This window comes from Hominimerdicola aceti, from assembly GCF_025567495.1.
Lineage (GTDB): Bacteria > Bacillota > Clostridia > Oscillospirales > Ruminococcaceae > Hominimerdicola > Hominimerdicola aceti.
This window is the reverse complement of record NZ_JAOQJZ010000016.1, coordinates 1-57,671: the sequence shown is the minus strand read 5'-3', so window position 1 is coordinate 57,671 and position 57,671 is coordinate 1. Positions and strand designations below refer to the sequence as shown.

The following is a 57,671-nucleotide window of genomic DNA, read 5'->3' as shown; positions in this document are numbered from 1 at the left end:
TATTGCTTTTCTATCTTGCTTTTGTGATCGCCTATATCTTTGCTATCATGTTGAACAGATACAACGGTGTGATCATTGAAAATTCGCAGGAAGAAATTCCTTACTGCATTTCTTGCAGGTGCATAGGCGGCAACAGTCGTTGTACCCATAATAGCTGCCGCAATTATGGCAGAAGCGATCCTTCGTCCTGTGGTTTTGATAAGCGGATAATAGATGCGGCTTTGGTTCTTTATGAGCTTTTCTTTTTTGTTCAGATAGTCCTTAGAAAACTCATAATTTTCGTACAATGACAGATCTAGGCTATTTAGTTCGTCGCAATACAAAGGTACAAGCTTTTTTAATTCTGATCGTGTATCACTCATCGTCGTTTATATCCTTTCTGAGTATTTTTCGGGCTTTTTCAAGTCTTGATTTTACTCCTCCAACAGATAAATGCAACTGCTTTGATATTTCCTTGACCTTAAAGCCATAGAAATATTTCATCATAATAACGTCACGGTAAATATCAGGCAACTTTTCGACCATATCAGCAACAATAAGCTTTTCAATGTGGTCATAGTCTTCAGATATCTCTTTAATTTTATCATCTATCTGGACATTGATACTGTGTTTATTTTCTTTTTCAAGAATATCGATACACACGTTTCTATTAATAATAACTGTATAAGCGACTATTTCGGCTGGTTCTAAACTATGAATTTTTTTGAAATTTTCTGCTAACGCCAAAAAAGTTTCAGAAACAGCTTCCTCCGCCAATGCGTTGTTATGTAACCTTGACATTGAGAATACGAACAATTTTCTTTCAAGAGAGTCATATATTTTTCTGAATTCTGATTTATCATCATCGTCGATCAGCGTCATACAAACAGCGAGCACTTGATCACCTCTGTCTAATTTTGTAATAAACTTAGTATAGCATTATTTATATATAATTTCAAGGGGGATATTTTGTAGAAGTAAAACCTTGTTGATTGTGAAATGTTTGTTAACATCAACACGGAAGTTGAAATAGCTTTTTTTTGTAAAAGTATTGACAAATATTTGGCTTTATGGTATTATATAACATTACCATGACATATGGGGAATTATAGAGAATCGGGAGAGGTGCTTTTTATGAAGAATGGTATGAAGAAAACGGCGGCTGTTGTTATGGCGGCAATGCTTATGGGCACGGGGGCTGTTGTACCTGCGGCGGAGGATATGGGGATATTCTCACAGACGGCTATCGTTGCGGAAGCGGCGAGTGTTGGCAAGGTAACGGGGCTTAAATCTAAGACGCTTTCAAACAGTGAGATACAGCTCAACTGGAGCAAGGTAAAGGGTGCGAGCGGTTACACTGTTTATATGCGAAAAAACGGCAAGTACAACAAGCTTGGGGATTGCAAGGGTACGAGCTACACAGTTAAGAAGCTGCCTAATGCAACGAGAGAAAATTTTAAAGTAAGGGCATACAAGACTGTAAAGGGCAAGAAAGTTTACGGAGAATATTCCGCAAACTGGAACACGGCGACTAATCCGCAGGCTTGCAAGGGGCTAAAGGTAAGCAGTGTTGGCACTGACAGCGTTAAGCTTTCTTGGACGAAGATAGGCTGTACAAATTACCGCATTTATCAGAACATAAAAGGCAAATGGAAAGAGATAGGCAAGACCACAGGGACAAGCTACACTGTGAAGAAGCTTGCGCCTGCGACAAAGTATCAGTTCAAGATAAGGGCTTGCAAGCAGGACGACAAAAAGACGAATAATAATCACTATGGCAAGTATTCGGGGGTCGTGACGGCGACAACTAAGAAAAGTGACAAAATCACACAGGCTGATATTGATGCTATGAAAAAGGAGTTACAGGAGTATTCAAAGAGTAAAGCGACTTATGTAAAGGAACATTACACGGAATTTTGGAAGTATGGCATAGATTATAATACGCTAGAAGAATTTTTTGATTATTATGCAAAAGATTGTACACCAGAAGAGTCTGGTTATGATACTGTTGATACCATACACTTTGGAGAGAGCGTATCTACCCTTAATGATTTCATAAAACTTTACAAAGATTATATTGACTATGAGTACAATAAGAGAGGCGATGTGTACTATGTTGTGTACATAGAGTCCTGCCCAAAAGGTTTGGACGTAAACCCTAACCCTTGTTGGGCTGTGTATCTCCTTTACTAATAACGGACATATATAGCACAATTTTATTCAAACGTGTTGACTTTTGCGCATTTCAGGTGTATAATATAGCTGAAAATTGATAGGAAAATGTACAATGCTCTTATGGGTGTTGTGCATTTTTTGTATCATATGGTTATCCTAATTGAGAGGTGAATGTTTTGCAGGCGGTTTATGAATATCCTCCGAAGCTGTCAAGGGCGGAGAGGCAGGTCAAGGCGGCACATGATATTGAAGAACACAGGAAAATGCAGAGGAATATGTATAAGAATATCCTGCTTGGGATCGTTATCATCATAATTGGTGCGGTGTTTGCAAGTGCAGTCTTTGCAAAGGTTCTGCTTATACTGCTGGGGGCTTGCAATTGTTCTGTGGGCGGGCTTATGTACTGGTATTACTCGCTTTCACGGGACGCTGATGTTTACACGAGGATATATGATGATCACATTGAACACTCTCAACGCATGGGGCTTTCTAAAAGCTATCTGCACATTTGTCTTTATTATGAGGAGGTAGAGAAGTCTTATCAGACGAATAAGGGCAGGTTAGTATGCGTGCTGAAAAATGTGGAGAAGTCAAGCTTTGTGGTAAAGGACAAAGAGGGCAGGGAGAAAGCTTTTGTGCCTGAGGACGGTATGATAGCTCTGAGCTTTCAGGACACTAAGGGCAAGCTTGTGCTTATTAATGACTTTTATGAGAAGATAGGTTATCCACACAAGGAATACAACAAGTTAGAGGACGAGGAGGACGATTATTACTCCGAGGAGGATATGAAGTGGGACAGGCTTCATAAGCATGGGCTGTAGTTGTAAACTTTTTGTTAAGCCCTTGAAATGTGGGGCGGAATGTGATAACATATTATTGTATCAATACACTTAAAACACTATGACCGAGAGAGTAGTTTTGCTGAGGGTCTTCAGAGAGAAGCTGCGGCGTGTGTGCGTTTTCTGAAAGCGGCTTTATATCCTGACAAAATGAAGTTCACTTGCGAGTGGTCATGCCGAATGAGAGATAGTCTTTAGTAAGCGTGAACGTCTGTCTGCGTTAAGGACGGAAGAGTGTTGGCTCTTTACTGATAGGTGGTATAAACAAGAATTTCAAAGTCTTGTCCTGTTTAGTCGGGGCAGGGCTTATTTTTATAGGAGGATAAGTAATGAAAGAACAGTTGAAAAGCATTGACGAGCGTGCGAAAGAAGAACTTTCACATATTGATGACGCCAAGCTGTTGGAAGATTTCAGAGTAAGATTTCTTGGCAAAAAGGGAGAGATAACTTCCATACTTAAGCAAATGGGCAAGCTTTCCGCAGAGGAAAGACCTGTTATCGGTCAGCTTGCAAACAAGGTAAGAGCTGATATCGAGAACGCTCTCAATAAGCGTAAGGAAGAGCTTAAGAGCAAAATGGAGCAGGTAAGGCTTACAGAGGAAGCCATAGACGTTACGCTTCCGGGCAAGAAAACAAGAATAGGCAGACCTCACCCTCTGAACGCTACTCTTGAAGAGGTAGAGGAAGTGTTCCTTGGTATGGGCTTTGATATTGTGGACGGTCCAGAGGTTGAAACAGACCACTATTGCTTTGAGGCACTGAATATGCCTAAATCTCACCCTGCAAGAGATACGCAGGATACATTCTACATCAATGAGAACGTTGTTCTTAGAACACAGACTTCTTCTGTTCAGATAAGAACAATGGAAAAGAGAAAGCCGCCTATCAGAATCATTTCACCTGGCAGAGTTTACCGTTCTGACACAGTGGACGCTACACATTCACCGCTGTTCCACCAGATAGAGGGTCTTGTTATTGACAAGGGCATCACTATGGCTGACCTTAAGGGTACGCTGGAGCTTCTTATGAAGCGTCTTTACGGCGAGGACACTCAGATAAGACTTCGTCCGCACCATTTTCCATACACAGAGCCTTCTGCTGAAGTTGACCTTATGTGCTTCAACTGCCATGGCAAGGGCTGTTCAATGTGCAAGCAGGAGGGCTGGGTAGAGCTTCTCGGCGCAGGTATGGTACATCCTAAGGTACTTGAGGGCTGTGGCATTGACCCTGAGGTTTACAGCGGATTTGCATTTGGTATCGGTCTTGAAAGAATAACAATGGGCAGATACAACATCAATGATATGCGTCTGCTTTATGAGAACGATATGAGATTTTTAGAGCAGTTCTGATGAATGAAGTTATGAGCCAGAGCAGGCTTTGCAGAAAGCTTGTGCCGTCAAAGGCTAAGCTTGTAACGTCGGCGGCTATCAGCACACTTATGGCGCTGATAGTAGGCGTTGGCGGTGGGTTATCGGTCATGCTTGTAAAAGAACAGCAGAGTGCATGGGATATGCTCGTGCTATGTGGGTTTCTGATAATTTTTCTGGGTATCCTGCTTTTTATCGGAATAAGAGGATTTAAAAGGCAGGTAAAACAATACAGAGGGAACCTTGCAAGGCTGGAGCAATTTGACGCTCAGGATATGCTGGCTTTGGAAAGCGAGATAGAGGGAAGCGAGTTCAAATACAAGACCTTTTATCTACTTGACAGATATATGTATGTGCCTAAGGCTAAACTGCTTATAAAATATACGGATATTAGAGAGTTCAAGACCATAGTTCACAGCACAAATGGTGTCAATGACAGCATGAAAGCTGAGATAACTGATAATTTCGGGATAAAATATACTGTGAACATAAAGCGGTGGAAGGATTTCTATATTTATAGACCGCTGTTTTTAAAGGACTTGGACGAGAAGATACAAAACTGCGGTAAATGATAAGATTACGGAGGAATAATAAATGGATTTGTCAATGAAATGGCTTGCAGACTATGTAGACTGCGATATGCCGATAAAGGATTTTGTTTCCGCTCTGACGCTTTCAGGCTCAAAGGTAGAGTGCTTTGAGCAGGAGGGCAAGGATATTTCTAACGTTGTTGTGGGCAAGGTAGTTTCTATGGAGCGTCACCCTGACTCTGACCATATGTTCATCACTCAGGTAGACGTTGGAGAGGACGAGCCTGTTCAGATAGTTACAGGTGCTCAGAACGTTCATGAGGGAGATTTTGTGCCAGTTGCAAAGCACAAGTCATCTGTTCTTCATGAGGGAAAGCAGGTGAAGATAACAAAGGGCAAGCTGAGAGGCGTTGCTTCTAATGGTATGCTTTGCTCACTGGGCGAGCTTGGACTTTCTGTTCACGATTTCCCATATGCTATAGAGGACGGAATTTTCATTCTTGGCGATGACTGCGACAAGACAGTAGGCAAGGATATACATGAGGCTATTGGATACAATGACACAACTGTTGAGTTTGAGATAACTTCAAACAGACCTGACTGCCTTTCTGTTATCGGTCTTGCAAGAGAAACTGCGGCTACTTTCGGCACTGAGCTGAAGGTCAAGAAACCTGAGTTCAAGGGCATTGACGGGGATATCAACGATATGCTCAAGGTAAAGATACACAACACTGACCTTTGCAAGAGATATATGGCCGGTATTGTTAAGAATGTAAAGATAGGTCCGTCACCTCGTTGGATGAGAGAAAGACTCAGAGGCTGCGGCGTTAGACCTATCAACAACTTTGTTGATATCACAAACTATGTTATGCTTGAATATGGCAGACCGATGCACGCTTTTGACCTCAGATATGTTAAGGACGCATCTATCAACATCAGAAACGCTAAAGCAGGAGAAACTATCACAACTCTTGACGGCGAGGTAAGAGAGCTTTCAGAAGAGATGCTCGTTATTGCTGACGCTGAAAAACCTGTTGCAGTTGCAGGCGTTATGGGTGGTGAATACAGCGGTATCATGGACGATACAACTACTGTTGTATTTGAGTCTGCTTGCTTTGACGGCGCAAGCGTAAGAACTACAGCCAAAAAGCTTGGCATGAGAACTGACGCTTCTGCAAGATATGAAAAGGGTCTTGACCCACATGAGTGCTATGAGGCTCTTATGAGAGCTTTCCAGCTTGTTGAGGAGCTTGGTGCTGGCGAGGTCGTAAAGACTTACATTGATGAGAACTACGAGGACGAGACACCTAAGACGGTTGATTTTGACCCTGAGTGGATAAATAAGTTCCTTGGTACTGAAATACCTGAGAGCGACATGGTTGAATATCTCACAAGGCTTGGCTTTGTGATAAAGGACGGCAAGGTAGTTTCGCCATGGTACAGAGTGGACATTGCCTGCAAGGCTGACGTGGCAGAGGAAGTTGCTAGACTTTACGGCTACAACAAGATTCCAAACACTATCGTAAGAGGCGTTGCACAGGCTAAGCTCACCGAGGCGCAGAAGTTTGACAGACATATACAGAGATCTATGCTCGCTATGGGTCTTAACGAGATATCTACATTCTCATTCATTTCCCCTAAGTATTTTGACAAGATAAATCTTCCTGCTGACTCAAAACTTAGAAAGACAGTTGTTATCACAAACCCTCTTGGCGAGGACACCAGCGTTATGAGAACGACTATCATTCCGTCTGTATGTGAAGTGCTTGCAAGAAACTACAGCTACCGCAACCCTGAGTGCTATATCTTCGAGAGAGGAAACGAGTATATACCTGTTGAGGGAGAGGTGCTTCCTAACGAGCCTGAAAGACTTGGTTTTGGTTTCTATGACACTGAGACGAAGGCTGATTTCTATGACATAAAGGGTTTTATCGAGGGTCTGCTCTCTAAGCTTGGCGCACAGAAAGTTGAATTTGAAAAGGCTACTGCTGAATGTAGCTTTGACGAGTTCTATGCTTTCCACCCGGGAAGAGTTGCTGTTGTTAAAGTAAATGGTGAGGAGATCGGCATTTTTGGCGAGCTTCACCCAAGAGTTCTGGAGAACTACTGCATTGACGCAAGAGCTTATGTGGGCAAGATAAATGTTCCTGAGCTTATGGCAAGCTGTGTTGCTCAGAAGACATATAAGCCACTGCCTAAGTATCCTGCTACAACAAGAGATCTGTCTATCGTTTGTGATGACGATATCCCTGCGGCTCTTCTTGAAAAGACTATAAGCAAGGCTGTTGGCTCGATACTTGAAAAGGTAACGCTTTTTGACGTTTACAAGGGCGAGCAGATCGAAAAGGGCAAGAAGTCTGTTTCATACTCCATTTCAATGCGTTCACATGACGGCACGCTTACTGACGAGCAGGCTGACAAGGCTATGAAGAAAGTTCTTGAAGCTCTCAAGGCTATCGGTGCTGAACTCAGAATGTAAAAAATATAGTGCTTGATTTGTATAATGTGCATAAATTTTGCTTTTGGACTTGTTATTTTGAAACAAATGGAGTATAATAATATCAGGCGTATTGCTGATATTAATACATTGCAGAGGGGCTGAGCATAATGCACGAACAAACTATGGAGTTTTCAGTACAGCACGACAAGGAGGCTGAGCTGAAAAAGACACTTACAATTATATATGACGCTCTGAAAGAGAAGGGCTATAATCCTATTAATCAGATCGTAGGTTATATTCTTTCTGAGGACCCGACCTACATAACAACATACAATAATGCCAGAAGTCTTATTCGTCATATTGACAGAGATGAACTTTTGCAGGCATTGGTGAAGTCCTATCTTGAGTCATAACTGATATTTAAAGGCGGTAGTTTTTACCGCCTTTTTTGTTTTACGTCAGAATTTACCTGAAACGTATTTTTGTATAAAGCCGTTTTCTGAACATAATAGTATAAGATGATAAGAAAACGGAGGGCTTCATATGAAGATAAGAAATTGCATGGCACTTATTTGTGCAGTTGTAGCGCTCAGTGCTTGTGGCAGGACAGTGATAATGCGTGAGGGAAATTCATCAGAGGGAACAAGCTCGGCGGTCATCGAGCCTGTGGCTGTGGGAAAGAAAACCGCAAAGGAAAAGATAGATCTTTCGGGGCTTTCACATGACAAAGTCGGATATGGTCAAGGCGTTCTTGTGGACGAAAAGAACAGGACGACTGGTGCGCTTGATTTTAATGCACAATACGGCAAGCTTAACGCAAAGGCTATAAATAATGATGACAAGATATATCTGACCTTTGATCAGGGTTATGAGAATGGATACACTGAAAAGATCCTCGATGTGCTGAAAGAGAAAAAGGTCAAGGCGACGTTTTTTCTTTTGCAGGATTATGCAGAGAAAAATCCTGAGCTTGTGAAGCGTATGATAGACGAGGGGCATATTGTGGGAAATCATTCGGTACACCATTATTCTATGCCGACGCTTGGACAGGCGGAATGTGAGTCGGAGATAAAGGATTTCCATAAGTATATGGAGGATAACTATGATTATACCATGACAGTGTTCAGACCGCCTATGGGTGAGTTTTCGGAGTTCTCTCTTGGAGTGACGGCAAACTGCGGTTATAAGACTGAGCTTTGGAGCTTTGCTTACGCTGATTGGGACGTGAACAATCAGCCTGATGAGGGGCAGGCACTTGAAAAGCTTGTGAATGCGGCTCACCCGGGGGCAATTTATTTGCTTCACTCGGTATCCAAAACCAATACTGATATTCTCGGGGACTTTATCGACAGAGTGAGGGCTGGCGGATTTGAATTTGGCTGATAAGAGAATATGATGAAGAGAGGCCTTGTGCCTCTCTTTTTGTTATTTTAGGGACATTTGTTGCTGATTTGTAATATATTAGTCTATTGACAAATTGTTAAAAGTATGTTATATTTTAAATACGAACAGAAACATGAGTTTCTTTAAGGAGGAAATAAAATGGTAAAAAATAAGGTGCTTACACCTGTATTGGCAGGCGTTTTGGGTCTTAGCATAGTTGGCTCAGGTCTTGGCTATTATTTTGTAAATAAAGACAGTAATGATGGTAAAACTGAGGGCGGCAAGGCTAAGCTTACTCAGGTGGCAGATAATATAAACAACACTCTTGGCACGGCTGAAAAGGCTATCAAGGGCGAACTTGATTTTGCTTACAACGCAACGGCTACTGTTTCATTCGGCGAGGGCTTCACAGAGAAGGCAGGTGTCAGCTTACAGCCTATTTCTGTTACAACTGTTACAAAGCAGAAGGGAAGCAACACTGCAGCAGATGTTTCGCTGACATATGGCGGAAATAATCTTGTGTCTGCTAATGCTGTATATTCCAGAGATAACAAGTCGGCTTATGTTCAGATACCTGAGCTTTCTGACGCTTATCTTATGGTTAACGTTGACAGCCTTAAAGACAAGGTAGGCAGTGAGCTTTCTTCACAGGGCATTGACCTTGATTCTCTCTTTGATTCTGCTGAGGACGCTGATGTTGATTTTGATACTGACGCACTTGAAAAGGATCTGGAGGAATACAAGAAGGTTATAGAGGACTCTTTCCCTAAGCCTGTTGACGGTGAGAAAAAGACTGGTGACATTGACGGAAATGAGTACAGCTATACAACTAAGGAATACACTATCTCAGGCAATGATGTAAAGGCTGCTTTTAAGGCTGTTCTTGACAAGGCTAAGGACGACGCTACGCTTAAAGATATGTTCAACAAGGCAGGCGTGGCTGACGAGCTTGGTATGTCATATGATGAGATAATCTCACAGTATGCTGATTCTATGGATTCACTTTTTGCAAGCGATAATCTTGACGAAACTGCAACATTTAACGCTTACTACAGCGGTGATGATTTTGCGGGCTTTAGCCTTGAAAAAGACGGCGAGGGTGCAACTCTTTACACCATTCTTAAGGACGACGTTGTGGCTGTTGATTTTAGCCTTAACATGGGCAGTGAGGGCAGTGCATCATTCAAGGGTTCTGCAAATACTGTTGACGGTGTTACAAATGGCAAGTTCACAATGAAAATGGAAACTGCGGCTGATTCAGATATAGACGCTGACATGACTTCTGCTGACGGTGGACTTTCCCTTGAGCCTACCATGGCAGTTTCACCGAGCATAAACTTTGACACGATGGAGGCTGAGGTTACTCTCAAAGACCTTAAAGAAGAGGGTGACGCATTCTCAGGTACTATCAGATTTGATGTGAATGGTACATCTGATTCTCAGGCTGTATCAGGCTGGGTAGAGCTTGCTTCTGCTTCAACTGCTGATAAGCTTGATCTTTCTGTTGAGTTTGGCATGAACGGCAAGCAGTTTGTTACAATGGCAGTTACAGGAAATAAGACAGAGGCTTCTGACATCACTGTTCCGTCAGGCGACAAGATCTATGACATGACAAATGACGATCAGATGAATACATACCTTGCAGGCTGTGACAGTGATGGATTTGTTGCTAATGTAAAGAAAGTTCTTGGTGACGAGGTCTACAATATGCTTGTAAATGCAGAGGGTGATCTTGAGTCAGATTATGATGACTATGGTGATTATGATGATTATGATGACTATGATTTCTCTGATATTGATATGTCAGATTATGATCTGAGCGCAAATGCATAATAGATAAAAATTTAAGAGGATCGCATTGAGCGGTCCTCTTTTTTAGCTGATAACACGATAATTCTCGGCTGCTTCTTCTTTTTTTACATACTCGGTGACATTGAGAACTTCCACCTTGACAGGCTTCTGACCCATATTTATGGTGATAATGTCGCCAACTTTCACGTCATATGAAGCTCTTGCAATCTTATCGTTCACAAGCACCTTGCCTGCATCGCAAGCTTCGTTTGCAATGGTACGTCGTTTAATAAGTCTTGTGACTTTCAGGTATTTATCAAGCCGCATATTTTCCTCCTTTGTAGTAAAAAAGACCTAACCCGCAGGCTAGGTCTGAGTGGCATAAGCTTTAGATTACTTGTTTACAGCATCCTTAAGAGCCTTGCCTGCCTTGAATGCAGGAACTTTCTTAGCTGCAACAGTGATCTGCTCCTTTGTACGAGGATTGATAGCTGTCTTTTCAGCTCTCTCTCTAACCTCGAATGTACCGAAACCTACCAGTGAGATCTTCTCGCCGTTAGCAAGTGTCTCTGATACAGAATCAATAACAGTTGTAAGTGCCTTCTCAGCGTCCTTCTTTGAATAATCGCCCTTTTCTGCGATAAGATTGATCAGTTCTGCCTTTGTCATTGTTTTTACCTCCAAATTATTTTTAACGAATAAAGTTATTCATTCATTTTGCTCTCGCCAATAAGCGTCAAGCTCATTTATGCTCAGGGCGGTCATATCCTGCCCGTTTTGCCTTACAGCATTTTCTGTTTTCTCAAACTTCTCGATATAATTATTATTTGTATCCGTCAGCACTTCTTCAGCGTCAAGGTCAAGCTTTCTTGCAAGTGAAGCACAAGTGAACATTATCTCACCAAGCTGTTTTGCAACTACGGCTTTATCACTGTCAGCACTGTTTTCAAGAGTCTTAACAGCATTTTCAAGTGCGCTTATATCATGAGCATTGTCATACTCGATACCTGCTCTTGCTGCACGTTTGCTTAACTTCTGAGCTCTCATAAGTGCAGGAAAGTTCTTTGGAACGCTTTTAAGGGTATCGGAATAAGTTTCCTGTCCCTTGGTTTCTTTCTTGATAGTGTCCCAATTTTTAAGCACTGTTTCAACGTTGTCAGCTTCTACGCTTCCGAAAACGTGTGGGTGTCTGATGATAAGCTTTTTACAGATATCAGTTATCACATCGTCAAGTCGGAAATTGTTGTTTTCGGTCTCGATAACTGTATGAAAAACCACCTGCAAAAGAACGTCGCCAAGTTCTTCTCTCATCATTTCAGGAGAGTCACAGTCAATTGCTTCCATGACCTCATAGACTTCTTCAAGAAAATCTTTCTTGATAGACTTATGGGTCTGGACCTTATCCCACGGGCAGCCGTTCTCGCTTCTGAGAATCATCACGATATCCGCAAGATCATTGATATCAAAGCTGTCTTTAGCAAGCAATTCCTTAATTTTATCGCTCATTACATCATTACCTTTCCAAAAGGGTGCTTATTAATAATAAACCATTTTGCTCAAAATTTCAAGGGTTTTGCGGATTTTTTTTTGAAAATATGTAATTTACAATATTTTTCGGCGTTTCGCACAATAAATATAAACAAAAAAAGTACATTGTGCTACCAATTCCTATAGAAAAAAGAGTCACAAATCTATGATTTATTTGCAAATGGGCTATTTTCGTAAGTGTTTCGTGTGACAAAACGGCTGTCACACTGCACATGATAGCGGCGTAGGTGGGCTTTACGAAAACTTCGCTCACTTTTGGTTTTAGATCCGCCATTTTGCAAACTGAGCGTACGGATAGGACGCATATGAAAACCTCTGATACAAGAGTAGAAATAGCTGCTCCTGATATATTTATTATGGGCTGTCTTATAAGTATAATGTTCAGAAATAGCTTGATAATTCCACCTGCCAACATAATTATTATGGCTTTGTGAGGTTTTCCCAGGGTTTGCAGGATAGAAAAGCATGGTGTGGCTATGGCAAGGAATATTACTGCTATTCCAAGTATGGACATTGGCATTATACAGACCTGTATCTCAGTTTCTCGGCCTCCGAAAAGAAAACGCAGGATAGGTTCTGACAAAACTGCTATGCCCATGCCTGCGGGTATGGCTATGATACTGGTGACGATGAGCATTTTTGTAAGGCCTGACTGCATGGTTTTTTTATCATTTTTGGCACAGCTTTCAGCCAATGAGGGGAGTATGCTTTTACCAAACATTGCGGTGAGGGTCGGAACAAGACCGAAAACTGTTACGGCAAGACCAGTATAAGAGCCGTAGATGAAGTTCGGGAGCATATCGGTGGTGAGTTTGTCAGAAAGCAGGCTGTCAAATGTGTGTGGAGAAGCTTTCATGGCGGTTTTGATACACGGATTGACAGTGAGCATATCTATCATGTTGGCAAAGGTCATTATCACTGAGATAAGTGCGATCGGAAGACAGCAGACAAAAAGCTTTTTTGCTGTTGCTCCTGTGGGGTCTGTTATGGTATCTCTTTGGAGCATTTGCTTTGTTACGCTGTCGCCTTTGATCTTGCCTGATATGAGAGTATACAGACAGGCGATCGCAGAGGCTATGGACGAACCTAGGATAGCTGCGGCAGCTATAAATGGAAGTGCGGCGGAGGCTGCCTGACGTGAGTTTTCATAGGCTGTGCCGAATATCATGCCTGTTTTATCATACATATCGGAGATATGATACATTAGTCCGTAGGCGAAACCAAGACCCAGGATAAGTTTGAAAAGGGTTTCTATCACTTCTGATACAGCGGTCGGTATCATATTCTGCAATCCCTCGCAGTAACCGCGTTCCACTGACATAATGGTACAGAAAATAATAGATGGGGCAACGCACATGAGAGCATATTTTGTACTTGGCTCGCCGACTACATTGCGTGACAGAAAATCTGAGGTGAGTATCATTACTGCAGCAGCGGCTGCGCTGATGATCGTGAAAAGAAAAAATGCAGTTCGCTTGGTATGACGCATATTTGAAAAGCGTTCAAGGGCATAGTTTTCAGCGGTAAGGCGAGCCATGGTGGAGGGGATACCTGAAACGACTATGGCGAAAACTGGTGTGAAAACTGAGAATGCTGAAGCGAAATATCCCATGCCTGTGCCGCCCAGAAGATTGGTAAGAGGTATCTTATAGAGAAGTCCCAGAATTTTTGTTATGAGAACCATTGCAAGCAATATTGCCGAGCCTTTTATAAAGCCTTGTCTTTTCATCTGTCAACCTGCTTTCTGACTTGTTTTTATATGATCTTATGCTGTTATGGTGGGTTTTATTACGGTTTGTCCATATGTCAGGTGAATATGCAGTTGTTTAAATTGCACAAAAATATAGCTTAGGGTGCTAATACTAAAAAAAGTTTGCGTAAACACTTTATTTTATAGGAAAAATGTGATATAATCATATTATGTATTTTTAAGAAAAAGAGGTAAAAAAGATATGACTTATAAGTTTTCAGAAAAGGTTTCTCATTTGCAGGCTTCTGCTATCAGAGAGATACTTAAATTTACTTCTGACCCAGAGGTAATTTCATTTGCGGCAGGCAATCCTTCTCCTGAGGCATTCCCTGTGGACGAGCTTAATAGGATATCAGAAGAGATATTCAAGGAAAATCCTATCGGCGCACTCCAGTACAGCCTTACAGAGGGATACACTCCGCTGAGAGATCTTCTTAAGAAAGAGCTTGAAAAGAAGGGTGAATTTGACCCTGAGAGAGATGATCTTATCATCACAAGCGGTGCTCAGCAGGCCAATGAGCTTGCTTGTAAAGTTCTCTGCGACCCAGGCGATGTTCTTTGCTGTGAAGCTCCAAGCTTTATAGGCTCACTTAATGCGTTTAAGTCTTACAATGTTGAGCTTAAGGGTATCACGCTTCATGAAGACGGAGTTGACCTGAAAGAGCTTGAAGAGGCTTTCGCTACAGGCAAGGTAAAGGTATTCTACATTATCTCTAACTTCCAGAATCCTACTGGTCTTACAACTTCTCTTGAAAAGAGAAAAGCTATATATGAGCTTGCTAAGAAGTACAGTGTTATGATCCTTGAAGATAACCCATACGGCGACCTGAGAATAAAGGGTGAGGCTATCCCGTCTATCAAGAGCATGGACAATGACGGTCTTGTTATGTATTCAAGAACATTCTCGAAGATACTTGCTCCTGGTATCAGAGTTGGCTACATTTCCGCTCCAAAGGAGATAATCGGAAAGATAGTTGTCTGCAAGCAGGTGGCTGACGTACATACAAATATCTGGGCGCAGATGCTGGCTTACAACTTCATGAAGGACAATGATATCGAAGCACATCTTGCTTCGCTGAGAGTGATCTACAAGCATAAGCTCGAACTTATGATAGAGCAGATCGAGAAGAATTTCTCTTCACAGATCAAGTTCACAAGACCTGAGGGCGGTCTGTTCATTTGGTGTACTCTTCCGGAAGGCAGTGACATGACTGGTTTCTGCAAAAAGGCTGTTGCAGAATATAAGGTAGCCGTTGTTCCGGGCAATGCTTTCATGGTAAGCGAGTCTGACAAGACAGCTTCATTCAGATTGAACTTCTCAACTCCTACAGACAAACAGATAATCGACGGCTGTGAGAAGCTTGGCAAGCTTTCTAAGGAAATGTTCGGCGATTAAGATAAAATGAAAAAAGTTCCTTTTACGCCTTTTCAGCTAGTGCTTACGGTGGTAAATACGGCGGCTCTAATGTTCTGCATGGGGTGTGATTGCTTTGTGCTGATAGTGGGCATGACGGCAGGCAGGACAAAGCCTTATGTGGTGGATCTTGTGCTAAGTCTTCTTACTATGGCGGTGTTTATTCTGCTTGTGTTTTCAGCAGGCAGGATAAATATTTTCAGTGATAAAGCTGACCCCGATGGGGACACTGCACCTGCGGTATCGGCACTTAGGACGTATTTTTGTATCTTGTTTTTTGATATCTCAGGAGTGCTGGGTCTTATGCTTGCGGGAGCGTTGGGGGTTGAGTGGGCTAAAAAAGCTATTATAATTTTTGCTCCTGTCGTTTTTGTCCTTGCGGCGATTGTTTATTTTATTCTATCGGGCAGGATAGGTCTTGATGATTTTTCGGATAGTGACGGGGAAGAATGATATTACAAAGGGGAGGTCTGTCATGAAAAGTGCATTGAAAAAGGATACTGTCAGAGAGATAAGTCACTCGTTGGGCAGATTTCTCTCTATTTTTCTGATAGTTCTTCTTGGCTGTGGATTTTTCTCTGGTATCAAGGCGACTATGCCTGATATGATAGACACGGCGGAGAAATATTTCAGTGATAACAGACTTATGGATATTAAGTTAATGTCGTCTATAGGCGTTAAGTCTGAGGACGTTGAGGCTGTGAAAAAAGCAGAGAACGTTGAGGGCGTTATGGCGGGATATTCTAAGGACGTTTTCTATTATCATGAAAATCAAAACCTTGTGCTGAAATTCATGTCCTTCAACAATGTTGTTGATGAGAACAGCCCTAATAATCTTGATAAGCCTGTTTTACTAGAGGGCAGGCTTCCTGAAAAAAAAGGCGAGTGCGCAGTAGAGGTAAAAATGAGTTCACCTAACACCTTTAAGTTGGGCGGAGAGATAAAGATCAACGAGCCTGACTCGTCAAAAAATATAACTGATACTTTGGCAACTGACACATACAGGATAGTTGGTATTGTGGCTTCACCGCTTTATATCGGCTATGAGCGTGATGCGACCACAGTGGGCAACGGAACTGTGGTAAGCAACGTTTTTGTGCCTGAGAGCGAGTTTGTGTGCGATTATTACACTGAGCTTTATGTGAAATTCAAAGGCACTGACGAGCTTGACCCGTTTTCCGACGAGTACAAGCAGGCTGTGAAAGATAAGAGCGTTCAGGCGGTGGAGTTTTTTGAGGACAGTGTGAACGCAAGGTTTGAAAAACTAAGCAGTGACGCTCAGGACAGTATTGATGTCGCTCAGGAGAAAGTTGACATCTTGAAACAGGCGCTTGCCTGCGACGAAAATCAGCTTACGGAGCTTTTGACAACGGCGCAGAAGTCGGTTGAGGAAGCTCAGGAGGCTTATGATAAGGCTGAACAGAGTGGTTCTAGTGCAAAGTATCTTGCAAGGTCACAGCTTTTAAAAGCACAACAGCTTGAAGAAGTGGCAGGAAAGCTTCTTCAAGACAAAGAGACAGGAAGTACGGCGGCTTTTGATGAATATAATGGTCAGCTTGCGGCGGCAGAAGATGAGATAGCCGTAGCGAAAAAAGAACTTGAAGCCGTGAAAACGCCTGCATTCTATCAGTATGACAGATTTGAGGCTAGCTCTGATTATAGTTCCTTTTATGGGGACGCTCAGAAGGTCGACTCTATTGCAAAGGTGTTTCCTGTGTTCTTTATTCTTGTGGCGGCGCTTGTATGTCTGACCACAATGACTAGAATGGTAGAGGAACAGAGAACGCAGATAGGTACATACAAGGCTTTAGGATACAGTGGGGCAAGAATAGCCGGAAAGTATCTTTTCTATGCAGCAACAGCGGCATCAGCAGGAAGCTGCATAGGCGTTGTTGTTGGATTGCAGATCTTTCCGAAGATAATTCATAGTTGCTATAATATTTTATATAACATTCCTGATATTGACACACCGTTTAAGCCTGTTTATATGGTGCTTTGCTTGGTGGTGTCGGTTATTTGCACTTGCTCGGCGGTGCTTTATGCCTGCATGAAAGAACTAAAGTCGCAGCCGTCACAGCTTATGCGTCCAAAGCCACCGCAGAATGGCAGGCGTGTTTTGCTGGAGCGTGTGGATCTTATATGGAATCGGCTTGACTTTCTTGCAAAGGTCACTGTGAGAAATTTGCTGAGATATAAAAAGCGTTTCTTTATGACAATCGTGGGAGTGGCAGGCTGTACGGCGCTGATAGTCACGGGTTTTGGTTTGAAATATTCTATAAAGACTATTGCCGAAAAGCAATTCAATGAGATATTTCTGTATGATGGTATTGCGGTACTTAATTCAGCCGATTTTGACGAGAAACAATTGGAGGACAAGATAAGCAGTATCCCACAGGTAGACAAATCTATGCTTATGCAGAGTACAGATGGCATTGCAGAAAATGAAAGTGAAAACCAGTCTGTTTCTATGATCGTGCCGAAATCTCCTGAAAATATGGGAGATTATATCGATCTTGTATCTGCTGAGAATGGATCAAACCTTGAAGTGAAAAGCGGTTCTGTTATCATAACACAAAAGCTTGCAAAGCTTCTTGACCTGAAAACGGGTGACACTATTACTATAAAGCTCAGTGGTCATGAGGAGAAAGAGTTCAAGATAGGCGGAGTAAGCAAGAACTATGCTTTGCATTATATTTACATCACTCCTGATGATTTTGAAAGTGTATACGGTGAGAAGCCTGTTTATAATCTTTCTTTTATTGACCTAAAGAAAGACACTGATGAAAACTCTTTCAAGGAACAGCTTATTTCAAATGACGAGTTTTATGGAATAAGCTTTAAAAATGATTCAAGCAGAGGTTTCCTTAATTCTGTGGACAGCCTTGACGCTATCGTTATTTTGCTCATCGTTTGCGCGGGAGGCTTGGCGTTTGTGGTGCTTTACAATTTGGCAAACATAAACATAACTGAGCGTGTTCGTGAGATAGCGACAATAAAAGTGCTTGGATTCTATGACGGTGAGACTTCAGCGTATATTTACAGAGAAAATCTGATATCGACGCTTGTGGGAATTATCGTGGGTCTTGCGGCAGGAAAGATACTGCACTATTTTGTTGTGATAACTTCTGAGGTCGACCTTGTGCTGTTCAACAGACAGCTTGTTTGGTGGGCGTATGTGCTTGGTGCATTGCTCACATTGGCATTTGCATTTATAGTTAATTTGGTTCTTCATTTCAAGCTTAAAAAGATAGATATGGTAGAATCTTTAAAATCAGTAGAATAGACGGAGGTATTATTATGGATATTTTTGAAGAAAACTGCGATACTGAAAATAACTGCACAGTAAGCTATTTTTGGAAAGGTCTTGCACTTTTTCTCCTTGGCGTTATAATTGGTCTGTTTGTTTCGCCTATCAAGAAAGGCGTTACTATCGGTTGTAACAACAAGATAGACAAGGGTGGCTGTAACGATCATTTTGACCCTGACGAGTATTATGATGATTATAACTTTGATGATGATGAAGATGATTTTGACCATGATGGCGTAAAATTTTAACGAAAGGCGTATATTGATATGAAACTTGGCATGGTAGGACTTCCTAACGTAGGAAAATCAACACTTTTTAATGCACTCACAAATGCGGGTGCAGAATCTGCGAACTATCCGTTTTGCACGATCGAACCGAATGTGGGCATTGTTTCGGTGCCTGATGAAAGACTTGACAAGCTGGCTGAGATGTATCACCCTGTAAAGTTTACTCCTGCAACACTTGAATTTGTTGACATTGCAGGTCTTGTAAAGGGTGCTTCAAAGGGCGAGGGACTTGGAAACAAATTTCTTTCAAACATAAGAGAGGTGGACGCTATCGTTCACGTTGTAAGATGTTTTGACGACCCTAACATCATTCATGTTGACGGCTCTATTAATCCTCGCAGAGATATTGAAACTATAGATTTGGAGCTTATTTTCTCTGACGTTGAGCTTATCGAGAGAAAGCTTGACAGAACTAAAAAGGCAATGAAAGGCGACAAATCTCTTGCTTCTGCTGTAGAGTTCCTTGAAAAGCTCAAAGAGCATCTTGAAAGCGGCAAGCCTGCACGTTCTTATGACATGACAGAGGACGAGCTGGAGATACTTAAAGAAACACCGCTTCTTTCACTTAAGCCTGTTATCTATGCGGCTAACCTTTGCGAAGATGATTTCAGAAACAATATCGAAAGCAACGAGCATTACAAGGAAGTTTGCGAGATTGCAAAAGCCGAAGGCTCGGCTGTGTTCCCGATATGTGCGCAGATAGAGGCTGAGATATCTGACATGGACGATGAGGACAAGGAAATGTTCCTTGCAGACCTCGGTCTTGAAACTTCAGGTCTTAACAGAATAATCAAGGAGGGCTATTCGCTTCTTGGTCTTATTTCATACCTGACAGCAGGCGAACCTGAGGTAAGAGCCTGGACTATCAAAAAGGGCACTAAAGCTCCACAGGCGGCAGGAAAGATACACACTGACTTTGAAAAGGGCTTCATCAGAGCTGAAGTTGTTTCATTTGACGATCTTATGAGCTGTGGCTCTATGACGGCGGCTAAGGAAAAGGGTCTTGTTCGTCTTGAGGGTAAGGATTACGTTATGCAGGACGGCGATATCGTTCTGTTCAGATTTAACGTATAAAGCGTAAGCTACACAAAGGCAGGTTGAAATATGCTTGCCTTTTTTTATGTGCAATATGTATGTTTTTTGTTATTATATTTGTTTAAAATCACAAAAGTAAATTTAATTTGTGTTATAGATTTTTTCATATATTGATGATAGAATGTGATAGTAAAAATTAAAGATGATAAATGTAATAGTTAGATTTTTGGAGGAAAAGTAATGACAAAAAACATGACAACGGGCAGTCCGTTCAAGCTTATAATGAGCTTTGCGCTTCCTCTGCTTTTAGGAAATTTGTTGCAGCAGACATACAATCTTATTGACGCTGCCATCGTGGGAAGATTTCTTGGTTCTGACGCTCTTGCAAGTGTCGGAGCTTCAAGCAGTGTGCAGTTTTTGGTGCTTGGTTTCTGCATGGGAACAGCCTGCGGCTTTGGCGTGCCTATTGCAAGGCATTTCGGAGCAGGGGACATAAAAAAGCTGAAACAGTATTTTTACAATTCTATTGTTATAACCGCCGTTACTGCGTTTGTGTTGACCACAGTTTGTGCGGTGCTTTGTAGTGAGATATTGAAGCTTCTTTCAACTCCGTCGAATATTTTTGATGACGCATATAAATATCTTCTGGTGATATTTCTTGGCATACCGTTCACACTTTTGTATAACCTGCTTTCAAGCGTATTGCGTTCTGTTGGCGACAGTAAAACGCCATTTGTATTTCTTGCTATATCAACGGTTTTGAACATTGCACTTGACCTTGTGTGTGTTATCGTCTTCAGGTGGGGCTGCATGGGTGCGGCTATCGCTACGGTCGTTGCTCAGGCGATAAGCGGAATACTATGTGCTGTATTTATTATGAAAAAGGTAAACGTGCTTAAGCTTTCAAAAGAGGACAGAGCGATGTCAAAGCCTGCGGTGCTGAACCTTATAATAATGGGTTTTCCTATGGGACTTCAATATTCCATAACGGCTATCGGCTCAATGGTCATGCAGTCGGCTAACAACAAGCTTGGAAGCATTTATGTGTCAGGATTCACTGCTGGGGCAAGGATAAAGCAGTTCACAATGTGTCCTTATGACGCTTTTGCAACAGGTGCATCTGTTTTTGCAAGCCAAAATCTCGGTGCAGGAAATCTCAAGCGTATCAAAAAGGGTATACGCATTGGAGTTGGCGTTGGCATGACATATGGAGTAATAGCCGGTATTGTACTTATATTCTTCGGCAGAGAGCTTTCGCTTATCTTTGTGAATAAGTCAGACGCAGCAGTGCTTACTGCTTCAGCCAAATATCTTTTCTACGCAGGCTTTTTCTATTGGACGCTCGGTATACTCAACACTTGCAGAATGTGTACGCAGGGCCTTGGATATTCTGGACTTGCTATATTCTCAGGAGTGACGGAAATGATAGCTCGAATTTCTGTAAGTATGATATTTGTGCCGAAATTCGGTTATCTTGCAATCTGCTTCACAGATCAGGCGGCATGGATAGCGGCTTGCTTGTACATAGTTCCTGTTTGCATATATTGTGTGAACAGGGCAGGCAGACACATTGCAGGAGATCACGGACTTCCTGTGGAAAATAAATAAGTAAAAGGCAGCTCTGAAAAAAATCAGAACTGCCTTTTGTTATGCCTACTTGTTTATAGCTTTTTTAAGTTGTAAGACAACTTCGCTGTAGTATCTTGGATTGACATCGCCAAGTTTCATGTTGTCATTGTATGCAGCATCGGGAAGTCGGAAGTAAAGCTCTTCCACGGTCACGTCCTCTATCTCGTAATAGCCAATGTATGTTCCTGAGAATTTAAGCTCGGCGGTCATGCCTATGTTGATGAGCTTGCCGTCGGGATCTTTCTCCTTGCCTGAGATATCATTTCTTATGAACTCATAGAAAAAGCCTGCGTCCTGTGCCTGACCCTTATACCAGCCTGCTTTGGTCATGCGGTTGACTAGAGTGGTGTTCGTTATCTCGGTATTCTTGAAGATCTCGCAGGCGGTCTTATTCTTATCGATTTCCGCTACTTTGTATACCTTTCTTCTTAGCTGGTCAAATGGCTGTATTATCTTGTAATCATCAAGCTGTTCCAGCCAAGCTTCTTTTTCATGTTCAGTAAGCTCCAGCGGGTGAACAAGCCCTATCTGCATAACCTCGGACAGCTCTATCTCATCATCATCTGAGTTTGTAAAGCTGCCGTCGTCAAGATAACGGAACGAAGTTTTAAGACAGCCATTTTCGTAAATACCCCATATAAGACCTATCGCAAAGCAGTGCATGAGAGGATTTTTTACAAAGAGAGCTTTCCAAGCTGCTGCTGTCCACTTACGGTCAAGCATAAGCACATATTCAAGACGCTGTTTCTGTGCGTCAACAACAGTTTTCATTTGCTTTTTCATTTCCTTGAAATCAGCAGTAGCCTTTTCTGCGAGGGCAGGGTCGTCATTAACGCCTATTTTAGGGAGATTTTTAAGCTTTTTCTCGCCCTCGAATATTTCTATATCAAGCTGTGGAGTGAGATAAACGGAGAATTTTCTGCTCCCAAAATCAAAGGTGCGGCACATTTTCTCGTCAAAGCCCATGTCAGGTACTATCTTGTCCGCAAGCTCCTGCGTTGTCAAGCCAAGCTGTTTAGCGGCATTGGCAAGTGCGTCAACTGCGGCAGCTCTGACCGCACGACTCTTATATTTTCTTGAAATATTGTCTACAGTCATAAGTGCATAGGAACTGCCATTCAGAGCTACGGCATTGACGGCTTTAACCGCAAGGGCAACACGCATATTTAATGACTGTTTCGACCATTCTTTTATGTAATCCGTCAGGCAATTTATTGCTTCATCACCGCCGTAAATGGCCGCAAAATACATTGTCCACTTTGTTTTCGCTTCTGCACCTTTTTCAAGCCAGCGGCTCAGGACTTCAAGGGCGAATGTTTCAAGCTCGTCAGATTTGAGCTTCTGGGCAAGTGTCTTGCCCTCGGGTGGGAGGGTACCTTCGTCGGCGTTTGCATATGTAAGCAGGAGAGCCTGCAAATAGATATCCTCTGCGATTTTATCATCGGTGAAGTGAATAGGTGCAAAGGGCTGTTCAAAAAGCCAGAGAACTTTCTTGCTTTTTGTGCCTTTGGTGAGCGCAGTCACAAGGTCTTCATCTGATATTTCGGCAGGCTTTGCTTCGCTGCCCAAAAGTTCAGATATTTTCGATTTGAGTTTGTCGGATTTTTCTGTGGCATAGGCTTTTTCAAGCTCTGTGCGGTAGGCGTCAGTACCTTGATTTTCGATTATCATAAGTGCAGTTTCACGCTTGGCTGATTTTTTCTGAGCAAGAAGTTTGCAAACATTATCGTGCCAATCCTTGTGGGCGGATATAACTTTCACAAGCTCTGCTTTTATTACCTTGCTGTTATCGTCACAAAGGGCAAAAAATTCGTCTTTGTATTTGTTGCTGTCTGCGATATCAAGAAGCCTTATATACAAAAGTCGGCTGGTCACAGCCATTTTGCTTACGTCGATAATGGTGGCTTTGTCTTTAAATTCTGGCATGACAGCGGTTATCTTATTGATGATGACTTCTTTACAGTAAGAGCTTTCTATCTGCCAGCCAAGGGATCTTATAATTATATCTATCGGTAGACCTGATCTTACCATTGCACGGACGATGAACTCGGTGTTATAATAAAGATCGTTGCCTATAAGTTGGAGGGGGTCACTTGTATCTTTAGACGCTCCTATGGAAAGGGCGGCGATACAGCGGATAATAAAATCGTCCTCTCCATATGCAACAATATAGTACATTTTCTTATGTCTGCCCTCGCAGGCTTCTTCGTCTGCAAAGGGGAGTATCGTGTCTATTTCTGCTTTGCCCATGATATATGCGTATATCTCGTCACTGTGCTTGAAATGTTCGGCAATAAGTTTGGCGATACGTTCCTGATGGGTAGCTTTAAGACCAATTGCTTCTGCGTTATATTTAGGGTCGGTGGCTTTGAGCATTTTTTCCATAGTGATCGCTGTGTCAAATGGAGCGTTCTTCATTGTTTCTATGAAAAGCTGTGGGTGATCTTTTGCGAGCTTTACCATTTGTGCTGGATAATTCCCATTTTTGTCAGGTGATTTGACAAAGTGCAGAATGTATCTATCTGTAAGACACTGTGGTTGAGCTTCGATAAGGTCGAATATCCTGGTGGTGGAAAGCTTCATATATATCAGCCCTTGGGTAAGATCGTCGTAATATTTCACAATGTTTTTATCAAAAAACGCACGGTATTCTTTTGCAAAATATGACGCTTCTGCATATGCGGCAAGAAAAAGACAGAAAACGGCTGTAGTTGTTTTGGGCTTTTTTTCGACTACTTCGGCAAGCTTTTTTATGGCAATTGCGGCTGTATCAGGAATTTTTGTTTTGCCGAGCAGGCTCTTTTTAGGCAGCTCGGTTGCGTCCAATGCGTAAACGCAAAGGAGAAGCTGTGCAATAATATCGTCAGGGCTAACGAAGTTGAATGTTCTTATGGCATCGTCTGCGGAATAGATAGGATGATTTACAGTGAAAACGCTGATAGAATCATTTGAGCGGTTTGAGATCTCAGTTGATATCCAGACTGCTTCTGCGTTCTCACCATAAAAATCAGTGAGCGGCTTCATATACATGGCTTTGTTTTCAGAATATATATAGGCATTGCCAGACAGCGCATCTGTCATATATCGGAAATATGGACCCGTTGCCATTGAACTGAAAATAATATAACGGTCTTTAAGCTCCTCACTATCTGAACCTGATATCTCATTTTTTACAGCTTTGATAAGCTTTTCACGATAACTATACTGCATGAGTTTTGGATAGTATCTTGTTATAATTTTTCTCATCAGGTCATTGTTTCTTGGCTTTGTGATGTCAAGATATTCAAGGGCAAGGTCTATGGTCTGCTGGTCAAAACCAAGCTCCTTTAGGGCGGTTTCAAGCTTTATAAAGCTTTTGGTGCTTTCGTTGTAGATCATTTTTTCTCCTCCATATTATTTATCGCACTGAACAGTGCTAATTTTTGTGTGCAAAGTCTGATATACCGCATTGTGTTGCCTGCGGCAGTGAAGATATCAAGGCTTTTGTCTGCGGTGGTGTGTCTTGCATTTTCGCACAGCTTTGTGAAGCATTCATAACGTTTTGCAAGTTCTTCAAGTCCGCATTGGCGTATGCTTTGAACGTGTTCGTCTGTGATAACAGAGTTCACTCCGCACTCCATTGCCGTGACTATCCTCTTGTCGGTTTCTTCGGTGGCGTCAAGAAGCTCGCTACACATTCCATAGTCTTGGTCTGTATCATTCTCGACGGGTACAGGAACATTGTCAGGCGGATCAATAAAATCATAGACCTCTATTTGGAAAAGCGTTAGCCTGCCGTGGTCGATATACCCCTGAGCCAGCAGGACGTAGTTTTTGTGCTTTTCTTTTAGCATTTTTCCACCTATGGTTTCAAGCGTGGAAATAAATTCACGATTTTCTGCTGTGTATTTTGCGGTGACGGATATTTGTCTATCACTGCCGTCTTTTATAATAAAAATTTGCTGTTGAGTGTGCTTGTCAAAATATGAAGCGACGCACTCTTTGGGGTGAACGAAATAAAGTCGGTCGGTCTCCTCGTCGCTTTTGTTTGCGGAGATCTTTTCCGCAAGCTCTTTGAAATCGCTGACAATAAGCTCACGGAGGGCAAAACAGTTTAGCTGTGCAGGACCTACGCCTATGGCATTGGTCTTTGACGATGAGGACAAATGCCCCATGCTCACCTTGGCGTTTTCAAGCTTCAGCTCTGTGCACATATAGCTGTTTAGAGAGCTGTCAAGATCCCATACAGTTGTGCTTTCGGCAAATCGTCTTGACTTTTTTTCATAGAACGTGGGGCGCAGATCACTGTAGGTTAGAAAGCGCTGGTGAGATGTTCTGTCTTTATTGAGAAAATAGTAGATACAGCCAGTGTATTCGCCACTGACATTTCTTGTACCTATAGGCAGGAGTTGGAGCGTTCCTTCATAGTCGGTGTATTCTCTGCGGAAGGTGCCGAGCATTTCTTCTGTGATGTCGGCTTTTATAAGCTTGTTCATGCTGTCAGCATATTCAAACATTTTGTGAGTGAATACCTGCGGACTGAATGAAGCTCGCCTTGAAACACAGTCTTTAAGTCGGCTGCCAAGTTCACGCATTTGTCTTTCTGCCTCAGCCATTCTCAAAGCGTGGCAGGAAACTGCGGCAAGCTCAAAATTATCGGGGTCGCTCTCTTCGGCTCTTACAAGACCTCGGGTAAATATTCCAGACATTATTTTTATGCACTGTTCGGCACATCCTTTTATCTTTTTCTGGGTATCCTGAGAAAGCAAATTTATTTCAGGTTGGTCGAGGAGTTCGATTTCTGCTTGTTCAGGCTCAGAGGTTATGACCTCTGGAGTGATATCCTCGCCGTCGTACTGTGGAAGCTGTGCTTTCAAAAGTAGTATGGCTGTGATAATGTGCCTGCAAATTCCTCTTGAAACACAACTGCATTGACTTTCATCAAGTGGTGATTTTATGGTGCAGGTTTCACCGTCTAATTTTACTATGTAACATTCATGGATTTTTTCAGCCGAAAGGGTCATGTTTTTGGATTCCTTCAACGCTCGTTTGTAAATGCCCTTGTTTGAAAGCTCAATAAGCGATTGTTCGTTTGCGATGTCAAGCTGTTTATCGATTACGTCCAAGATGTCATCTCCTATGCAAATATTTTTCCGATGTAATCCCCAAGCTTATCAGGGGTAAGACTGCCAACGAATGAGCCCATATCTGCAAGCTTCTGACCTGTCGCCTTGTCATAGGCAGGGTCGGCATTTTCATCAAGGGCGGTAAGGAATGAGAGATGTGCGCCGCTTGTGATTATATTTTTGCTGACGTTCATAAGCTGTGCTTCACTGCCACCCTCGTAGAGGTCTGTTACCACGATAACGCAAGTGTCACGTGGCGTAACGATAAGGCTTTCGCAGTAGGTAAGGGCTTTTGCAATATCCGTTCCTCCCCCAAGCTGAACGCTCATTATTGTCTGAGCAGGGTCGTCTGCATGGTCTGAGAGGTCAACGATGCTTGTATCAAATATGATGAGCTTCACCTCTGCAAATGGCAGTTCGGAAATTATCTGCGCCATTACTGCACTATAGATGACTGAACCGAGCATTGAACCGCTTTCGTCTATGGCTATGATAATGCGCTTTTTGTTATGCTTTTTCACACGTCCACTGAAATAGATATCTTTCAGTATAAGCTGGTTGCTTGCTTTGTCATAGTTTTTCAGGTTTCGGCGGATAGTCTTTTTGAAATCGAGGTTTGCAGAGCATTTCATAACTGACGATGTGTTTTTATCAAGTCTGCCTGTAAGGCTTCGCTTTATGGTCATATCAAGCATTTGTTTGATATCGTCTGCTACCTGTTTTGCTATTTTTACAGCCGCCTGCAACACCTCGCCGTTCATGAGATGTTTGAGCTGAATGATAGTTTTAAGCAGCGCTATATCAGGCTTCATTTCTTCAAGAACCTTTTTATCGGTAAGAAGCTCGGTCATGTTGAACCTTTCCAAAGCTTGACGTTCAAGTACATCGGCGGTCTGCTTTGGAAAAAGCGTTCTGACTTTTGTTATCCATTCTGCGGCGTTTAGCACACTGCCACCCTGGCCGCCTTGCCTGCTGTTCTCGTCCCTTACATCGTCACCTTGCGCACGGCTATAGAGATAATCGAGTAGTTTTTCCATATCCTGAAACGTTATTATCTCTGCTTTGTCACCGGTAAAGGAAAGGCTTTTGTCAGACATTCCGCCCAGCACGAGCCGCCAGCGGTTGACGGATATGGCTTTGTTTTCATCTGTCATGGCTTTTCCTCCTCAGACAAAAGTTTAACTATCTCTTTATCTACTTTCCCACCGAAGCTATATAGTCTTTCGTTTATAGGTTTTTCCGTAAGAAGCTCAGCACTGTCAGCGTCATAAAGCTTTGCGACAGCGGTGGCTGTTTGCTGTATTTCATAGGGGGTGAAACAACTGAAAGCAAGCTTCATGGAGGGAAGTATTTCTATAAAATCGTCATAGTCAAGTCCGCAGATAAGCGTGTCTGTCATTCTGCTGAAAGAATCGTCCGTCATGATGATATCACGGGCGGCATTGAAAAGTCCGTGAAGAAACTCCGCTCCTTGTATCTGAACATTCCTGTCGCCTTTGAGATAGCTTGACATTGCCTGTTCAGCAAGCTTGCGGCGGTGGGGGTCAAAGGCATAAAGTATGCCAAGTGCTGTGCCGTAAACAAATGGGTCTTTATCAGATTTGCAGCAGAGGGAAAGCAGGGCGTTTTCATAGTCATGACGATATTCTCTAAAGCCGTCAGTGACAGCTTTCTGCATTGCGTACATTATCGCTGCACATTCTGCAATGTGGTCGTCTTTCACCGACGCCATATCAGGCAGTGCTGTGATTATCCTTGTCATGCACCGCTTTGCACAATTTTCTGCGGCGGAAAACTCGGTATTATAAAGCTGTTGGAGTTCCATAAGAGTGATAAAATGCCTTAAACCTCTGCCTACAGAGAAAAAGTCACCGTCTGAGTTAAGAATGTTCTCGGCACAAGCTTTGTCATCATCAGAGAGTTCTAAGCCCATTTGGAAGCAGTCCACAAGGATATGCGCCGCAACATCACAGTGCTTTTCATGGCGAAGTGTTCTTGAAGCACAGGTGCGGCAGGCTTCTTCAATGGTGAAGCCGTCGGCAGTATGGTCTATGAGTGCAACGTCTGTGGCAGGGACTTTTTTGTATACCCATTCTTCACGGACACGGCTTCTGTCTTTTCGCCTATGCAAATCAGGTCCTTTTGTTCGCTGGGCAAAGTCTGTGCCTAGAAACACCATTCTATGGAAAAATCCGCTTAGTTCCATGCCGTTTGCAGTGGTAAAAAGTGAAACTTCCGTCTTATTAGGGGTTACTGTTTTTATTTTAAGTCGAAACCTTTTACACTGTTCTTCAAAATCAGCGATAAGCGGAGGAACGTGGTTTATATCGCCTATATGACCTGTCTTGTCGCCTGTGGCAAGTTTGTGCATAAGGTCGATAGGCAGGGCGGAGGATATTGTTTTCTCTCCCTTGATAAATGACGAGGTTATGGCGTCCTCAAGCTCGTAAAGTCCACATTCATGACAGCCACGAAGTGCGGCAAGTCCACTCATCATAGACTGCGCTGCGGAAGCGTCAGCCATTGACACTGGGATATCATGTTTATCACAGGCTCTCACTGTACCTATGAGCAGGTCAAGAACTGTGTCGCTGTAAACACCTGCCGGGTCATCACAGTGGATTAGCTTGTTCATCACGCAATCATAAAAATAAGGACGCTGGATACCAGAGGCATATCCACTGAGAGCGTCTGCTGCTTCATAAGAATAAGCTACGGGGAAACAGCCCTCATCTTTTTGAGAGAGCTTGTGAAGCTTTTCTTTTTGGATATTATCACTTTTCAAAAGCTCATAAAGTCCCAAACTGTGGAATCCGCCTGTTACAGCAAGGACTTTTTTGTTATCTTTAAGTGCTTCTTTGATACGCAGAGCCATATGGTTTTCTCTTGCAAGAGTGCCGTCTGCTGCAAGATCATCTTCTGTTTCGTCATTTCGTGTGATAATGCAGTAGGTGTACATTTGCTGTACAAAATCTTGTACAGATAGTCTGAGCCCCTCTATCTCAAAATACTTCTCCCAGAACTCTTCAAAGGTCCTTAGATCTGTTTTCTCGCAAAGCTTTTTGCAGAATTTGCTGTATATAAGTCTGCTGTCATCAGTGTAGCTGTGTTTGTCCTTATTACTGCGAAGACCTTTATTTACGGCTGTGGTAATAAGTATCTCGCTGTAGGGAAGATCTATAAAGCGTGCTTCTATACCCATGGCTGCGGCTGTTTTCAGAGCGTTATACTCAGGTGAAGCATAGATAAAAGGGTAGTAGCATTTATAGTCCTCGGCTTCATCACTGATAAGCTTTTTCCTGTCCTTGTAGTAATAATAGAAAGCCGCAGGGAGCTTAGTTCTCTCGTCCGTCAACACACCTATCATATCATTGGCGTTTTCAGGACCCTCTATAAGTATGACATCGGGCTGATATTCTTTAATTACTCTGATGAGCTGCCACGAGCAGACAGGGCTGTGGTGTCTTACAGGAAAAAGCAGAAATGGCTGAGAATAGTCAAAAGGTATTATTTCAGATACTTGGCTGTATCCAGATATTCTGTCCATATGCCTCCCTCACTTGCACTTTTTTCCTTAACAGCGATCCTGAAATAGCTTTTGAGCTTTTCAAGATCGTCTTTGTTTTCCTTACAAACTGCTCCTAAAAGATTCTGCGTAAGCTCTTTGAGATCAGTTTTTCCGTCACCATAATAATATGCACTGCTCATAGTTTGATAGAAAACGGACACAGCTTCGGCTGTACTCATAACGGCGTTTGGTTTTTCAAGCTTTGTTCCCTCTGAGGTAACGCCCTCACGAAGCTCATGATATGTGACAGCAAGAAGTTCAGCAGCGTCAGTGTCTATAGGCTGGTCGATATGACCTGTTTTTGCAAGGTCTTGTGCTTCACGGATAATGATCTCTTTTTCGAGCCTTACGTCACGAACAGGCTCGACAGTCTCAAAATTGAAACGTCTTTTCAAAGCACCTGACATTTCATTTACGCCCTTATCACGGGTGTTTGCAGTACCGATTATATTAAATCCTTGCTTGGCGAAAACAAGTCCTTCGTTTTCAAGCTCAGGGATATTGAGTATCTGGTCGCTCATTACAGAAATAAGGCTATCTTGGATTTCTGCAGGGGTACGAGTTATTTCCTCAAATCGTGCGAAAATGCCTTGTTCCATGCCTATGAGCAGGGGAGCAGACACAAGGGCTTCACGGCACGGACCTTTTGAAAGAAGCATGGCATAGTTCCAGCTATATTTTATCATATCCTCGGTAGTTCCAGCCGTACCCTGAACTGTGTTCGTGCTTATGCCGCAGCAGGCAGCAGAGAGAAGCTCAGAGAGCATAGTTTTAGCAGTGCCTGGCTCACCCACCAGCATAAGTCCACGGTTTCCGGCGAGGGTGATTATACAGCGCTCAACAAGTGCGTCATTGCCATAGAATTTGCGCTTTATCTGCATTTTGCCATCGGCAGTTTTGATGATTCCGCCTAATATAAATGTTCGCACTGCCTTTGGCGACAGCACCCAATTTTCAGGCTTTTTGCCAATATCAACACTTTTCAAGGCATCAAGTTCATTTTTGTAGCGTATCTCAACGGGCGGTTTTATGTATTCATTCGTCATAGCAGTTATCTCCTAAAAGTTAATTTATCAGTAATAATTATATCATATTTTGTTGTTATTTACAATAAGCAGGGGGATATTCAGCTAAATTGACAACGAACAGATGTTTTGGTTGTGCATTTTGACAGTTAGGATAGGGTATAAAAAAACCGCTTCGCATTTCTGCGAAACGGTTTGATAAATGAGAATGAAATTATCTCTTTGAGAACTGTGGAGCACGTCTTGCGGCTTTGAGACCGTACTTCTTTCTTTCCTTCATTCTTGGGTCACGAGTGAGGAAGCCTTCCTTCTTGAGGAGAGGTCTGAACTCATCGCTAGTCTGAAGAAGAGCTCTTGAAAGACCGTGTCTGATTGCACCAGCCTGACCTGTTACTCCACCGCCTGTTACTGTGCAAACGATATCGTACTTATCCATTGTATCTGTTACAGCAAATGGCTGACGAACGATGAGCTTGAGTGTCTCAAGACCGAAGTAATCGTCAATGTCTCTGCCGTTGATTGTGATCTTACCTGTACCCTCGTAAACACGAACACGGGCAACAGAATGTTTTCTTCTACCTGTGCCATAGAAATATGGCTGCTTTGATTCGTACATCTAAATTGCTCCTTCCTTACAGTTCGTATTTAACAGGCTTCTGAGCAGCATTATTATGCTCAGCACCCTTGTATACTCTGAGTCTCTTTGCAGCAGCTCTGCCAAGTGTGTTGTTAGGGAGCATACCCTCAACAGCAATTGTCATAGCTCTGTCTGACTGATTAGCCATCATATCTGAATACTTGATCTCCTTAAGACCGCCGATCCAGCCTGTGTGCCACTTGTAAGACTTCTGATCAAGCTTTTTGCCTGTGAGAACAGCCTTATCTGTGTTGATGATGATTACATGGTCGCCGCAGTCAGCGTGTGGTGCGTAAGTTGGCTTGTGCTTGCCACGAAGAATGTGAGCAGCCTTAGCAGCAACTCTACCGAGTGACTGACCTTCAGCGTCGAGAATATACCATGTGCGAGTAATGTCGCCTGCTTTTGGCATATAAGTTGACATATTATTTCCTCCATTCAGAATTTTAAAAAGTCTGTTCACAGCCGCATTTTCGCCCTGTGAACTCACAACGTTGTCTATTATACAACAGCTTTTCATGATTGTCAATAGTCAAAACGTCGAATTTTTAATTTATATCCCTCATTCTCTTTAAATCTCTTCGTTTTGCTCTGTTTCTCTCGATTTCTCACAATTCATTTCACTTTTGCATTTTACACTAATATACACAGTAATATGGCGTAAACTAAAGATAATCATAGCATAAGCAATGTATATTCAATATTTATCTGTCTGCGTTAGAATATGTGCTTATATGTCTGTATTTGCATTTTCAGTATATGCTTTTCTTCTGCACCAAAATTATGCAAACCGTCTGCTTTACTGTATTTTCAGCTTTATTCATCTTCAAATGAAAAAATATCCTCTACAGATACACCAAATACCTTTGCAATATCCATTGCAAGCTTTAGAGACGGATTGTATTGTCCTTTTTCAAGACGTATGATAGTTTCACGCCTGACGCCCACTTTTTCGGCAAGGTCACCCTGCTTCATGTCAAGCTTGGCACGGTATTCCTTGAGTTTTGTTTTTAGCTCCGGCATTACTCGTCCTCCTCATCGGTGCTGAGCTTGCCCTCATGGTGGAGGAAAAATCCGCTTTCAAGGGTCATATAACTGAACCAGAATATAAACCATACTTGATATAGTCTGTCGCTGTTTATCTTTATGGTTATACTTCCTTCCCAGAACATTGATATAAAGATCGCCACTGCTAATATTATCAAAAACATTTTTGTGATACTTTGATGTGCCTTGAGCATATTTTCTTTTGCCATTTCGTCCTCTTTGTCAACTTTCTGACAGCTTGCATACAGCCATATTACTGCAAATAAAGCCGTCATAGCAGCCAACACAACGAATATCACCGTCGCCCATGTTGTATTATCAAGCTTGTAATGCTCCGCAGTGTTTTCAAATATCTCTGTGACAAGTATTGCAATTCCTGTTACCATACGCTTTTTGTGATATTCTCTCAGAGTTATCTTTTTCTTTTCTTTTTTCGCTTTCATTTTTATCCCTCTAGTTCTCATCATCATCGAACTTACTTTCAAAATATAGACCTATAAAATTGTACACCGCATAGCAGAACCATATCAAGCCCGTTATAACATATTCGTTTAGTGTGACCTTAAATCTTCCTAAAATATCGGAAAACAAAGTCATAACTGAAATAAACAGGCAGGCGATCGTGAACAGGAACGTTATAAAAGTCTGATTGACCTTTGCTGTTGTCTGCTGAGTAAGCTCGTCATTTGTATCTCTTTTGCCGACCGTGGATATCATCTTTGTTATGCATATGGCGATCAGCGCAAGCGTTCCCAAAGATACGATAAGGTTTATCACATTGGTAAGTGTGTGCCCTTTCTTTATCGCAGGCAGCACCTTTTCCATAACCCAATAGAATATCCACATCGCTCCACCCAGCGTGCCCAAAATACCCATATGTCTGTAATACTTTTTGTATGATATTTTGTCTGTTTTTATCTCCGTTTTGTCATTCATTTCTACATCTTCTTTCATTTGTGATTTAAACAGCTGCATATACAAGGTGATTTATTTATCACCTTATGTGACAATAATATCACTTTCACCTTGCAAAGTCAATAGAAAAGTGACAAATTTATCATCTTTGTGCATATACACTAATCGTGCGGGATCAGTTTGTACACATTTATGTACACTGACAACAAAAAGAGCGGAACAAAGTCCGCTCATGAAATTATTCTGTTTGTGAATTTGAAATTTCTTCGTTGCTACTGTCGGTGTCGCTTTTATCTTCTGTGAATATTTCTTTGCATACAGCACTAAATTCATCGTCACGTAGTGAAACTTTATTTTTTATCACGTCTGTAATGGTGAATTTTCTGTAGGTGAAGCCGTCATATACTATTAAAAAGGAAATAGTGTAGTTATCAGAGCCATGTTTGCCTTTTACTGTTACTGTGTAGTTGTGACCGTTCTTTGTGCAATCCCACTTTGCGTCCTCGCCTAGATAAGAAGCTATGCACTCACCGATTACCTTTGATGAATTTCCCGAAAAGTTGTCAAGGCTTTGCACATAACTGTTCTGTGCGGATACGAGCATATAGTTGTTGTCTATTTTTATGCTCTGCGTAAAACCATTCATGAACAGTGCAGCGATAATGAAAAATCCACACATTATTGCTTTATAACGCTCTCTGCCGCAAAGCTTTTCACGCTTATAAACATAAAAAGGCGTTAGCCATACCCATTTGAAAAGGTGTGCCGCATCAATGCCATGCTTTATAAGCTGTTTGCAATCTGCAATGGAACAGCCTATCATGAACAGCGGAACAAGTATCCACAGGAACGCTCCTGCGGTGGCAGAGTTTGCATAGTTTTCAAGAAACAAGCCGATAAGCGGAACAAAGCATATGAACCATATCAGCCCATTATTAAGAGCCATTGCTTTGGCAGAGTTTGAGTTGCTTTCGGTCTGCGGTACATTTATCGTAATATCCATTTTTTCCTCCGATTTTTTAAGCTACCTATATTATATAATATTTTTTTCAAATAATCAATAGCCTATGTTTTTGTTTATTAGTAACAAAACAAACGTTCGGCATTGTTCTGAAAAATGTTTAATTAATGTATTTACAAAATCATTGACTTTGTGTTATAATATAATTTGTATGTAAAAAATTCTTCAGATCCGTAAGAAAGGAAATGAGAAATGGCAAATAAAAAGGAATATACAAATGAAGATATAGTATCCCTTAAGGGGGAGGACAGAGTAAGAAAGCGTCCTGCGGTAATATTCGGCTCTGACGGACTTGAGGGCTGTAAACATTCTGTTTTTGAAATTCTTTCAAACTCTATAGACGAGGCTCGTGACGGTCATGGCGATAAGATAATCGTTACAAAGTATAATGACGATTCTATCGAGGTGGAAGACTTCGGACGTGGTTGTCCTGTTGACTATAACCAGCGTGAGAAAAAATATAACTGGGAGCTTGTTTACTGCGAGCTTTATGCAGGTGGCAAGTATAATAATAACGGCGGAGATAACTATGAATATTCTTTGGGTCTTAACGGACTAGGTGCTTGTGCGACGCAGTATTCATCTGAGTTTATGGACGTCGAGGTTTTCCGTGACGGATATAAGTATGACCTGCACTTTGAAAAGGGAAGAAACGTTGGCGGTCTTAAAAAGGAAGAAACAAAGCAGAAAAAGACAGGTACAAAGACACATTGGCGACCTGACCTTGAAGTTTTCACTGATATAAAAATTGAGAACGAATATTTTGAGGACGTTCTGAAAAAGCAGGCTGTAGTAAACCCTAATATCACATTTATCCTGCGTATACAGCGTGAGAACAATTCTTTTGAAGAAAAGACGTTCTATTATGAGAATGGTATTGCCGATTATGTTGCAGAGATAGCAGGTGAAAAGCCTCTGACCTCGGTGCAGTTTTTCACAGGCGACCGCAAGGGTCGTGACCGTGAGGACAAGGACGATTACAAGGTAAAGCTTTCTGTGGCGTTCACTTTCTCTAATCAGGTAAAATGTCTTGAATATTATCACAATTCAAGCTTTCTGGAACATGGTGGTTCGCCTGAGGACGCTGTAAAGAGTGCTTTCACATCTCAGATAAATGCTTATCTCAAAAGCAACAATAAGTATCTGAAAAACGAAAAGCCTATTACTTTTCAGGATATCGAGGATTGCTTGGTGCTTGTTTCAAGTTCGTTTTCTACACAGACTTCATATGCCAATCAGACAAAGAAAGCTATCACAAACAAGTTTATCAAGGAGTGCATGACAGAGTTCTTGAAGCACAATCTCGAGATATACTTTATTGAGAATCCTGACGAAGCGGTGAAGATAGCAGAGCAGGTTCTTGTAAACAAGAGAAGCCGTGAAAAGGCTGAGAAGTCAAGAATAGACCTGAAGAAAAAGCTTGCAGGCTCTATCGACCTTTCAAATCAGGTGCAGAAATTCGTTGACTGCCGTTCAAAAGACCTTTCTCAGCGTGAGCTTTATATCGTGGAGGGCGACTCGGCGCTCGGTTCTGTAAAAATGGCAAGAAATGCAGAGTTTCAGGCTGTTATCCCTGTGAGAGGAAAGATACTCAACTGTTTGAAAGCTGACTATGATAAGATTTTCAAGAACGAGATAATCACAGATCTTATAAAAGTCATAGGCTGCGGCGTTGAGGTCAAGACGGGCAAGAACAAGGAGATATCTATGTTCAATCTTGACAACCTACGCTGGAACAAAATAGTTATCTGTACTGATGCCGATGTTGACGGCTTCCATATCAGAACGCTTATACTCACAATGCTTTACAGGCTCGTGCCGACCCTTATTGAAAAAGGATATGTTTATATTGCGGAGTCACCGCTCTTTGAGATAACGACTTCCGACAAGACTTACTTTGCATATGACGAGAACGAAAAGACAAAGATACTCAAAATGATAGGCAATAAAAAGTTTGATATCCAGCGTTCAAAAGGTCTTGGCGAGAACGAGGCGGAGATGATGAGCCTTACGACAATGGACCCTGCCACAAGACGTCTTATAAAGATAGAGCCTGACGATATCGAGCAGACACAGTGGATGTTCGATATGCTATTGGGTGACGATTTGCAGGGAAGAAAAGATTTCATCACCAATAATGGTGTTGATTATCTGGATATGGCAGATATTTCATAAGCTGTTTGAGGGGAGAGCATTATGGACGCAATTTTTATATGGTCGTCTGCGCTTGTGATATGTGTTGGACTTCCATTGTTTTTCACAGTAATAAATGTTATAAGGCTTTTTGAGAATGCACCTAAAGAATTGGACAGACCGCTGTTTGATGTGCTGACGGTGGTAATCGGTTCGCTGCTGTCTGTTTTTGACCTTGACGGGTTAGGTCTTGGCGTTGAATATGATGTTCCTCTAACTGTTCATGGGGAATTTCATACACCCATAGCAGGGGAGTATAGGTTTAGTTTTTTCTTCCTGTTTTTTATAGCTATGGTGTGCATTGTACTGTTGAGTGTTATAACAAAGAGAAAACCGCCGTTGTTTGCGGCTATGCTCATTGCAGGGGTGTATATGGGCAATGTGCTTGATATACTGCTGGTGATACAGCTTTTGAAGAATATGGATAACTTTTTCACGGTGATGATGTTGGTTTTTCCAATGAATTATATGCTTATGTCCGTAAGGCTCATTCGCCGTGAAATAAAGGCGCAGACGGGATATCTCAGCAATTCGGCGGAGAAAAGCGGCTTTATGGGCTGGCTTAATAAGCTTCTCACAAAAAGCCTTGGTTGGTATCTTATCAGCTTTGTGGCAATGATACCGCTCCTTGCGGTGATGCTTTTGATACTTGTTTTATTTGGACAGCGCCCTGACAGCATAGTAAAGGCTTTCACGGAAACAGCCGATTGGACGTTTTCTCAGCAGATACCTCCGCCGCCTGATTACTCACAAGGGCATTATCTTTGCACAGTTGCGGCAGGGGGACACGCTAAGCTCGTCAAACCTCAGCGAATGGGTCTGCGGCGTGGGGATAAGATAGTTGTGAACAGACAGCTTTGTGTTGCAAACGCATTTGAAGAGCTTATACAGGATAAGCTTCCACGTTTTCACAAATGTGTGAGAAGCTTTTACGATAAACACGGATATCCCATTTCACAGCATATATCGACGAAATTGCGTGCTGATGTGGTCTATATCCTTATGAAACCACTTGAATTTATTTTTATTGCGGTGCTGTATATGTTTGACGCCGATCCCGAAAGCAGGATCGCTATGCAGTATACAGGCAAAAAGTGCACCGACCTTACGAACTTTATGAAAGGATAGATTTTATGGCAAGAAAAAAGGCAGAGCCTAAAAAGACTGCTAAACCAAATAACAACGCATATATCGAGGGTGCAGGACTTGTTGCAGACGAAAAGATAACAATGTCTCTTGAAAAGAACTATATGCCATATGCCATGAGCGTTTTGGTATCAAGAGCGTTCCCTGAGATAGACGGTTTTAAGCCCTCACACAGAAAACTGCTTTATACCATGTATAAAATGGGACTTTTAAACGGAAAGCTCACAAAGTCTGCCAATATCGTTGGTGCGACCATGAGGCTCAATCCTCACGGCGACGGTGCTATATATGAAACCATGGTAAGACTTTCACAGGGCAATGAAGCGCTTTTGCACCCATATGTAATGAGCAAGGGTAACTTCGGTAAGGCATATTCAAGAGATATGGCTTATGCTGCCTCTCGATACACTGAGGCAAAGCTCATGCCTATCTGTCAGGAGCTTTTCGGAGATATAGACAAGGACACTGTTGATTTTGTTCCTAACTATGATAACACCACCACAGAGCCGACCTTGCTTCCTGCTACTTATCCGTCAATACTTGTTAATGCAAATGTTGGTATAGGCGTTTCTATGGCTTCATCAGTTTGTCCGTTCAATCTCAGCGAGGTTTGCGAGACAACTATCGGACTTATGAAAAATCCTGATTTCAACGCTCTTGAAACGCTGAAAGGACCTGACTTTCCGGGCGGTGCTTCACTTCTATATGATGAGGAGGAGCTTGATAAGATATACCGCACAGGAAAAGGCTCTGTTAAGCTGAGAGCAAAATATCAGTATGACAAGGAGTCAAGGTGTCTTGAGATCGTTGAGATACCTGCCACTACCACAGTTGAAGCAATAATCGAGAAGATAATTGCTCTCGTTAAGGCAGGCAAGATAAGAGAGGTATCATATATCCGTGATGAAACGGACATTAACGGTCTGAAAATAGGTATAGATATCAAAAAGGGCGTAGACCCTGACAAGCTTATGCAAAAGCTTTATAAGCTGACGCCGCTACAGGATTCATATTCATGTAATTTCTATATACTTGTTCACGGCTATCCAAGAATAATGGGCGTTTATGATATAATTAAAGAATGGGTAGCGTTCAGAATGGATTGCGTTCGACGCAGAACAAGCTTTGACCTTGCAAAGAAGAAAGACAAGCTCCACCTTCTGAAAGGTCTTGGAAAGATACTACTTGATATAGACAAGGCTATAAAGATAATCAGAGAAACGGAAGAAGAAACAGAAGTCGTTCCTAACCTTATGGTTGGATTCGGCATTGATGAGATCCAGGCTGATTATGTGGCTGAAATAAAGCTCAGACACCTTAACCGTGAGTATATCCTCAAAAGAACTGCCGAAACTGAGGACCTTGAAAAAGCTATTGCAGAGCTTGAAGATATTCTTGGAAGCGACAGAAAAATAAAGAATATCATCATTTCCGAATTAAAGGAAGTTTCAAAGAAGTATGGTCAGCCAAGAAAAACTCAGTTCTATTATAAGACTGATATCGAGGAGATAGACATAGAGGACGATATCCCTGACTACGCCTGCAAGCTTTTCCTATCTCAAAGCGGTTATTTCAAGAAATGTACTCCGCAATCACTGAGAATGGCAAGCGAGCAGAAGTATAAAGAGGGCGACGGCCCGCTTCAGGAAATGGAAAGCACCAACAAAACGGAGCTTCTGTTCTTCTCGGACAAGGCGGCTGTGTATAAGACCAAGGTATCGCAGTTTGCCGACACAAAGGCAAGCTCTCTTGGCGACTATATTCCTGCAAAGCTTGGTTTTGATGACGGTGAGGGCGTTGTGTCCATGGTGAATACTGTAGATTATTCGGGCTATATGATATTCTGTTTTGAAAACGGAAAGGTGGCAAAAGTGCCGCTCAATGCCTATGAAACAAAGACCAACAGAAAGAAGCTTGCCAACGCTTATTCTGCAAAGGCTAAGCTTGTGGGAATGTTCTTTGTGCAGGATAACGCTGAGATAATGCTTCGCACAACTAACGGCAGAGCAATGATATTTGATACAGCGCTTCTTATGCCTAAGTCCACGAGAGATACTATAGGCGTTCAGGTCATGACACTTAAAGCGAAGAATGCAGTTGTTGATAAGGCATTTATCGTTGACGATGAGACAGCAGCAGGCCTTTCAAAATATCGCAGCAAAACGATACCTGTTGCAGGCTGTTTTGCAAAGGATATCGAAGACCCAGATCAGATGCACTTCTGATATATGTTTTTTACAGCGGATAGACTTCTGTCCGCTGTTTTTCGTTTGTTGACTTTTTACAGAGATTATGGTATACTTGTTTTGAAAAAGTGTGCAAATGCACGGATGTTGCAAAAGGGAGTTGTTTTTATGGAGTGTCCTAAATGCCACAAGTCAATTGACGATGATGACATTTTCTGTCCTAACTGTGACACAAGATTAAGACCAGACAAAAATACATCTATCATGAAGCGTTTCAAAAAGCAGAATAAACCGCTAAATGTGGAAATAGTGGGCGAGAAAAAACATAAATTGTCTGAAGGCAAGCTCAAGCTTATTCTTATAACAGTGGCGGTAGTGCTCCTTGTGGTGCTTGTCGTCCTTATCGTTGTGAATATTATAAGCGGAAAGGGTGAAAACACCGCTGAGAGCATTTCTGAATATATCGGCGTAGATGTTGCAAAGGCTCAGAAAAAGCTTGATATGCACTTTAAGGACGAATCGGTTTTTCAGGGAGTGAACAATGCACTGAATTTTGATTATATCATTGAGTCTGATGACAGTGTTAATGTTGATGGCATAAATTATCCTGAATGGGCGGCACTTGTTACTGTTGATGATGAAGAACGTATACAAACTGTAAAATATTCAAATTTCAAGGTGCTTAAAAACAATGCAAACGGTGAAAAAAAGAGTAAAGCTATCAACCTTGATAAGTTTGAACAAGGAGCAAAGTGGAGTGGCTTGTCAGATGCCATAGACCTTGAATATTACGGCATCGTATGGTCAAAAGACACTAAAAATTATATATACCGCTATTGGTATGAGAATGACGCAGGTGATGATCAGCCTGTGGTGCTTAATGTAACGTTCGATACGGATAATAAGTATCTGTATTATTCTTCTACGCTTATTTATCCTGAATATCTGTAAAAGGGTCATAATGTTACAAAAGAAATACAAATTGTTGCGTAAATTCTACAATTGCACAAAAAAACTTGACTTATGCTCGGTTTGTTGCTAATATAAATTGATGAATAACGTAAAAAGGAGGTTCGGTATGGATCCTAGTACTAAATTATGTATGGGCTGTATGAACGAACTTGGTTCTGACGGTCGCTGTCATTATTGTAGCTATACCGACGATATCCCGCATTTACAGGCTTATCTTGCACCGAGAACAGTGCTTGACAACAGATATATAGTCGGAAAAATGCTTTCATATAATGGTGAGGGTGCGTCTTACATTTGCTACGATATGGTTGGCAAATGCAAGTGTGTGGCAAGAGAGTATATGCCTGACACTCTTTGCGAAAGAGATAGCGAAAGTCAGCGACTTGTGGTGAATCCAGATTGTCTGGCTAAGTATAAGACATTTATGTCTGAGTTTGCAGACGTGAACAAAGTTCTTTCACGCATGAGAAATCTTCAGCATATCGCCACGGCAAAGGATATGTTTTGCGAGAATAATACGACCTATGTCATACTCGAATATGTGGAGGGCGTGACGCTAAAGAAATTTTTACAGTCAAATACAGGCTTTCTCACATGGGAACAGGTCAAAAAGCTTTTTGTGCCATTGTTTACAACATTGAGCATTATACATAATGCAGGTATCATACACAGGGGAATATCTCCTGAAAATATTATTGTTACAACTGATTGTGAGCTTAAACTTACAGGCTTTTGCATAAGTTCTATAAGAACATCTAATACAGGGCTTTCTCCTGAGTTCTATTCAGGATATACCGCCCCTGAGCAATATTCTTCGTTAGAATGGCAGGGCACATGGACTGACGTTTATGCACTTGCTGCAGTTCTTTATAGAATACTAACAGGCTGTATGCCCCTTGATGCTTATACCCGAACAAAGAATGATACTATGGTCGAAGCTTGCAGAGTCAATCCGAGAATACCACAGCATATCTCACGAGTTCTTTCAAGAGCTATGAGAGTTCGTGGCGAAGAAAGAATACAGACAGTTTCAGAGCTTGTTACTGCACTTTTTGAGCAGCATACAACGCATATGGAACACCCTAAGGGTTCAACTCAGACTATCCCTATACAGCATGTTCCAAGACAAAGAACGCAGTCAAGGCAAATGCCACAGCAGACTCGTGAGGAAGAAAAGCCTAAGAATAAAACGGCTACGATAATAGGCTGGACGGTGCTTGTGATAGTGCTTTTGCTTTCAGTTTTTCTGCTATATGAGTTGTTTTCAGGTCCGTCGGACAGCAATAATGATTCGTCTGAGGATAAGGTCATTTCTTCTGATGATGCAGATGGAGTTGACAGCGAGGTATTCGTTTACAGCACCACAGTTGCTACGCCTAAGGTGACTGATGCTGAAAGTCAGTCAGAATATGGCTATGGCGCTATAATGCCTAACGTTGTGGGTCTGGAATACAATACTGTTGTAAAACAACTTGGTGAGGATTTTACTATCAAGGCTGAATATTATTATTCTGATGTTGACGATAAGGACGTTGTTAAAGAGCAGAGCATACCAGAGGGTACTGATTTTGATCCGTCTTTGAAAAATGAGCTTGTTCTTAAAGTATGTGCAGGTCCTGAAAATGTTTCTGTTCCTGATTTCTCTGGTCTGTCAAAGAAGGCTTACCTTGAGCTACTTGATTCTTATAATATCAAGTATAAGGTCGTTACCGATTTCTCAAGCTCTGTTTCTGCAGGATATGTTATGGCGACGAGCGTTAATGTTGGAAACACTGTGAATGTTAAAAATGGTGATGTGCTTACAGTTACAGTTTCCGCAGGTCTTGTGACTACTACGACCACTACAACAAAGGCAACAGAGCCTAAGCCTGATACGAACACAGGCAGCTCTTCTGAAACAACACCAGCTCCGGCTGTTGTGCCTGCTGAATAACGAAAACGTTTAATAAAATGTTAAAAAATAAACAAAGCCCTTGACAATTCAGGGGCTTTGTGCTATGCTCATTATAGATTATTAGGAAAGTAACAGGATAAATTGTTTCCTGGTTTGGAGGTATTTTACATGGCTAAGAAAATTGGTGTACTTACCAGCGGAGGAGATGCTCCGGGAATGAACGCTGCTGTCAGAGCAGTATGCAGAGCTGGTCTTGCAAAGGGTATGGAAGTCGTAGGTATCCTCAGAGGATATAACGGTCTTCTTAATGGTGAAGTTATTGAGATGAATGCAAGAACTGTTTCTGGCATAATCCAGAGAGGCGGTACTTGTCTTTATACTGCAAGATGTCCTGAATTCAGAGATATCGAGGGCGTAAAGAAGGGCAGAGATAAGTGTCTCGAAATGGGTCTTGACGGTATCGTAGTTATCGGTGGTGACGGCTCATTCAGAGGTGCGGCTGACCTTTCAGCACAGGGTATCCCATGTATCGGTCTGCCTGGTACTATAGACAACGATATTTCATGCACAGAATATACTATCGGTTATGACACAGCTATGAACACGGCTATGGAAATGATCGATAAGATCAGAGATACAGCACAGTCACATGACAGATGTTCAGTAGTTGAGGTAATGGGCAGAAACGCTGGTCACATTGCTATCAACGTTGCTGCTGCTGTAGGCGCTGAGGCTGTTATCACACCTGAGAAGCCTTATGACCTCAATGCTATTGCTCAGAAGATGGAGCAGACAAAGAAGTCAGGCAAGACACATTTTATCATTGTAGTTGCTGAGGGTGTTGGCAAGACAGAGTATATCACAAGAACTCTTCAGGATATTACTGGTGTCGAGTCAAGAGCTACTATTCTCGGTCATGTTCAGAGAGGCGGCTCTCCTACAGTAAGAGATAGAGTTGTCGCAACTGAAATGGGCTATCACGCTGTTGAACTGCTAGAGCAGGGCATTGGCAACAGAGTTGTTGGTATGAAGGACAACAAGATATATGATGTAGATATTCAGGAGGCTCTTTCAATGAAGAAGCCTTTCGAGGAAGAGCTTTACAAGATCCTCAATGAAACTGCATTCTAATTTTTCATGAGGTCTGAGTCTTTAAGACTTTGACATATTACAGAGTAGAAAACTGAGCGTTAAGTGTCCGTCGGACGGGGAGTTGCCGTCGGAACGAAAAAGGCAGAATCTTTGCGGTTCGGTTTTCGCATCCCGCTGAATGTGTAATTGAAGCTTTTTATAGCGGCTCTGCACATCCCGCATGGGTAGTGTGCAGAGCTGTTTTTATGCTCCGTTATGCACAAAGCGACAAGCTCGCAGAATAAGGAGGTAAATTTATGAAGAGCTTCGGAAGAATGTTCTATGACTCTTTCAAGTCACTGAAAGATCTTAGAACATTGACAACAGCAGGAATACTGATAGCGTTGGCGTTTGCTATCAGATCATTTTCCATTGAGGTAACGCCTGACTTGAGGATCGGTTTCACTTTTCTTGCAACCTGTACTATAGGTATGCTTTACGGACCTGTGGTATGCGGAATGTCTACATTTGTGCTTGACTTTCTAGGATATATAGTGCAGAACAAATCTCCGAGAGCCTACAGCCCACAGCTTGCAATGGTAGTTATTATTTCAGGTATCATCTATGGCTGTCTGTTGTATAAGTGCGATTTTAACAACAAAAAGCTTCAAAGCTACATAAGGATCGCAATTGCAAGAGGAAGTGTTATACTTTTCTGTAATATAGGACTTAATTCTTATTTCCTGTATACACTTTATGTAAACAAGACTTTTGGCATCACAAATCTCACCAAAGAAGGAATGAGCGGTTTTCTTACATACTGCACACCGAGAATAGCGAAAAATCTTATCCAGCTCCCTGTGGATCTGATCTTGCTCATGATATTCCTGCCTGCTGTGAAGTTTGCTTATGAAAAAGTAAGAACACAGTTTGGACATAAACCGACAAATATATGATTTAAAGCAGCGGCAGAAATGTCGCTGTTTTTTGCGTGAAAATATACAAGAAAAAGGGGGTACTAATGTGAAATTTAGGTGAAACACTTGAAATCCGTTGAGATTTAGTGTATAATTAAAATTAAGTTATTTTTAAGGCAGGCTTCTGCCTTTTATTCAGAAAGGTCTTGAGTGTATGATAAATGTTGGTTTTATCGGTGCAGGAAATATGGGCTATGCTATCATGAAGGGCATTGCAGGCAGTAAAATGAGTAAGGATATTCAGCTTTACGCTTTTGATAAATATGCTCCGATACTTGATAGACTTGACGAGCTTGGAACAGTAAAATGTTCAGGCTGTGCAGAGGTAGTTGAAAAGTCAGAATATGTTTTTCTTGCAATTAAGCCTCAGCAGCTTGACGAGGTGCTTGATGAGATAGCTTCTGCGGTAACGAAAGATACGGTCATAGTTTCTATCTGCGCAGGCATTACAGATGATTATATCGCTTCAAAAACTGTGGCTGGCGCAAAGGTAGTGCTTGTTATGCCAAACACTCCTCTTCTTCTTGGGGAGGGCGCAACTGCTCTTTCACGCTCTGACAGCGTAACAGATGAGGAGTTTGAGCTTGTTTGCAATATATTTGGCTCATGCGGTATGTATGCCGTCATATCAAAGGATAAAATGAAAGAGATAATAGCAATAAACGGCTCATCTCCTGCTTTTATCTATCTGTATGCTCAGGCATTCGTAGAGTATGCGAAGAGCGTTGACATCGATGAAACAGTTGCAAGAGATCTTTTTGCAAAGTCGCTTATCGGCTCTGCCAAAATGATAACTGACAGTGGCAAGTCACTTGATGAGCTTATTGAAATGGTATCATCAAAGGGTGGCACAACTATCGCTGGTCTTGAAAAGCTCCGTGAGGGCGGTCTGCCAAAGGCTGTTGAGGATTGCTGCAAGGCTTGCACTAAGAGAGCTTACGAGCTTTCAAAATAGTTATTTTTTCTGCACCGTGGCATATACATTACTCAAAGGAGTGATGTATAATGAACAGCGGGACAGGCATATACAAAAGCGGAGTTCTTGCATTTTTTGCAGGAGCTATCCTGATTGGTGCGCTTTTGGGTGCTGTTACTTTTTGCTTTATGGGCAGCGACGAACTTTCAATGCTGTCGGTGTTTTCAAACAGCTTTGTTGACGTGAGGTCGTCAGGTGATCTTGAAGAAATTCTTGTGAGGTCTTTTTTCAGTTCGACTGTTTTTTTAGCAGTTGTGTTTTTGTCAGGTTTTTCTTCACTGGGACAGCCTTTAGCTGTTGCAGTATTGCTGTTGCGTGGCACGGGCTGGGGTGTTGCAATGTCTCAGCTTTACAGCATTTACGGTGGACATGGTGCATTACTTTCAGCGATGTTTGTACTTCTTCCTGCAGTCATAACAGCGGCGGCACTTATGATAGCCGCAAGGGAAGCTGTCGCTATGTCAAATATCCTGCTGCGCATTGTTTTTTCTGAAGGACAGCATAGCGGTCTGCGACAGACGGTGCGGCTTTATGCTGTTAAGTTTCTTGTGCTTGAAGCAGCGGCGGCTGTTGCGGCTGCGCTTGAATGTCTGCTGACGATTATTTTTGCAGGACGAATTTAGTATACAGTATACAAAGAATGAAATAAAATTCGGGGCAATTTCGGGGACTATTAATTTTAAGGAGCGGTGTAATGTCTTTATTTGGTAATTACAATACCCCTGGCAGAGGTGTACTTAAAGCACCTCAGGAGAAAAAGGGTATTTTTAAGTTTTTTGAAGTCTATGGCAGGCATATGTGGAAGCTTATGGAGCTTAATTTGCTGTATTTCGTTTTCTGCATACCGATGACGCTTATGGTCATACTTATGCTTATGACATCAAATCCAATATGGCTCTTACTGGCGATACCGTCAGTATTGGTAGGACCTGCAACGGCTGCAATGACAAAGGTTTGCCGAAATTATTCTCAGGAAAGAAATGCGTTTCTGCTACATGATTTCTGGGATTCTTTCAAGAAGAATTTCAAGCAGGGCACTATCATGGGTGCCATAGATATCATCTTCGCTATAGGATTTATGGTCGGGATTCCAATGTATAAATATTGGGCAGAGCAGAACTCCATGATATACATTCCGTTTGTTATCTGCATAAGCTGTCTTATTGTATTCTTCATGATGCACTTTTACATCTATCTTATGATAAGCTCCACTAACCTTAACATGAAGCAGATAATAAAGAACTCGTTTTATCTTGTGAGTCTTGGCATAAAGCAGTCTCTTTGGTCACTTCTGGCATCGCTTATCGTTATTGTTATGATGTATCTTTTCCTGCCATATTCTCTGTTCATATTGCCATTTTGGCCTCTTTCGTTCATATGCTTCGTGACTTGCTTCAATTGTTATCCTGTTATCAGAAAACACGTTATCCAGCCTTACTACGATCAGCGTGGTGAAAGCAATCCTGAGTTTGCATACAAGAATGCAGACCCTGACGAACAGCTCTTTGAGGATAGAGCGGCGGAAGAAACTCCTGTCAAGACCAAAGAGAGCAGAAAAAAAGGCAAAACAATCTCATAAAAAACATAAGGACAGCTCGTTTGAACTGTCCTTTGTTTATGCTAATTATTTTTCGATTTCGCCAAGTGAAAGCGCTTTGAGATAAGCGTTTATGAAACCGTCAAGGTCGCCGTCCATAACAGCGTTTACATTGCTGTTTTCAAAACCCGTTCTGTGATCTTTTACAAGAGTGTATGGCATGAAAACATAGGAACGTATCTGAGCGCCCCATGCGATCTCTTTCTGAACACCCTTGATATCCTCTATCTTCTCTAGATGTTCACGCTCTTTTATTTTGATAAGCTCTGCTTTGAGCATTTTCATTGCATAATCCCTGTTCTGAAACTGTGAACGCTGTGTCTGGCATGATGTAACGATGCCTGTTGGTATGTGGGTAAGTCTTACGGCTGATGACGTTTTGTTGATGTGCTGTCCGCCTGCACCGCTTGCACGATAAACGTCCATTTTAATATCCTCAGGACGGATATCTACTTCAATAGTGTCATCAATCTCAGGCATAACGTCCACCGCTGAGAATGACGTGTGTCTGCTTCCTGAGCTGTCGAAAGGTGAGATACGCACAAGTCTGTGTATTCCTGCTTCGCTTTTAAGATAGCCATAAGCGTTTTCACCCTCCACGATAACGGAGGCACTCTTCATGCCAGCCTCTGCACCCTCGAGATAATCAAGAGTAGTCATTTTGAAGCCGTGGCTTTCACACCATTTATGATACATCCTGAAAAGCATTTCGCTCCAATCCTGCGCCTCAGTTCCGCCTGCTCCTGCATGAAAGTTGATGATAGCGTTGTTGTGATCATACTCGCCTGTGAGCAGAGTGTCAAGCTGTGCGGCGTCAAGACCCTCTTTTAGAGTTTTAAGCTCAGACTGTATTTCGTCGATCATGTCCTCGTCACCCTCATCGGCTGCCATTTCAATAAGCACTTCGATATCCTCAAATGACGACTTGAATTTATTGTATTTTTCCAGTTTGCCCTCAAGATTTCTTGTTTCCTGCAAAACCTTCTGCGATTTCTCCATGTCGTCCCAAAAATTAGGTTCTGCGGCTTTTTCGTGAAGCTCTGCGATCCTTTCCTGAGAACGCTCAATATCGTATACGTCATGCAGCTCGCTGATGATAGGTCTAAGAGCTTCAAGCTCTGACTTTAAGTTTTCTAAAAATACCATATCTTTTTCTCCTTATTTTATATCATTATATATTATAAAACTTTTTTTGTGAAAAGTAAAGGAAAAATATAAAAAAACTATAGCATTTTCCTGAAAGTTGTGCTATAATATTATTTAAAGGCTTTAAAAAGCCTGTTTCAGCAAGAAAGGAAACCCGATATGGCTAATTATACAGGAAAAAAATGCTTTTCCTGCGGAGAAGTATTCAAAGATGGTGACGATATAGTTGTATGTCCTGAGTGTGGCACGCCTTATCATCGTGAGTGTTATCTCAAAGAAGGAAAGTGCATAAATGACGCTTTGCATGAAAGTGGTCAGAGCTGGGAGCAAACTCAGGAGAGTGTAGAAAGTGAGAATATACGCTGTATACGCTGCGGTTTTGAAAATCCGCCTGACAAGCTATTTTGTGAAAAGTGCGGAACACCGCTTACGAAAAATGATACTGAGGAACGTCCATTTAACGACATGGACACGCAAAATAACGCTCAGCAGACCGGTCCTGACGGACAGCCTTACGGTCCGTTTGGCAGACAGGTTGTATTTGATAAGGACTCAGATCTTGAAGGCATTAAACTAGATGACTATGCAAAATTTGTAAAGACAAATCCGCTTATATTTTTGTCTAACTTTATACGTTTTGGTAAATTTGGTGGAAAGATTTCCATAAACTTTGCTGCTTTCCTTTTTCCACACCTGTATTTTCTGTTTAGAAAAATGAATCTTGTGGGTATCATCATGCTTGTGGCTACGGCACTGCTCAATATCCCTACTGCGATAGAATATCTTAGTGCAGGAACAATGGGTTTCTCGCTTGATATCGGCATCGATGTGACTGGAAGGGTTTTTCAGGGCATTTCCGCTGCGACATGGTATGTTTCAATGGCACTTCAGTTTGTGGCAGGCTTTTTCGGCAATTATATGTATTATAAGTTTGCACAAAAAAAGATCCGTGAGATAAGGTCGGAGGACGGCACTGAGCAGGAGATTGCTGAAAAGATAACAGCAAAGGGCGGTACGTCATGGGGTGCTGTTATTCTTGGCTTTGCCGTTTATTCTGCGATAGTTGTGTTTGGCATTTTTGGTGTTACAAAGATATTTGCATGATTTTACAAAAAGTTCATAAAAAAGCGCAAGTGACACTTGACAGATAATCGGTCTTGTGTTATAATAATTGAGTTATCCTTGCTTGTGCAAATTGCGGCACAGGCGAAATCCAAAAGGAGGTGCAAATGCAATGGCAAAAATTAATGAGTCTTATGAGGCTATGGTAATTTTCAGCTCTAAGCTTGACGAGGAGGCTGTAAACACACTCACAGCTAAGTTCAATGACTTGATCAAGGCAAACGCAAGTGACGTTACACTTAGTAATTGGGGCAAGCGTAAGCTGGCTTATGCTATCAATTATGAAACAGAAGGTACTTATGTACTGTGGTCATTCACATCTACGCCTGAGTTTCCAGCTGAGCTTGAGAGAATTCTTGGTATCACAGACGGCGTGATCCGTTTCTTAGTAACGGTCAAGTAAAACTGCGAAAGAGGGAAAAGTTATGCTTAACAGAGTTATTTTAATGGGTAGGATCACTCAGGATCTTGAAGTAAGACAGACTCCTAGTGGAAATGCAGTTTTGAGATTCAATGTTGCAGTTGACAGACCAGTTCGTCAGGGTGCTGAAAGGCAGACTGATTTTATTACTTGCACTGCTTGGGGACAGAGAGCTGAATTTATCAACAGATACTTTTCAAAGGGCAGAATGATCGCTCTTGAAGGTCAGATAAGAACAGGTTCTTATGATGACAAGAATGGTGTAAAGCATTATACAACTGAGGTCAATGTTGACAGTGTGTCTTTCACGGGTGAACCAAAACAGCAGGGAGCAGGTAACTATTCCAATAACTACGGAAATGGTGGTTATCAGCAGAATAATTATCAGCAGAACAATGGTGGATATTCACAGCCTGCAAACAATTCTAATCAGAATAACTATAACAATGCTCCATCAAATGACGCTTTGTCCATTGGTGACCTTGACGATTTTGAAGAAGTATTGACCGATGACGGAGTACCGTTCTAAGCAGAGGAGTTTTGAAAAATATTTCTCTAAGGAGGGAAATTTACCATGGAAAAGGAAAGAAATACAAGCAGACCTATGAAGAGAGGTCGTAAGAAGGTTTGTATGTTCTGTGCAGACAGAGCTGAAAAGATCGACTATAAGGATATCGCAAAGCTTAGAAAGTGCATGACAGAGAGAGCTAAGATCCTCCCTAGACGTGTAACTGGCACTTGTGCTTATCATCAGAGAGAACTTACAACAGCTATCAAGAGAGCACGTCATGTGGCACTTCTTCCATATGTAGCTGACTAATAGTGTTTTCTATTTTGAGGTACCTTTATAGGTGCCTCTTTTTGTTAAGGGGAAGTTTCTGAGTGGGGCTTGCAAATGTATCATAAATATGATATTATATACTAAAGCTGTATAACAAAGCATTACAGTATTTGTAGAGCTGTAAGGAAATGGAGCAACTATGAAAGATAAAACTGATGTTAAAATAAATAATATTATGCCGTGTGTTCCAACGAGAGATCTGGTAGTTTTCCCTGGAATGTCTATGCATTTTGATGTTGGCAGACCAAGAACTATAAAGAGTATGAAAAATGCCATGGACGGCGATCGACTTGTTTTTCTTTGTGCGCAAAAAGACGTTTATCTTGAAATGCCTGAAAAAAAGGATATGTTCAAGGTGGGTACTGTAGCAAAGGTAAGACAGATCGTTAAAGCACCTGATGGAATATACAGATGCTATGTAGAAGGTCTGCGTAAAGCGAGACTTGCTGAGTTTTATCAGTATGATGATTGCTATGAAGCTGATGTAAGACTTGTACCAAATTATTCAAAGGATAGGCTTGACGATGACGAACAACTTGCTGTTTTTCGTTCGGTCTTAGATGAGTTTGAAGAGTATGTTAAGGTGGTTCCTAAAATGCCTGAAGAGCTTTATGCCCAGATACTCGGTTCTAAAACGCCTGTTCAACTTTTTGAAAGTTTGGCATTTAATATTCCGTTAGCTTTTACTGACAGACAGTCGCTTCTTGAAGCCCCATCTGTTTTAGATAAGCTAATTCTTATGATCACTATGCTTTCACGAGAGACCAATGTTTTATCTCTTGAAAGAAGGATACATAGTCAGGTCCATTCTCAGATAGAAGAAAGTCAGCGCGAATACTATATACGTGAGCAGATCAAGGCGTTACAGAATGAGTTGGGTGAAAATGAAGACGGCTCAGATGTAAATGAGATTGATGAGTACACACATAGGATAGATTCACTTATATTGTCCGAAGAAGTTCGTGATAAGCTTATGGGCGAGGTCAGGAAGCTTTCCAAGATGGGTATGATGTCACAGGAGGGTGTTGTGCTGAGAAATTATCTCGACACAGTGCTTGCATTGCCGTGGAATGCTGTCACAAAGGATAGGACAGACGTTAAAAAGGCAAAGCAGATACTTGACAAGGATCACTATGGCATGGCAAAGGTCAAGGATAGAATACTTGAAAATCTTGCTGTAAGAGCGCTTACTCCTGATATCAAGGGGCAGATCCTCTGTCTTGTTGGTCCTCCAGGCGTTGGCAAAACTTCAGTGGCAAAGTCTGTCGCTAGAGCACTTAATCGAAACTTTGTAAGGGTCTCATTGGGCGGTGTTAAGGACGAAAGTGATATCAGAGGTCACAGAAAGACGTATGTTGGTGCAATGCCAGGAAGAATAATGAATGCCATGAAGCTTGCAGGAAGTAAAAATCCTGTTGTTCTTCTTGATGAGATAGACAAGATGAGCAATGATTTCAGAGGCGATCCATCGTCTGCTATGCTTGAGGTTCTTGACAGCGAGCAGAATAATGCTTTCAGAGATCACTATATTGAAGTGCCGTTTGATTTAAGTGATGTGCTGTTTATTACAACTGCAAATACTCTCGATACTGTTCAAGCACCTCTTCTCGACCGTATGGAGGTCATAGAGTTGTCTAGCTATACTAGGGAGGAGAAGTTCCATATTGCAAAGGAACATCTTATTAAAAAGCAGGAAGGTAAGAACGGTCTTAAAGCATCTCAGATACGCATCTGCAATGATGCTATCTATAAGCTTATAGACAGCTACACAAGAGAGGCTGGCGTTAGAAATCTTGAAAGACAGATAGGCTCGCTTTGCCGAAAGGCTGCTAAGGAGATAGTTGAAGACGGCGTTAAGAAAGTTACTTTCAAGGCGGATAATCTTGAAAAATATCTTGGTCATGAGAAATATCTCCCTGATGTTGTATCAGACAAAGATGCTGTTGGCTCTGTAAATGGCCTGGCATGGACGTCAGTGGGCGGAGTTGTTATGCCTTTGGAAGTCCTTGTGCTTGACGGAAAGGGCAGAATAGAGCTTACAGGCTCACTTGGCGACGTTATGAAGGAGTCTGCAAAGATTGCTGTAAGCTATTGCAGAAGCGTTGCTGACAAATATGGCATCGATAAAGACTTTTACGAGAAAAAAGATTTGCATATACACGCTCCTGAGGGTGCTGTGCCTAAGGACGGTCCATCTGCAGGTGTTACCATGATAACGGGCATCATCTCTGCATTGGGTAATATAAAAGTACGCAGTGACGTTGCTATGACAGGCGAAATAACTCTTAGCGGCAAAGTACTGCCTATAGGCGGTCTCCGTGAAAAGACTATGGCTGCATACAAGGCGGGGGTAAAGACTATTATTGTGCCTTTTGCTAATAAGGGCGATCTTGATGACGTTGACGATACAGTAAAGCTTTGTTGCGAGTTCGTGTTCGCAAAGACTATTCAGGATGTGCTTGACGTTGCACTTGTTCCAAACAGCAAAAATAATGTTCCGCTTGAACTCCTAAGCAAGAACGAGCCGGAGCGAAAAAAATTAACGGTATAGAAAGGGCCGCCTATGAATTATAACAAAGCAGAATTTTATACTTCCTTTGGAAAATTCTCGCAGATACCCAAGTCTGACAGACTTGAATTTGCCTTTTCTGGCAGGTCGAATGTGGGAAAGTCGTCGCTGATAAACAAGCTTCTTAACAGAAAAAACTTGGCGAGAGTAAGCTCTATGCCGGGTAAAACTGTTACAATAAACTTCTTTTCTGTGGAGAATATCTATATCGTTGATCTGCCTGGATATGGCTATGCCAGCGTATCAAAGTCCGAGAAAAGGCAGTGGGGCAGTCTTATAGGAGGCTATCTTGACGACGGCAGCAGACAGCTTGCACTTGTTTTTCAGCTTGTGGATATGCGTCATCCGCCGAGCAAAGACGATCTGATGATGATAAATTATCTTATTGACGCTGAGATACCATTTATAATCGTGTTCACCAAGGCGGATAAGCTCAAGCCTAACGCCAGAAAAGCACGTATGGAAGCTTTCAAGACAGAGATACCATGCTTTGAGGACATCACCTGTGTGGAGTTCTCTGCGATCACCGGAGAGGGCGTAGATGAATTGAGGGCAATAATAGACGATATATCCGAGGGAGCTGAGATAACGCCACCAGAGAAACTAGAAGGCGATACAGAGGACGAAGAAGAGGAATATTACGATGATAAAGAGGATATTTCTGATGAGCCGAAATCATTCGGCGGTTTTCTAACGCCTAATAGAAGAAAAAATTAAGAGTAAATAAATAAAAAATTCATAATTCTCCTTTACATTTTTCATGACTTGTGTTAAAATATATTTATGGTTTAACACTTTACACCATGAAACGTAAAGGAGATTTTTTTAATGAAAGAGAAACTTGAGATCAAAAATTTAGACGATCTTTATGAAGCAGTGCTTTGTCTTGAAACTGTCGAGGAATGCAGGTTGTTTTTTAAAGATCTTTGCACTATACCTGAGCTGAAAGCACTTTCGCAGCGTTTTCAGGTTGCAAAAATGCTCACAAAGGATCATGTTTACAGCGATATAGTAAACGAAACAGGTGCTTCAACGGCAACTATAAGCCGTGTCAACCGCTCGCTTTCTTATGACGGCTCAGGCGGATATAATATCGTTTTTGACAGATTGGATAAGAAGGAAGATAAGTAATGAGCGGATACGGCAGATTTGCCTGTTACTATGATAAGCTTACAGAGAATGTCGATTACGGAAAAATTGCAGCACGGTGTCATGAGCTTATAAAACGATACAGTTCAGAGCATGAGGTAGTTTTGGACCTTGCCTGCGGCACAGGTTCGCTCAGTGAAGCACTTGCACGTCTTGATTATGATGTGGTAGGCGTTGATCTGTCGGATCAAATGCTGGAAGAAGCCATGGATAAGCGCTATGAAAGTGGTCTGAACATACAGTATCTTATGCAGGATATGACTGAGCTTGATCTGTATGGCGCAGTTGATGCTGTTGTTTGTGTTCTTGACAGCATAAATCACCTTGAAAATGAGGAAGCTGTCAGAAAGACTTTTGAGTGTGTATCAAAATTCACCTGCGATGGTGGACTTTTCATATTTGATGTAAATACTGTGTACAAGCACCGAGTGATCCTTGCAGACAATGCGTTCTGCTATGATCTTGATGGGCTTTTCTGTGCATGGCAGAATGAGCTCAATGATGATGACAGCGTGAGCATATATCTTGACTTCTTTGAGGAGCAGGAGGACGGCTCTTATTGTCGTTTTAGTGAGGATTTCACAGAGAAGATATACACGGACGAGTTTTTGAGCGAGCTTGTAAAGTCAAATGATTTTGAGCTTATAGGAAAGTATGACGGATTTGAGGACTCGCCAGTTAATGATAAAACGCAGAGAGTTCTTTATGTGTGCAGGAGAATAAACAGAGGGTGATTTTATGGGTAGAATAGTTAGAGTTATAAGTAAAGACGCTTCCGTTGTGTGCAGCGCTATCGACGGAAAGGATATTGTTTCACGCATTGAAGAGATACATAAAACTTCCGCTGTGGTCACGGCGGCACTTGGCAGACTTGCTATGGGTACTTCGCTCATGGGGTTTGGACTTAAAGGCAAAGATGATTCTATTACTGTAAAAATGGACGGTGACGGTCCTACAGGTGCGCTTATATGCGTATCTGACAGCATGGGAAATGTTAAGGCATATGTTCAAAATCCAGTGGTGGAACTGCCGCTTAACGATAAAGGTAAGCTTGATGTCAGAGGGGCTGTAGGCTCCAATGGTACGCTTAGTGTGGTCAAGGACATGGGACTTAAAGAGCCGTACTGCGGACAAGTGCCTATTGTTTCAGGCGAAATAGCAGAGGACATAACTAACTATCTTGCTGTCAGTGAGCAGGTGCCAATCGTCTGCGCTCTTGGCGTACTTGTAAATCCAGATCTGACAGTGAATTGTGCTGGTGGATTTCTTATTCAGCTTTTGCCGTTTGCACCTGAGTCAGCTATAGATCAGATAGAGAAGAATATAAACGGAATGGAGTCTGTAACAAAGCTTATATGTGGTGGTATGACCACAGAAGCTATTGCAATGAAAGCCTTGGAGGGTCTTGAACCGAACGTTCTTGATGATTTTGAGGTTAATTATCGTTGCGATTGTTCGAGGGAAAGAGTAGAGAATGCTCTTATATCTTTGGGCAGGGCAGAACTTGAAGATCTTTCTAAAGACGGTGGTACTGATGTTGAGTGTCACTTCTGTGATAAGAAATATCACTTTACTCCTGAGGAAATTTTAGGGTTAATAAAAGAATAATATTTAATGAATATTTTATGTACACTATTCAAATGCCCGATAATAAAGCGTTTGCGGACTTAAACTTTTTTTGAAAAATTTCAAAAAAACTCTTGACAAATGGCTTTGAATAGTGTATAATAAATATCGTCGCTGAGAGATACAACTCAAAACGACAGCTAACGGGAGCATAGCTCAGCTGGGAGAGCATCTGCCTTACAAGCAGAGGGTCACAGGTTCGAGCCCTGTTGTTCCCACCAAGCGGACTTATAAAGTCCGCTCATATGGCCGGGTAGTTCAGCTGGTTAGAACGCTAGCCTGTCACGCTAGAGGTCGTGGGTTCGAGCCCCATTCCGGTCGCCAATACATTCTTTATGTATCAGGTTTCGGTATCTTGCATATAATATTGTAGATACCACAAAATGCGGATTTAGCTCATCTGGTAGAGCGCCACCTTGCCAAGGTGGAGGTAGCGAGTTCGAGCCTCGTAATCCGCTCCAATATGGCGCTATAGCCAAGTGGTAAGGCATAGGTCTGCAACACCTTGATCCCCAGTTCAAATCTGGGTGGCGCCTCCAATGACTCACAGAGCTTCTGTTCTGTGAGTTTATTTTTTTGCCTAAATATAATAAACGATCCAAAGTGACAGCTGAGCGACGCTCAGCTGTCACTTTTTGTATCAAGAGAACAAAGGAGCAAAGCAAAATGGACAAAAAGAGATAAGAAAAGGGAAATAAAGTGTAAAAAAAGCAGAAAGCGAAAAAAGGGGTTGACAAAAGGGCATAAAAGTGATAAAATAAACAAGTCGTCTCGAGAGAGAGCGATAAAGAGAGAAGCGAAACGAAGGTAAAAGGTTCGGGAGAACAGGAGAGACCTAAGGAGTAGCTCGAAAAGAACTTCACAAAAGAGTTCAAACGAATTCACAAAGAATTCACAAAGAAAAGTCTTGACAAAGCTTAGCTAATATGATATAATAGATAAGCTGATTTAAGACAGCACATTAGAAAGCACGAAAAAATCGAAAGTCAAAAA

The 57,671-nt window shown here is 41.9% G+C and carries 51 protein-coding genes, 4 tRNA genes and 1 riboswitch (1 of these 56 running past the window's edge); of the genes, 37 read left to right on the top strand and 18 right to left on the bottom strand.

The window, feature by feature from the left end:
- Together OCV57_RS12935 and OCV57_RS12930 are read right to left on the bottom strand one after the other, a co-directional pair.
- A protein-coding gene (locus OCV57_RS12935; RefSeq protein ID WP_267301894.1) for a DUF4367 domain-containing protein crosses the window boundary here: on the bottom strand, window positions 1-362 show its 5' portion. 328 nt of this gene lie to the left of the window's left edge; only the first 362 of its 690 coding nucleotides appear in the window; its start codon is at window positions 360-362; its stop codon lies off the left edge, out of view.
- On the bottom strand, window positions 355-876 hold the full coding sequence (locus OCV57_RS12930; protein ID WP_267301892.1) for an RNA polymerase sigma factor: 522 nt from the start codon (window positions 874-876) through the stop codon (window positions 355-357). Before OCV57_RS12930 ends, OCV57_RS12935 begins: the two co-directional genes overlap by 8 nt.
- Before the next feature lie 237 nt (window positions 877-1,113).
- On the opposite strand from OCV57_RS12930, the gene OCV57_RS12925 reads away from it, so the two are divergent.
- From OCV57_RS12925 to OCV57_RS12890, 8 genes are all read left to right on the top strand, one after another.
- Window positions 1,114-2,172, top strand: a complete 1,059-nt coding sequence (locus tag OCV57_RS12925; RefSeq protein WP_267301890.1) for a fibronectin type III domain-containing protein — start codon at window positions 1,114-1,116, stop codon at window positions 2,170-2,172.
- 158 nt (window positions 2,173-2,330) lie between these two features.
- Entirely contained in the window at window positions 2,331-2,975 is a 645-nt protein-coding gene (locus OCV57_RS12920) for a hypothetical protein (protein WP_267301889.1), read from the top strand.
- A 347-nt stretch (window positions 2,976-3,322) separates the two neighbouring features.
- Window positions 3,323-4,342 (top strand): phenylalanine--tRNA ligase subunit alpha, encoded by a 1,020-nt coding sequence (gene pheS, locus OCV57_RS12915; RefSeq protein WP_022288228.1) that lies wholly within the window; start codon window positions 3,323-3,325, stop codon window positions 4,340-4,342.
- Window positions 4,342-4,932: a hypothetical protein gene (locus OCV57_RS12910; RefSeq protein WP_267301888.1), complete on the top strand. Its 591-nt coding sequence runs from the start codon at window positions 4,342-4,344 to the stop codon at window positions 4,930-4,932. The genes pheS and OCV57_RS12910 overlap by 1 nt, the downstream gene beginning before the upstream one ends.
- A 22-nt stretch (window positions 4,933-4,954) precedes the next feature.
- Window positions 4,955-7,369 (top strand): phenylalanine--tRNA ligase subunit beta, encoded by a 2,415-nt coding sequence (gene pheT, locus OCV57_RS12905; RefSeq protein ID WP_267301887.1) that lies wholly within the window; start codon window positions 4,955-4,957, stop codon window positions 7,367-7,369.
- Window positions 7,370-7,497: 128 nt separating this feature from the next.
- Window positions 7,498-7,743 (top strand): IreB family regulatory phosphoprotein, encoded by a 246-nt coding sequence (locus OCV57_RS12900; RefSeq protein ID WP_022288225.1) that lies wholly within the window; start codon window positions 7,498-7,500, stop codon window positions 7,741-7,743.
- Window positions 7,744-7,873: 130 nt separating this feature from the next.
- Window positions 7,874-8,713 (top strand): polysaccharide deacetylase family protein, encoded by an 840-nt coding sequence (locus OCV57_RS12895; protein WP_267301885.1) that lies wholly within the window; start codon window positions 7,874-7,876, stop codon window positions 8,711-8,713.
- Between the two features lie 159 nt (window positions 8,714-8,872).
- Window positions 8,873-10,546 (top strand): DUF6583 family protein, encoded by a 1,674-nt coding sequence (locus OCV57_RS12890; RefSeq protein WP_267301884.1) that lies wholly within the window; start codon window positions 8,873-8,875, stop codon window positions 10,544-10,546.
- Between the two features lie 42 nt (window positions 10,547-10,588).
- On the opposite strand, the gene OCV57_RS12885 is transcribed toward OCV57_RS12890, so the two are convergent.
- The 4 genes from OCV57_RS12885 to OCV57_RS12870 form a co-directional block, all read right to left on the bottom strand.
- Window positions 10,589-10,831: an RNA-binding S4 domain-containing protein gene (locus tag OCV57_RS12885; protein WP_022288222.1), complete on the bottom strand. Its 243-nt coding sequence runs from the start codon at window positions 10,829-10,831 to the stop codon at window positions 10,589-10,591.
- 66 nt (window positions 10,832-10,897) lie between these two features.
- A complete protein-coding gene (locus tag OCV57_RS12880) occupies window positions 10,898-11,188 on the bottom strand; it encodes an HU family DNA-binding protein (RefSeq protein ID WP_256319968.1) in 291 nt (96 codons plus the stop codon).
- Window positions 11,189-11,212: 24 nt separating this feature from the next.
- Window positions 11,213-12,010 (bottom strand): nucleoside triphosphate pyrophosphohydrolase, encoded by a 798-nt coding sequence (gene mazG / locus OCV57_RS12875; RefSeq protein WP_041337317.1) that lies wholly within the window; start codon window positions 12,008-12,010, stop codon window positions 11,213-11,215.
- A gap of 58 nt (window positions 12,011-12,068) precedes the next feature.
- A complete protein-coding gene (locus OCV57_RS12870; protein ID WP_267301880.1) occupies window positions 12,069-13,781 on the bottom strand; it encodes a putative polysaccharide biosynthesis protein in 1,713 nt (570 codons plus the stop codon).
- A gap of 223 nt (window positions 13,782-14,004) precedes the next feature.
- Between OCV57_RS12870 and OCV57_RS12865 the strand changes: the two genes are divergently transcribed.
- From OCV57_RS12865 to OCV57_RS12840, 6 genes are all read left to right on the top strand, one after another.
- A complete protein-coding gene (locus OCV57_RS12865; RefSeq protein ID WP_267301879.1) occupies window positions 14,005-15,198 on the top strand; it encodes an aminotransferase-like domain-containing protein in 1,194 nt (397 codons plus the stop codon).
- Window positions 15,199-15,204: 6 nt separating this feature from the next.
- Window positions 15,205-15,669, top strand: a complete 465-nt coding sequence (locus tag OCV57_RS12860) for a hypothetical protein (RefSeq protein ID WP_041337320.1) — start codon at window positions 15,205-15,207, stop codon at window positions 15,667-15,669.
- A 22-nt stretch (window positions 15,670-15,691) separates the two neighbouring features.
- The gene (locus OCV57_RS12855) at window positions 15,692-18,499 is read left to right on the top strand and encodes an FtsX-like permease family protein (RefSeq protein WP_267301877.1); all 2,808 of its coding nucleotides are present in this window, start codon (window positions 15,692-15,694) and stop codon (window positions 18,497-18,499) included.
- A gap of 14 nt (window positions 18,500-18,513) precedes the next feature.
- A complete protein-coding gene (locus OCV57_RS12850; RefSeq protein ID WP_022288215.1) occupies window positions 18,514-18,771 on the top strand; it encodes a hypothetical protein in 258 nt (85 codons plus the stop codon).
- 18 nt (window positions 18,772-18,789) lie between these two features.
- On the top strand, window positions 18,790-19,884 hold the full coding sequence (gene ychF, locus OCV57_RS12845) for a redox-regulated ATPase YchF (RefSeq protein ID WP_041337323.1): 1,095 nt from the start codon (window positions 18,790-18,792) through the stop codon (window positions 19,882-19,884).
- Window positions 19,885-20,085: 201 nt separating this feature from the next.
- On the top strand, window positions 20,086-21,453 hold the full coding sequence (locus OCV57_RS12840) for an MATE family efflux transporter (protein WP_041337324.1): 1,368 nt from the start codon (window positions 20,086-20,088) through the stop codon (window positions 21,451-21,453).
- A gap of 45 nt (window positions 21,454-21,498) precedes the next feature.
- On the opposite strand, the gene OCV57_RS12835 is transcribed toward OCV57_RS12840, so the two are convergent.
- The 11 genes from OCV57_RS12835 to OCV57_RS12785 form a co-directional block, all read right to left on the bottom strand.
- Window positions 21,499-24,852: a DUF4132 domain-containing protein gene (locus OCV57_RS12835; RefSeq protein WP_267301875.1), complete on the bottom strand. Its 3,354-nt coding sequence runs from the start codon at window positions 24,850-24,852 to the stop codon at window positions 21,499-21,501.
- Complete coding sequence (locus OCV57_RS12830) at window positions 24,849-26,579, bottom strand: hypothetical protein (protein ID WP_267301873.1); 1,731 nt, start codon at window positions 26,577-26,579, stop codon at window positions 24,849-24,851. Before OCV57_RS12830 ends, OCV57_RS12835 begins: the two co-directional genes overlap by 4 nt.
- Window positions 26,580-26,590: 11 nt before the next feature.
- The gene (locus OCV57_RS12825; protein WP_267301872.1) at window positions 26,591-27,733 is read right to left on the bottom strand and encodes a VWA domain-containing protein; all 1,143 of its coding nucleotides are present in this window, start codon (window positions 27,731-27,733) and stop codon (window positions 26,591-26,593) included.
- Entirely contained in the window at window positions 27,730-30,126 is a 2,397-nt protein-coding gene (locus OCV57_RS12820; protein WP_267301871.1) for a DUF5682 family protein, read from the bottom strand. The genes OCV57_RS12825 and OCV57_RS12820 overlap by 4 nt, the downstream gene beginning before the upstream one ends.
- Window positions 30,087-31,193, bottom strand: coding sequence for an ATP-binding protein (locus tag OCV57_RS12815; RefSeq protein WP_041337329.1), 1,107 nt, complete (start codon window positions 31,191-31,193; stop codon window positions 30,087-30,089). The genes OCV57_RS12820 and OCV57_RS12815 overlap by 40 nt, the downstream gene beginning before the upstream one ends.
- A gap of 193 nt (window positions 31,194-31,386) precedes the next feature.
- Window positions 31,387-31,788, bottom strand: coding sequence for a 30S ribosomal protein S9 (gene rpsI, locus OCV57_RS12810; protein WP_267301868.1), 402 nt, complete (start codon window positions 31,786-31,788; stop codon window positions 31,387-31,389).
- 16 nt (window positions 31,789-31,804) lie between these two features.
- On the bottom strand, window positions 31,805-32,233 hold the full coding sequence (gene rplM / locus OCV57_RS12805; RefSeq protein ID WP_022287500.1) for a 50S ribosomal protein L13: 429 nt from the start codon (window positions 32,231-32,233) through the stop codon (window positions 31,805-31,807).
- A gap of 392 nt (window positions 32,234-32,625) precedes the next feature.
- On the bottom strand, window positions 32,626-32,832 hold the full coding sequence (locus OCV57_RS12800; protein ID WP_022287501.1) for a helix-turn-helix transcriptional regulator: 207 nt from the start codon (window positions 32,830-32,832) through the stop codon (window positions 32,626-32,628).
- Window positions 32,832-33,299 (bottom strand): hypothetical protein, encoded by a 468-nt coding sequence (locus tag OCV57_RS12795; protein ID WP_041337332.1) that lies wholly within the window; start codon window positions 33,297-33,299, stop codon window positions 32,832-32,834. Before OCV57_RS12795 ends, OCV57_RS12800 begins: the two co-directional genes overlap by 1 nt.
- A gap of 10 nt (window positions 33,300-33,309) precedes the next feature.
- Window positions 33,310-33,792, bottom strand: coding sequence for a hypothetical protein (locus OCV57_RS12790; RefSeq protein ID WP_267301867.1), 483 nt, complete (start codon window positions 33,790-33,792; stop codon window positions 33,310-33,312).
- A 217-nt stretch (window positions 33,793-34,009) separates the two neighbouring features.
- Window positions 34,010-34,774 (bottom strand): hypothetical protein, encoded by a 765-nt coding sequence (locus tag OCV57_RS12785; RefSeq protein WP_267301866.1) that lies wholly within the window; start codon window positions 34,772-34,774, stop codon window positions 34,010-34,012.
- 210 nt (window positions 34,775-34,984) lie between these two features.
- On the opposite strand from OCV57_RS12785, the gene OCV57_RS12780 reads away from it, so the two are divergent.
- From OCV57_RS12780 to OCV57_RS12735, 10 genes are all read left to right on the top strand, one after another.
- Window positions 34,985-36,967, top strand: a complete 1,983-nt coding sequence (locus OCV57_RS12780) for a DNA gyrase/topoisomerase IV subunit B (RefSeq protein ID WP_022287505.1) — start codon at window positions 34,985-34,987, stop codon at window positions 36,965-36,967.
- Window positions 36,968-36,988: 21 nt separating this feature from the next.
- Entirely contained in the window at window positions 36,989-38,113 is a 1,125-nt protein-coding gene (locus tag OCV57_RS12775) for a DUF6688 domain-containing protein (protein WP_022287506.1), read from the top strand.
- A 5-nt stretch (window positions 38,114-38,118) separates the two neighbouring features.
- Entirely contained in the window at window positions 38,119-40,356 is a 2,238-nt protein-coding gene (locus OCV57_RS12770; RefSeq protein ID WP_118157986.1) for a DNA gyrase subunit A, read from the top strand.
- Between the two features lie 129 nt (window positions 40,357-40,485).
- Window positions 40,486-41,268, top strand: a complete 783-nt coding sequence (locus OCV57_RS12765) for a zinc ribbon domain-containing protein (protein ID WP_267301862.1) — start codon at window positions 40,486-40,488, stop codon at window positions 41,266-41,268.
- Between the two features lie 127 nt (window positions 41,269-41,395).
- On the top strand, window positions 41,396-43,222 hold the full coding sequence (locus tag OCV57_RS12760; protein WP_081856057.1) for a protein kinase domain-containing protein: 1,827 nt from the start codon (window positions 41,396-41,398) through the stop codon (window positions 43,220-43,222).
- A 129-nt stretch (window positions 43,223-43,351) separates the two neighbouring features.
- Window positions 43,352-44,314: a 6-phosphofructokinase gene (pfkA, locus tag OCV57_RS12755; RefSeq protein WP_022287510.1), complete on the top strand. Its 963-nt coding sequence runs from the start codon at window positions 43,352-43,354 to the stop codon at window positions 44,312-44,314.
- Window positions 44,315-44,352: 38 nt separating this feature from the next.
- Window positions 44,353-44,454, top strand: a riboswitch (THF riboswitch).
- Window positions 44,455-44,571: 117 nt separating this feature from the next.
- A complete protein-coding gene (locus OCV57_RS12750; RefSeq protein ID WP_267301860.1) occupies window positions 44,572-45,210 on the top strand; it encodes a folate family ECF transporter S component in 639 nt (212 codons plus the stop codon).
- Window positions 45,211-45,385: 175 nt separating this feature from the next.
- On the top strand, window positions 45,386-46,186 hold the full coding sequence (proC, locus tag OCV57_RS12745; protein WP_267301859.1) for a pyrroline-5-carboxylate reductase: 801 nt from the start codon (window positions 45,386-45,388) through the stop codon (window positions 46,184-46,186).
- 50 nt (window positions 46,187-46,236) lie between these two features.
- On the top strand, window positions 46,237-46,830 hold the full coding sequence (locus OCV57_RS12740) for a stage II sporulation protein M (protein ID WP_195249805.1): 594 nt from the start codon (window positions 46,237-46,239) through the stop codon (window positions 46,828-46,830).
- Window positions 46,831-46,901: 71 nt separating this feature from the next.
- Window positions 46,902-47,786: a YesL family protein gene (locus OCV57_RS12735; protein WP_267301856.1), complete on the top strand. Its 885-nt coding sequence runs from the start codon at window positions 46,902-46,904 to the stop codon at window positions 47,784-47,786.
- A gap of 45 nt (window positions 47,787-47,831) precedes the next feature.
- Here OCV57_RS12735 and prfB read toward each other — a convergent pair whose 3' ends face one another.
- Complete coding sequence (prfB, locus tag OCV57_RS12730) at window positions 47,832-48,950, bottom strand: peptide chain release factor 2 (protein WP_022287515.1); 1,119 nt, start codon at window positions 48,948-48,950, stop codon at window positions 47,832-47,834.
- A gap of 159 nt (window positions 48,951-49,109) precedes the next feature.
- Here prfB and OCV57_RS12725 point away from each other — a divergent pair, with 159 nt between their 5' ends.
- The 13 genes from OCV57_RS12725 to OCV57_RS12665 all read left to right on the top strand — a co-directional run bounded on the left by OCV57_RS12725 (window position 49,110) and on the right by OCV57_RS12665 (window position 57,217).
- Window positions 49,110-50,054: an RING finger protein gene (locus OCV57_RS12725; RefSeq protein WP_267301855.1), complete on the top strand. Its 945-nt coding sequence runs from the start codon at window positions 49,110-49,112 to the stop codon at window positions 50,052-50,054.
- Window positions 50,055-50,184: 130 nt separating this feature from the next.
- Window positions 50,185-50,475, top strand: coding sequence for a 30S ribosomal protein S6 (gene rpsF, locus OCV57_RS12720; RefSeq protein WP_267301854.1), 291 nt, complete (start codon window positions 50,185-50,187; stop codon window positions 50,473-50,475).
- A gap of 22 nt (window positions 50,476-50,497) precedes the next feature.
- Window positions 50,498-51,022, top strand: a complete 525-nt coding sequence (locus OCV57_RS12715; RefSeq protein ID WP_022287518.1) for a single-stranded DNA-binding protein — start codon at window positions 50,498-50,500, stop codon at window positions 51,020-51,022.
- Between the two features lie 45 nt (window positions 51,023-51,067).
- A complete protein-coding gene (rpsR, locus tag OCV57_RS12710; protein ID WP_022287519.1) occupies window positions 51,068-51,313 on the top strand; it encodes a 30S ribosomal protein S18 in 246 nt (81 codons plus the stop codon).
- Between the two features lie 160 nt (window positions 51,314-51,473).
- Window positions 51,474-53,885 (top strand): endopeptidase La, encoded by a 2,412-nt coding sequence (gene lon, locus OCV57_RS12705; protein WP_267301852.1) that lies wholly within the window; start codon window positions 51,474-51,476, stop codon window positions 53,883-53,885.
- A gap of 12 nt (window positions 53,886-53,897) precedes the next feature.
- A complete protein-coding gene (yihA, locus tag OCV57_RS12700) occupies window positions 53,898-54,620 on the top strand; it encodes a ribosome biogenesis GTP-binding protein YihA/YsxC (RefSeq protein WP_267301851.1) in 723 nt (240 codons plus the stop codon).
- A gap of 111 nt (window positions 54,621-54,731) precedes the next feature.
- Window positions 54,732-55,034, top strand: coding sequence for a YerC/YecD family TrpR-related protein (locus tag OCV57_RS12695; protein ID WP_041337345.1), 303 nt, complete (start codon window positions 54,732-54,734; stop codon window positions 55,032-55,034).
- Complete coding sequence (locus OCV57_RS12690; protein WP_041337346.1) at window positions 55,034-55,786, top strand: class I SAM-dependent DNA methyltransferase; 753 nt, start codon at window positions 55,034-55,036, stop codon at window positions 55,784-55,786. Before OCV57_RS12695 ends, OCV57_RS12690 begins: the two co-directional genes overlap by 1 nt.
- Window positions 55,787-55,790: 4 nt before the next feature.
- Window positions 55,791-56,660, top strand: coding sequence for an Hsp33 family molecular chaperone HslO (gene hslO, locus OCV57_RS12685; RefSeq protein ID WP_267301850.1), 870 nt, complete (start codon window positions 55,791-55,793; stop codon window positions 56,658-56,660).
- Between the two features lie 163 nt (window positions 56,661-56,823).
- A tRNA-Val gene (locus OCV57_RS12680) sits at window positions 56,824-56,899 on the top strand.
- 26 nt (window positions 56,900-56,925) lie between these two features.
- Window positions 56,926-57,002 (top strand) — tRNA-Asp (locus tag OCV57_RS12675).
- Between the two features lie 61 nt (window positions 57,003-57,063).
- Window positions 57,064-57,139, top strand: a tRNA-Gly gene (locus OCV57_RS12670).
- A 4-nt stretch (window positions 57,140-57,143) separates the two neighbouring features.
- A tRNA-Cys gene (locus OCV57_RS12665) sits at window positions 57,144-57,217 on the top strand.
- Window positions 57,218-57,671 lie beyond the last annotated feature (454 nt).

Coding starts and splice junctions, on each gene's coding strand:
- OCV57_RS12785 (WP_267301866.1), bottom strand. CDS start 34,774: ATGGATATTACGATAAATGTACCGCAGACCGAAAGCAACTCAAACTCT.
- yihA (WP_267301851.1), top strand. CDS start 53,898: ATGAATTATAACAAAGCAGAATTTTATACTTCCTTTGGAAAATTCTCG.
- OCV57_RS12895 (WP_267301885.1), top strand. CDS start 7,874: ATGAAGATAAGAAATTGCATGGCACTTATTTGTGCAGTTGTAGCGCTC.
- hslO (WP_267301850.1), top strand. CDS start 55,791: ATGGGTAGAATAGTTAGAGTTATAAGTAAAGACGCTTCCGTTGTGTGC.
- OCV57_RS12765 (WP_267301862.1), top strand. CDS start 40,486: ATGGAGTGTCCTAAATGCCACAAGTCAATTGACGATGATGACATTTTC.
- OCV57_RS12835 (WP_267301875.1), bottom strand. CDS start 24,852: ATGATCTACAACGAAAGCACCAAAAGCTTTATAAAGCTTGAAACCGCC.
- pfkA (WP_022287510.1), top strand. CDS start 43,352: ATGGCTAAGAAAATTGGTGTACTTACCAGCGGAGGAGATGCTCCGGGA.
- OCV57_RS12870 (WP_267301880.1), bottom strand. CDS start 13,781: ATGAAAAGACAAGGCTTTATAAAAGGCTCGGCAATATTGCTTGCAATG.
- OCV57_RS12780 (WP_022287505.1), top strand. CDS start 34,985: ATGGCAAATAAAAAGGAATATACAAATGAAGATATAGTATCCCTTAAG.
- OCV57_RS12770 (WP_118157986.1), top strand. CDS start 38,119: ATGGCAAGAAAAAAGGCAGAGCCTAAAAAGACTGCTAAACCAAATAAC.
- OCV57_RS12775 (WP_022287506.1), top strand. CDS start 36,989: ATGGACGCAATTTTTATATGGTCGTCTGCGCTTGTGATATGTGTTGGA.
- OCV57_RS12820 (WP_267301871.1), bottom strand. CDS start 30,126: ATGGACAGAATATCTGGATACAGCCAAGTATCTGAAATAATACCTTTT.
- OCV57_RS12815 (WP_041337329.1), bottom strand. CDS start 31,193: ATGACGAATGAATACATAAAACCGCCCGTTGAGATACGCTACAAAAAT.
- ychF (WP_041337323.1), top strand. CDS start 18,790: ATGAAACTTGGCATGGTAGGACTTCCTAACGTAGGAAAATCAACACTT.
- OCV57_RS12795 (WP_041337332.1), bottom strand. CDS start 33,299: ATGAAAGCGAAAAAAGAAAAGAAAAAGATAACTCTGAGAGAATATCAC.
- OCV57_RS12695 (WP_041337345.1), top strand. CDS start 54,732: ATGAAAGAGAAACTTGAGATCAAAAATTTAGACGATCTTTATGAAGCA.
- OCV57_RS12740 (WP_195249805.1), top strand. CDS start 46,237: ATGAACAGCGGGACAGGCATATACAAAAGCGGAGTTCTTGCATTTTTT.
- OCV57_RS12885 (WP_022288222.1), bottom strand. CDS start 10,831: ATGCGGCTTGATAAATACCTGAAAGTCACAAGACTTATTAAACGACGT.
- OCV57_RS12925 (WP_267301890.1), top strand. CDS start 1,114: ATGAAGAATGGTATGAAGAAAACGGCGGCTGTTGTTATGGCGGCAATG.
- OCV57_RS12900 (WP_022288225.1), top strand. CDS start 7,498: ATGCACGAACAAACTATGGAGTTTTCAGTACAGCACGACAAGGAGGCT.
- OCV57_RS12855 (WP_267301877.1), top strand. CDS start 15,692: ATGAAAAGTGCATTGAAAAAGGATACTGTCAGAGAGATAAGTCACTCG.
- OCV57_RS12910 (WP_267301888.1), top strand. CDS start 4,342: ATGAATGAAGTTATGAGCCAGAGCAGGCTTTGCAGAAAGCTTGTGCCG.
- rpsI (WP_267301868.1), bottom strand. CDS start 31,788: ATGTACGAATCAAAGCAGCCATATTTCTATGGCACAGGTAGAAGAAAA.
- mazG (WP_041337317.1), bottom strand. CDS start 12,010: ATGAGCGATAAAATTAAGGAATTGCTTGCTAAAGACAGCTTTGATATC.
- pheS (WP_022288228.1), top strand. CDS start 3,323: ATGAAAGAACAGTTGAAAAGCATTGACGAGCGTGCGAAAGAAGAACTT.
- OCV57_RS12850 (WP_022288215.1), top strand. CDS start 18,514: ATGGATATTTTTGAAGAAAACTGCGATACTGAAAATAACTGCACAGTA.
- OCV57_RS12840 (WP_041337324.1), top strand. CDS start 20,086: ATGACAAAAAACATGACAACGGGCAGTCCGTTCAAGCTTATAATGAGC.
- OCV57_RS12890 (WP_267301884.1), top strand. CDS start 8,873: ATGGTAAAAAATAAGGTGCTTACACCTGTATTGGCAGGCGTTTTGGGT.
- proC (WP_267301859.1), top strand. CDS start 45,386: ATGATAAATGTTGGTTTTATCGGTGCAGGAAATATGGGCTATGCTATC.
- prfB (WP_022287515.1), bottom strand. CDS start 48,950: ATGGTATTTTTAGAAAACTTAAAGTCAGAGCTTGAAGCTCTTAGACCT.
- rpsF (WP_267301854.1), top strand. CDS start 50,185: ATGGCAAAAATTAATGAGTCTTATGAGGCTATGGTAATTTTCAGCTCT.
- lon (WP_267301852.1), top strand. CDS start 51,474: ATGAAAGATAAAACTGATGTTAAAATAAATAATATTATGCCGTGTGTT.
- OCV57_RS12860 (WP_041337320.1), top strand. CDS start 15,205: ATGAAAAAAGTTCCTTTTACGCCTTTTCAGCTAGTGCTTACGGTGGTA.
- OCV57_RS12735 (WP_267301856.1), top strand. CDS start 46,902: ATGTCTTTATTTGGTAATTACAATACCCCTGGCAGAGGTGTACTTAAA.
- OCV57_RS12790 (WP_267301867.1), bottom strand. CDS start 33,792: ATGAATGACAAAACGGAGATAAAAACAGACAAAATATCATACAAAAAG.
- rplM (WP_022287500.1), bottom strand. CDS start 32,233: ATGTCAACTTATATGCCAAAAGCAGGCGACATTACTCGCACATGGTAT.
- pheT (WP_267301887.1), top strand. CDS start 4,955: ATGGATTTGTCAATGAAATGGCTTGCAGACTATGTAGACTGCGATATG.
- OCV57_RS12715 (WP_022287518.1), top strand. CDS start 50,498: ATGCTTAACAGAGTTATTTTAATGGGTAGGATCACTCAGGATCTTGAA.
- OCV57_RS12690 (WP_041337346.1), top strand. CDS start 55,034: ATGAGCGGATACGGCAGATTTGCCTGTTACTATGATAAGCTTACAGAG.
- OCV57_RS12760 (WP_081856057.1), top strand. CDS start 41,396: ATGGATCCTAGTACTAAATTATGTATGGGCTGTATGAACGAACTTGGT.
- rpsR (WP_022287519.1), top strand. CDS start 51,068: ATGGAAAAGGAAAGAAATACAAGCAGACCTATGAAGAGAGGTCGTAAG.
- OCV57_RS12800 (WP_022287501.1), bottom strand. CDS start 32,832: ATGCCGGAGCTAAAAACAAAACTCAAGGAATACCGTGCCAAGCTTGAC.
- OCV57_RS12750 (WP_267301860.1), top strand. CDS start 44,572: ATGAAGAGCTTCGGAAGAATGTTCTATGACTCTTTCAAGTCACTGAAA.
- OCV57_RS12865 (WP_267301879.1), top strand. CDS start 14,005: ATGACTTATAAGTTTTCAGAAAAGGTTTCTCATTTGCAGGCTTCTGCT.
- OCV57_RS12825 (WP_267301872.1), bottom strand. CDS start 27,733: ATGACAGATGAAAACAAAGCCATATCCGTCAACCGCTGGCGGCTCGTG.
- OCV57_RS12725 (WP_267301855.1), top strand. CDS start 49,110: ATGGCTAATTATACAGGAAAAAAATGCTTTTCCTGCGGAGAAGTATTC.